We start from the raw sequence: 55,531 nt of genomic DNA, 5'->3' as shown, positions 1-55,531 counted from the left end.
CCGTCGACAGCCGCGGCTCACCTCACGAGCTGCGTTCCAGCGCCCAGTAACGGTCGTCATTCCCGAACCGCGAGAGCGGGACTGTCGGGAATCCATTGTCGGTCAACGTCAAAATGGATTCCCGCCTTCGCGGGAATGACGAATCCTCCTAGAGCTTCGACGTTCTTCCGGGCGGCCAGAGCTTCGGGCTCGCGCGCTGGTACTGCGGCGGGTATTTCGCTTCCGCGCCGAGCGCGACCGCGGCGTGCTGCGGCCAGCGCGGATCGAAGAGCAGGCCTCGCGCAAGCGAGACGAAATCGGCTTTGCCGCTCGCCACGATCTCTTCGGCCTGTTTCGGGTCGGTGATGAGGCCGACCGCCCCTGTCGTCATGCCGGACTCGCGCCGCACGCGCTCGGCGTACGGCACCTGGTAGCCCGGCCCCGTCGGCACCTTGGCGTCGAGCACCACGCCGCCTCCGGAAACGGTCACGTAATCGAGGCCGACGCGTTTGAGCTCGCGCGCGTAGACCACCGCGTCGTCGCCGGTCCAGCCGTGTTCGGCGAAATCGGTCCCGGAGATCTTCGCGCCGAGCGCGCGGTCGCGCGGCCAAGCTTCGCGGACCGCCGCCGCGACTTCGAGCGGGAAGCGCATGCGATTCTCGAGATTGCCTCCGTACGTGTCTTCACGGCGGTTGGAGAGCGGCGACAGGAATTCGGACAGCAGGTAACCGTGCGTGGAGTGCAGCTCGACGAAATCGAGCCCGAGGCGCAGCGCGCGCCTGGCCGAATCGACGAACGCGTCGCGCACCGAGACCATCATGCCGCGGTCCATCGCCCGCGGCGCCGGCCAGCCTTGCGCGAGCGGGATCGCCGAAGGCGCGATCGTCAGCCATTCGTCCTCGCCTTCGAGCGGACCGCGGCCCTCCCACGGGCGCTCGGCCGAGGCCTTGCGGCCCGCATGGCCGAGCTGTATGCCGAGCCGGATGTCCGACACGCTGCGCACGAAGTCGATGACGCGCTTCATGGACGCTTCGTTGGCGTCGGAATACAGACCGGTGCAGCCGTGCGTGATGCGCCCCTCGGGGGTCACGCCGGTCGCTTCGATGACGAGCATGGCCGCCCCCGACAGCGCGAGGCCGCCGAGGTGCTGCAGATGCCAGTCGGTCATGGAGCCGTCGACGGCGCTGTACTGACACATCGGCGCGACGCTGATGCGGTTCGCAAGAGTCATCGGTCCCACCGCCAGCGGCTCGAACAGCTTGCTCATCCACCCTCCTTGTTTGGGTCAGACCCCGGCTTCATCGGGGTCTGACCCCGGTTTGAACCGAAACTACCCGAAATACCCGATGACGCGCCACCACAGGTAATCCAGCGGCAGCAGCACCAGGAAGCTCCCGAGCGTGAGCGGCACGGATATCCGCAGCACCTCACGCAGCCTCAACCCCGCGACCTGCGCCCCGACCATCATCGGCGGGACCTGATACGGAAAGATCGCGGTCGTGAAGCCGAGCACAGCGGTCATCAGCACCGCCTTGAGCGGCCAACCGGCGGCTTCCGCGAAAGAGCCCGCGAGCGGCGCGAGCAGCGCAGGCTGCGCGACGTTGGTCACGACCATCCCGGTCGCGGTCGACAGCAGCACCAGTACGCCGAAGTTCGTCGCATCGTGTCCGCGCTCGAGCGACAGGCCCTGCTGCAGCGCTTCGCCCAGCGCCCGGCTCAGACCGGTCTCCACCATGATCGCACCCAGGCCGAGTATCGACGCGATATAGAAGAAGGGCGTGAGCTTCACGCGCTCGGTGAAGCTCGCCACCGGCATCACGCCGATGCGCGGCATCATCGTCGCGACGCCCGCGCCCAGGCCGACCCAGCCGGGATGCACGCCGTGGACGAAGTCGGTCGCCCATAGCAGCACCGCGCACCCGAGTATGACCGCGAGCCGCTTCTCCTTCCCGCTCATCGGCACACGCACCTCGTCGGCGGGCGCCGCACGCGTTTCGTCCGGGAAAAGCTGCCAGACCACGGCCACGATCATGAGCGCCTTCAGCACACCCATCACCGGAAGCTGCACGAGCAGCCATTCGCCGTAGATGAACGTCGTCCTGTACAGCGTCTCGGCCGCGCCCGCGAGCACGAGGTTGGGCGCGTTCGCCGGCAGGAAAGCGGTGCCGACCTGGTAGTTCGTCATGATCACCGCGAGCGCCACGCCGGCATAGCCGCGGCTGCCCGGCTTCAGCCCCAGCCGCTGCGCGAGCGCGCCCATGATCGGGAGGAGCAGCAGGATGCGGCTGATCGTCGCCGGCATGACGATGCATAGAAGCGTGCTCACCAGCGCCACGGCCGCGATCAGCGTGCGATAGCTCATCGCACGGCCGCCCACGAGAAGCCGCGCGAAGCGCAGCCCCAGGCCGGTGACGTTCACCGCCTCGGCGACGATCAATCCGCCCAGCACCAGCCACAGCGTTCCGGACGCGAAGCCGGAGAACACGACGTGCGCCGGCGCGATCGCGAACACCATCGCGAGCAGGAAGAACAGCAGCGCGACGATATATTCGGGCAGCGCACCCAGCGCCCACAGGCCGACGACGAGCAGCGACAGCGCGCCGGCGTGCATCGTCTGCGCGGTGTAGCCGGCGGGCGGCGGAAGAAAAAAGATGACCGCGGCGGCGGCGACGAGCAGCGCCGCCGCGGGTGTGACGAAGGTCTTCAGGACGCCTCGGGCTCAGTGGATCTCGGGATCCGGCGTCGGCTCGCCCGCGTGCAGGAAATCGAAGTCGCAGCCCTTGTCCGCCTGCGTGATGTGCCTGGCGAAGAGCGCGCCGTAGCCGCGGGTGAAGCGCGGCTTGGGCGGCGTCCACGCCGCGCGCCGTCGTGCGAGCTCCGCCTCGCTCACCTTGAGCTCGAGCTTGCGCGCTTCGACGTCGAGCTCGATCACGTCGCCGTCCTGCACGAAGGCGAGCGGCCCGCCGACGTACGACTCGGGCGCGACGTGCAGCACGCAGGTGCCGTACGAGGTCCCGCTCATGCGCGCGTCCGAGATGCGCACCATGTCGCGCACGCCTTTCTTCAGCAGCTTCTTGGGTATGGGAAGCTGCCCCCACTCCGGCATGCCGGGACCGCCCAGCGGGCCGCCGTTCTTGAGCACCAGCACCGAGTTCTCGTCGACGTCGAGCGATTCGTCGTCGATGCGCGCGTTCATGTCGTTGTAGTCCGCGAACACGACCGCCTTGCCGGTGTGCTTCAGCAGATGCGGCTCGGCGGCGGTCGGCTTGATGATCGCGCCGTCGGGCGCGAGGTTGCCGCGCAGCACCGCGAGCCCGCCGGTCTCCGACAGCGGCTTGTCGCGCGTGCGGATCACGTCGTCGTTGTAGATCTGCGCGGCGGCGATGTTCTCGCCGAGCGTCTTGCCGTTCACCGTGCGTGCGTCGAGCTTGAGCTTGGCGCCGAGCTCCTTCTGCAGCGCGCGCAGCCCGCCGGCGTAATAGAAATCCTCCATGAGGTACTTGTCGCCCGCCGGACGGATGTTCGCGAGCACGGGCGTGGTCCGCGCGAGCTCGTCGAAGCGGTCGGCGGAAAGCTCGATGCCGGCGCGGCCCGCGATCGCGGTGAGATGGATGATCGCGTTGGTCGATCCGGAGAGCGCGTGGATCACCGTGATCGCGTTGTCGACCGAATCGCGCGTGACGACGTCGGAAGGCTTGAGGTCCTCCCACACCATCTCGACGATGCGCCGGCCGCTGTGCTCCGCCATGCGGGGGTGGTTCGCGTCCGCCGCAGGAATCGAAGCCGCGCCCGGCAACGTGAGGCCGAGCGTCTCCGCAACCGAGGTCATCGTCGAGGCCGTGCCCATCACCATGCAGTGGCCGAACGAGCGCGCGATGCCTTCCTCGACTTCCTCCCAGTCGCGCTCGGTGATGTTGCCGGCACGCAGCTCGGCCCAGTATTTCCACGTGTCGGTGCCCGAGCCGAGGGTCCGGCCTTTCCAGTTGCCGCGCAGCATCGGCCCCGCCGGCATGTAGATCGCCGGGAGGTTCATGCTGATCGCGCCCATCAGGAGGCCGGGCGTCGTCTTGTCGCAGCCGCCCATGAGCACCGCGCCGTCGACCGGATGCGCGCGCAGCAGCTCCTCGGTCTCCATCGCGAGGAAGTTGCGGTACATCATCGACGAGGGTTTCACGTAAGTCTCGGACACCGAGTGCGCCGGCAGCTCGACGGGGAAACCGCCGGCCTGCCACACGCCGCGCTTCACCTCCTCGACCCGCTGCGCGAAATGGGCGTGGCAGGGATTGAGATCGCTCCAGGTGTTGATGATCGCGATCACCGGCTTGCCGCTGAAGTCCTCGCGCGTGTAACCCATCTGCAGTGCACGCGAGCGATGGCCGAAAGAGCGCAGATCCTTAACGCCGAACGACTTGTAGCTGCGCAAATCCTCGCGGCGCTTGCGTTGCGTCATGGGCTTCCTCCTCTTTTGGGCGGATGATTCTGAAGGATCGGTTATTCTACTGCACACAACTAAGACAGCATCGGAGGAGGCTTCATGAGCAAGAGTCTGTACGCCGCTGCATTAGTCACCTGCGCTGCGATCGCCTGCCCGGCGCACGCGCAAGCGCCTTACCCTTCCAAACCGATACGCCTCATCGTGCCGTACGCGCCCGGCGGCTCGACCGACGTCATCCTGCGCATCCTCTCGCAGCGCATGACCGAGAACCTCGGCCAGCAGGTCGTCGTCGACAACCGGCCCGGCGCCGCGTCGACGATCGGCCTGGAGATCGTCGCGAAATCGCCGCCCGACGGCTACACCGTGGGCGCGAACAACATCGCGTTCGGCGCGAACCCGTCGATCTACAGGAAGATGCCGTTCGACACCGAGAAGGACCTGCTTCCGGTGAGTCTCATCTCGATCGTCACGCTGGTGGTGGCGGTGCATCCGTCGGTCCCCGCGCGCTCGATCAAGCAGCTCATCGCACTGGCGAAGTCGAAGCCGGGCGCGCTCACCTACGGCTCGGCCGGCAGCGGCAGCGCGAACCATCTCGCGACCGCGCGCTTCGAGCACATGGCGGGCGTGAAGATGACCCACGTCCCTTATAAAGGCGGCGGTCCCGCAGTCGTGGCGCTGGTCGGCGGCGAGACGAGCCTGCTCTTCGCGACCATCCCTTCGTCCATCCAGCACTTCAAGACCGGCCGGCTGATCCCGCTCGCGGTGAGCTCCGCCAAGCGCAACGGCGCCCTGCCCGACCTGCCGACGGTCGCCGAAGCCGGTGTCCCCGGTTACGAAGCGATCGAATGGATCGGTCTCGTCGTCCCCGCCGGCACGCCGCAGAACGTCATCCGTACGCTCTATCAGTCGAGCGCCAAAGCCGCGCAAGGCGCCGACGTCAAAGAGAAAGTTGCCGCGCTCGGCGCCGATCTGGTGAACAGCACGCCCGAAGAGTTCGACCAGTTCATCAAGCGCGAGCTCTCGGTCTGGTCCAAGGTGGTGAAAGAGGTCGGCATCAAGATCGACTGAAACGCATGACCACTGCGCGTGCCAGCGGACGGCCGGACGCTTCAACGTTTCCGGCTCCGCTCGCGCCCGAGCGCGCGCCCGAGCAGCCGCCGCTCCTCGACGCGTCGCCGCTGCCCATGACCGCCGCGGTCGCGAGCCTCGCGCTCGGCGGAGCGGAGCGCATCGTGCTCGACTGGGCCGAGCGCAGCGCCGCGCGCCATCGCGTGCGGCTCATCGTGCTGCGCGATGCACAGCCGGAATGGCTCGTGCCCGAGAACGTCGAAGTCGTCCGCTTGCACGGCGTCGACGTCGTTGCGCGTCTGGAAGCGCTCGGCGCCGAAGCGCTGCGCGACGGCAACCCGGTCATCGTCTGTCACCTCCTGCTCGCGGCCGAGCGTGCCGCGCTCGCGCGCGGGGGTGCGCAGTGCCTGACGGTGCTGCACAACGCCGCCGAAGGCTGGCTCGAGCCTGCATCGGCGCTCGCGCACCGCGCGCACGCGATCGCCGTCTCGCGTGCGGCGGCACGGGAGATACAACGCGAGCGCAGCGACCTCGCGTGCTCGGTGATCCATCACGTGCCGCGCTCCCCCGCGCTGCGAGCCGAAGCGCGCGCCTCCTTTCGCTCGCGCTGGGCGATACCCGCCGACGCGATCGCGATCGGCATGATCGGGGGCGTGAAGCCGCAGAAGGCGTATACGCGGGCGCTGCGCATCTTCGCCGCATTGCTCGCTCGCCGTGACGCGCATCTCGTCATCGTCGGCGGCCCGACCGGGCGCGACGGCGCGCTCGCGTGGCACGCGATGGTCGCGCAGGCCGCGCGCCTCGGGCTCGAAGCGCGTGTCCGGCTCGCGGGTCACGTACCGCACGCCGCGCGCTGTCTCGCGGCGTTCGATCTGCTGCTCAACACCAGCCGCTACGAAGGCTTGTCGATCGCGAGCCTCGAAGCGCTGGCCGCGGGGCTGCCGGTCGTCGCGAGCGCGGTCGGCGGACAGGGCGAGCTCGACGCGCCGGGCTTGAGCCGCATCGCGTTCGACGCGAGCGATTCGGAATGGGCCGCAGGCATCGACCGCGCGCTCGCGACACATCCCGCGTTGCCGGCGTGGCGCGGCTTTCCGAGCGACCGGCTGTGGACGCTGTTCCACATCGCGCGGCCGGTGCGCGACCGGCGCGGCGTGCTCTTCGTCACCGCGAACCTGAACGCAGGCGGCGCGCAGCGCTCGCTCGCGAACCTCACGACCGCGCTGAGCGCCGCACTCACCCTCGAAGTCGCGGTGTGCGGCAACTCGTCGAGCGCGGCGTTCGCGCGCGCGCTTGCAGCCGAAGGCGTGATCGTGCATCGAACCGCCGACTCGCGCGACTGCTTCGATCATGCGGAAGCGATCGTGCGGCGCGTGGTCGAGCGGCGCTTCGCGATCGTGTGCTGCTGGAACATGGATCCCAAGGTAAAGCTGCTGCTCGCGAAAGCGCTCGGTCCGGTCGGGATCAGGCTCGTCGACGTCTCCCCCGGCGGTTACAGCTTCGAGGAGATGCGCGCCACGCAAGCGTTTCAGGCGTGCATCGCCTTCGACGAGAACGAGTACGACGCAGCGCTCGATCGCCTCGTCGTCAAATACCATGACGCCGCGCGGCGCAGCGCGGTCGTGATCCCCAACGGCGTGGCGCTGCCGCCGCGGGCGCCGCGCGCTTCGAGCCGCGCCCCACGCGTCGTGGTGAGCGGCCGCATCGCGCCCAGCAAGTTCCTGCTCGAGATCGTCGCCGCGATGCGCCTTTTGTGGCGCGCGCATCCGCAGTCCGAGCTGCACGTGCTCGGCTGTGCCGAGCCGCGTCATGCGCAATATGCCGAAGCGGTCATCGAGGCGATCGGCGCCGATCTGGACGCGCGCGTGTTCCTGCACGGAGCCGGCGAGGACGCCCCGCGTCGCCTCGCCGACTTCGACATCGCGCTGGTGCTCGGCGAGCACCAGGGCTCGCCGAACGCGGTGCTCGAAGCGCTTGCGGCGGGGTTGCCGGCCGTCGCCAACGATTCCGGCGGTACGCGCGAGCTCGTGATCGACGGGCGCACCGGCGTGCTGCTGCGTGGGAGAGACCCGCAGGACATCGCAGCCGCGCTCGGGCGCCTCGTCGATGCACCCGAGCTTGCACGGCGGCTCGGGCATGCCGGCCGCCGTCACGTCGAGCGGCATTTCTCGATGCCGCGCATGGCGAAGTCCTATCTAAAACTTTTTGCTTCGCTGGGGGAACGATCATGATGAAACTGCGCCTGCAGGTCCCGCCCGACCGCGAAGGCACCGCCGCGGCGACGCTCAATGTCGGCACCCTGAAGATCGCGACGGGCGAAGCCGCCGCCACGGCGCATCCGCTCGTCGCGAAGAAGCTCGGCAACGCCGATTGCGATCCGCTGCGCGTTGGGGGGCATCCGCCGTTCGGCGCCTATCGCTTCGTCGCGACCCGAGCGCTGGAAGGCGAACAGCGCGCCGAGTACGGAAGCCATGCGCTCGTGTTCGAGCCGGTCTCGGGACAGGCGCTCGAAGCCGAGAGCTTCGGCCGCCTGGGGCTGCTGGTACACGGCGGAGGGCCCGGCAAGGACGGGCGCCTGCGCAAAACACAAGGCGGCGTGCGGCTCAGCGACGCCCTGCTCGAGCGCGTCATGACGACGTTCATACCGACCATGGATTTCGTGCTCGAGCTTGCCCCGGTGAAACCCGCGGCATGGTGGGCGTTCTGGAGAGCGTCGGTTCGCACTCACCCGCTCTCGCCCGAGCCGCCGGGCCTCATCAACGCGCCGCTCGACGAGCACACGCTGGTGCAGGCGATGCTCGCCAACGCCCCGCGACGGCCGCGGCGAACGGCGGACGACTACGACCGGCGCGACGACGACCGCTGGCGCGACCGCGACCGCGACAGCTCGAGCTCCGGCTCGTCGGGCGACACCTTCAGGGGCGGCGGCGGCGAGTCCGGCGGCGCCGGCGCGAGCGGACGCTGGGATGCGCCCTCCGGCGTCGACCAGGCCGGCCGGATCGCCGCGGGCGTCGCGGCAGGTGCGGCGATCGCCGGCATCGCCGCTGCAGCCGCCGCGCACGACGCGCGCTCCGATGCGGGGTCGATGACCGACACCGGCCAGGGCACGGCGTACTGATTCTTTTGTGTTTAAATGCGCCGCGATATCGAAAAGGAGTCCTCAGTGAAGCTCGCATTCCCCGCGTGGCAGATCCCGACACTGCCCATCGTCGGCAGCGATGAGCGCTTTCCGGTGCGCCGTGCGTTCTGCATGGGCCTGAACTATCTCGATCACAAGAAAGAGATGGGCATCACGGGCGACGTGCCGCCATTCGTGTTCACCAAGGCGGTCAATCACGTCGTGCCGTGTGAAGCCGGCGAGACGACCGCCATCGGCTATCCGACGAAGACCGGCAATTACCAATGGGAGTGCGAATACACGGTCGCGATCGGCAAGCGCGGCTCGCGCATCGCTGCGCAGAACGCGTATGAACACGTTTTCGGTTATGCGGTAGGCCTCGACCTCACGCGCCGGGACCTGCAGCTCTGGTGCAAGGACGCGGGGCTGCCGTGGGAGATCGGCAAGGACGTCGAGCAGTCCGGTCCGGTGGGGCCGATCACGCCGGCGTCGAAGATGGGCCATCCGACCAGCGCGCCGCTGTGGTTGAAGTGCAACGGGGAGAGCAAGCAGACGTCGAACATCGACCGGTTGATCCTCGGCGTGCCGGGGATCATCGCCTGGCTCTCGGAGTACTACACGCTCGAGCCCGGCGACATCGTCCTCACGGGAACGCCCGCGGGCATCGGCCCGACCAAACCGGGCGACATCATCGAAGCGGGCGTGGGCGATCTCACGCCGCTCAGGCTGCGCGTAACGGAATAGGAAGAACGATGTCGTACAACGGTCACTGGATCATGCAGTTCCCGGGCAACTTCAACTGGTCGAACGCCGCGCTCGTGACCAAAGGGATGGCGCCCTACGGCGCGGTCGCGCTGGGCGAGATCGACGACGTGTGCGAGCGCCTCGCCAGACGGCAGGGCGAGCCGGACGCGTGGGAGGAAGAATGGTGCCGCATGGCCGCGCGGCTCGAGCACGCGGGCGACGCGTGCGAAGCCAAAGGCCACCGCATGAGCGCGGGCAACTACTACCTGCGCGCGGGCATGTACTACTTCACCGGCGAGCGCTTCATCTATCCGGGCAAGCGCAAGCGCGAAGTCGGCGCGAAGTCGATCGACCTCCAGACCAAGGGACTGCTGCGCCGCTATCCGAACATCGAGCGCGTCGAAGTGCCGTTCGAGGGCGGGCGCAACCTGCCGGCGCTCTTCATGAAAGCGCCGGGCGCCGCGAAGGCGCCGACCGTCGTCGTGTTCGACGGCATGGACAACTGCAAGGAGATGAGCGTCCTCTTCAACGGCCTGGAGTTCGCGGCGCGCGGCTGGAACACGCTCGCGATCGACGGGCCCGGACAGGGCGAATCGCTGCGGCTGCGCGAGATGTATGCGCGCCACGACTACGAAGCCGCGGGCAGGGCCGCTTACGACTGGGTCGCGGAGCGTCCCGAAGTCGATCCTTCGAAAGTGGTCGTCATGGGCTACAGCTTCGGCGGCTACTACGCGGCCCGCGTCGCGGGATTCGAGCAGCGCTACGCCGCGGGCGTGGCTTTCGCGGCGCTGCATTGGGACCTGGCCGGGTGGCAGCGCGAGATCAAGCGGCGGCTGGAGACCGATCCGAAGAACACCGCCCAGTCGGCTTTCCATTTCCGCTGGATCATGGGACATATCGACGACGCCGACGCGGCGATCGCCAAAGCCGAGAAGTTCTCGCTCGCCGACGTGGCGCCGAAGATCGAGATGCCTTTCCTCATCGTGCACGCCGACGAAGACAAGGTCGTGCCGGTCGCCTCGGCGTACACGCTCTACGAGGCGCTGGGCTCGGAGCGCAAGCATCTCAAGATCCTGACCGCGGAAGACGGCAGCGTCTATCATGCGCAGGCCGATAACCGGCAGGTCGGGGTGGATTACATTGCGGACTGGATCGAAGATACGGTCGTGAAGCGGTGACCGATGAAGCGGTGGCGGGTGAAGCGGTGACGTGAAACGGTGAGAGGAACGAATGAGCGCTACAGCAGCAGCACGTAAAACGGACACCGCCGCGCGGAGCATGAAAGGCGCCGAGATCATGGTCGAATACATGATCCGCGAGAAAGTGCCTTATCTCTTCGGCGTGTGCGGCCACGGCAACGTCGGCTTCCTCGACGCCTGCGCGGCGGCGTCCGACCGCATCAAGACGATCTCGTGCCATCACGAGCAGTCCGCGGGCTACATGGCCGACGCGTACTACAAGGTGAAGCACGAGCCGGTCGCGACCTTCACCTCGTGCGGTCCCGGCTCGGTGAACCTCGTCATCTCGCTCGCCAACGCGATGATGGATTCGTCGGCCTTCCTCGCGATCACCGGCAACGTGCCGACCACCCAGTTCAACCGCCTGCCGTTCCAGGAGACCGGGCGCTACTTCCAGGGCGATTTCCCGTCGGTGATCCGGCCGTACGTGAAGCGCAGCTACCAGCCGACGCGCGCCGACATGGTGCCGCTCGCGATGAAGCAGGCATTCGGGCTGCTGCGTACTGGGCGTCCCGGACCGGTCAACATCGACGTGCCGCTCGACGTCTTCCAGGAAGAGACGACGGCGCCGGTGCCCGAGGTCGATCCGCCCGCCTACCAGCGCTCGCCGGGCGATCCCGAAGGGCTGCGCGCGACGCTCGAGCGCCTGCTGAACGCCCAGCGTCCGGTGATCCTCGCCGGCCAGGGCGCGCTGCTGTCCGAAGCGACCGAAGAGCTGATCGATTTCGTGAAGGTGATGCGCATTCCGGTCGTGACGAGCCCCAACGGCAAAGGCATCCTCGACGAGACCAACGAGACGTGCCTCGGCCCGATCGGCCGCAACGGCACGTACGCCGCGAACGAAGCGACCAGGAACGCCGACGTGATGCTCTCGCTCGGCTGCAGCTTCGACGACCGCACCACGAGCGCGTGGATCGAGGGCTACACGCTCCAGATCCCGCCGACCGCGCTGATCCAGGTCGACATCGACCCCACCGAGATCGGCAAGAACTATCCGGTCGCGATCGGCATCATCGCCGACGCGAAGGCGATGCTCGCCGAGATGACGCGGCTCGCTCGCGCGAAGTTGAACGGCGGCACCAAGAGCTATCCCGACTGGACCGCGCGGCTCTCCGAAGCGACCAGCCTGTGGGACGACTACCAGGGCAAGTTCGCGAACAGCGACGCGACGCCCGTCAGGCCCGAGCGGCTGATGACCGCGCTCTCGCGCGTCGTGCCCGAGAACGCGATCTTCGCCACCGACGTCGGCGTGCATCACAACTGGGTGGTGCAGCTCTGGAAGACCCGCCTCCCGCGCCACCTGCTGCAATCGTGGGGTTTCGCCGCGATGGGTTACGCGACCTCGGGCATCCTCGGCGCCAAGATCGCCAAGCCCGACGTGCCCGCGGTCGCGGTCGTCGGCGACGGCTCGTTCATGATGACCCCGCACGTGCTCGCCACCGCCGCCGAATACGAGATACCCGCGGTGTGGGTCGTCTGGAACAACTACGGCTACTGCTCGATCCGCGATCTGCAGCTCGGCAACTTCAAGACCGGCGAGCTCGCGACGAGCTTCGCCAACGAGCGCACCGGCCAGCTCCAGAGCACCGACTTCGCGGCGCTGGCGCGCTCGATGGGGGTGCAGGGCGTGCGCGTCGAGCGCGCGGGCGACATCGAGAGCGTCGTCGACACGGCGATCAAGGCGAACAAACCGTATCTCGTCGAGGTCGTGGTCGACCGCGAGATCCGGCCGGTCGGAACGGGTACCTGGGTGCTGCCGCCGCTGCCGCATCCCGAGCCGAACTTCCTCAAGCTCGCGCGCGGATCGTGATGAAGCTCGCGCTCTTCACCCTTCGGCGAGGCTGATCATGCTCAACCTCGCCGTATTCACCAAGAATCGCTCGAACCCCGCGTATGGCGCCGCGCGGCTGGGCGCCGAGCGCACCGCGCAGCGCCTGGGCGCGAGCGTCACGCAGTACGTGCCGGAAAAGCCCGACGACGTCGAGGAGCAGATCGCGCTGATCGACCAGGCGATCGCGACCAAGCCCGACGCGATCGTGCTGGTGCCGGTTCATCCGACGAAGATCAACGGCGCCCTCACCCGCATCGTCGACGCCGGCATCCCGCTCTTCGGCATGCTCAACGAGTTCAACGAGCCGAAGCCGTTCGTCTATGTCGGCGCCGACGACGTCGCGATCGGCGTCGACATCGCGAGCTATCTCTACCGGCACCTCGGCGGGCGCGGCGACGTGGTCATCCTCGAAGGCGCGTCGCATTCGGTGACGAGCCGGGCGCGCGTCGAGGGTTTTCGCAAGGCGTTGGAGACATTTCCGGGGATACGCATCGCCGCGACGATCTGCGGCGATTACCTGCGCGATCCCGCCGAGCGCGCGACGAAAGCGCTCCTGGCCACCGGCGCCACGTTCGACGCGGTGCTCACGGCGAACGACGACATGGCGCTCGGCGCGCTGCGGGCGCTCGATGCGGCCGGCCGCAAGTGCGCGGTCGTCGGCGTGAACGCGATTCCCGAAGCGGTCGCGGCGATCAGGGAAGGACGGCTCCTCGCGACCGCGGACTTCAACGCGCTCGCGATCAGCGAGCTCGCGACCGAGGCCGCGATCCGCCATCTCGAGGGCGAGAAGCTGCCGAAAGAGATCATCCTGCCGGTCGAAGTGATCGATCGGAACAACTGCGTAGCATGGGACCGTCCTTTCGAAGAGCGGCCGTCGCTGCGCTGGGACGAGGTCGTCGGGGCTTAAGGTGGGATCGCCGTCGGACGACGAGGTGATCGCGGCGACGCGCGCCTGGCTCGAGCGCGCGGTGATCGGGCTCGGCCTCTGCCCGTTCGCCAAGGCGGTGCACGTCAAGGACCAGATCCGTTACGTGGTGAGCCGCGCGCGCAACAGCGACGTGCTGCTCGAGCACCTCGAGCGCGAGCTCGACGCGCTGGCCGCGGCGCCGCCCGACGAGGTCGACACGACGCTGCTGATCCATCCCGACGTGCTCGAGGACTTCCTCGACTACAACGACTTCCTCGAGCTCGCCGACCGGGTCGTGGAAGAGCTCGGTTACGCCGGCGTCCTTCAGGTCGCGAGCTTTCACCCGCGCTACCAGTTCGAAGGCACCGACGCCGACGACATCACCAACTACACCAACCGCTCGCCGTATCCCATCCTGCACGTCCTGCGCGAAGCGAGCGTCGACCAGGCGGTCGCGGCTTTCCCGGAAGCCGAAAAGATCTTCGAAAAAAATATCGAGACGATGCGGCGGCTGGGGAAGGACGGGTGGGAAAAACTATTCCCTCCCCCTCAGGGGGAGGGTTAGGGAGGGGGTGGGTTCAGCCGTCAGGCGTGCTGCCGCTGAGGATAAGCAAGCAGCCGATCGGTCGCCGCGATCGCCAGCGCGGAAGCGAGGAAGGTGAGATGGATGATCACCTGCCACATGATGACGTGCGTCGAAAGGTCGTCGGCGTTGATGAACGTCTTCAGGAGGTGGATCGACGAGATGCCGATGATCGCGGTGGCGAGCTTGACCTTGAGCACCGACGCGTTGACGTGCGACAGCCACTCCGGCTGGTCGGGATGACCTTCGAGGTACAGCCTCGATACGAAAGTCTCGTAGCCGCCGACGATGACCATGATGAGCAGGTTCGCGATCATGACCACGTCGATGAGGCCGAGCACGATCAGCATGATCTCGGTCTCGTTGATGCGCCCTTCCTCCCAGATGATCGCCATCAGGTGCACCAGCTCCTGCCAGAACTGATAGACGTACACACCCTGGGCGACGATGAGGCCCAGGTAGAGCGGGAGCTGCAGCCAGCGGCTCGCGAAGATGAGCGCGGGGACCGGACGTAAGCCGCGGTTGACGGGGTGACTCAGGCTGTTCGGTTGTTCCATCGGCGGATTGCGTGACGAAAGGGAGCGGATTCTAGCATCGGGCGAACACCCATCGGCGCACGCGGTTCTGGCAAAATCGCGCGAACTGCGCCACGCGGTTCGCCTGCCCGGCGATCGCGAGCGAGCGCCTTACAAGGGGTCGAGGTGTCGGGGAACACGCTCGTGTCGAGGTCGGTGGTGTTTGCGTCCGCGCTGCTCTTCGGTTGCGCGGCGGCCGCGCAATCGGTCGCCTTCATCAATCCCGGCAAGTCCGACGAGATCTACTGGGTCACCGCGACGCAAAGCATGCGAACGGCCGCGGACAGCCTGGGCATGCGCTTCGAGGTGCAGTACGCGGAGCGCGAGCACCTCAAGACGCTCGACATCGCGCGCGAGATGGTCTCGCGGCCGCCGCGGGCGCGGCCCGAATACATCGTGATCACCAACGACTACGGCGTGGCCGGCGAGCTTCTGAAGATCGTCGACGGCGCGGGCATCAAGACCTTCCTCGCCTACAGCTCCATCCCGGCCGATCAGCGCGGGCCGCTCGGCTCGCCGCGCACGGTCTTCAAAGGCTGGCTCGGATCGCTCGAGCCGCGCGCCGAGGACGCGGGCTACCTCACCGCGCGCGCGCTGATCGCGCAGGGCATCAAGGCGAAAGCCTACGCACCCGACGGCAAGCTCCACATGATCGCGATCGCCGGCGACCGGTCGACGCCGTCTTCGATCAAGCGCAACGAAGGCATGCGCCGTGCGGTCGCCGAGAATGCGCGAGTCGTGCTCGAGCAGGAGGTGTACGCCGCCTGGACCCGCGACAAGGCGGCCGAGCAGAGCGCAGTGCTGTTCCAGCGCTATCCGCATGCCAGGCTGATCTGGGCGGGTAACGACCTCATGGCCTTCGGCGCGATGCAATCGTGGGAGAAGCGCGGCGGCACGCCCGGCGTCGACGCGTGGTTCAGCGGCATCAACACTTCGACCGAGGCGCTGGAGTCGATCCGCAGCGGCCGCATGACCGCGCTCGCGGGCGGCCATTTCGTCACCGGCGCGTGGGCGATGGTCATGATCTACGACTACCACCGCGGGCGGGACTTCACGGGCGAAGGCCTCGAGCTCGAGCGCTCGATGTTCGCGCAGTTCGATCCCGCGCTCGCCGAGCGCTATCTCCAGCGCTTCGGCAACGGCTTCTCCGGCGTCGACTTCCGCCGCTACAGCAAGGCGCTCAATCCCAAAGTGCAGCGCTACGACTTCGGTTTCGCGCAGCTTCTGGCGGAGCGGCCGACGAAGTGACGACGCCCGCGCCCGAGCCACGGCGCCCGTTCCGGCCGCTGTCGAGCACGCTCATCCGCTCGATCGTCGCCGCGGGAACGGTCTGCACGCTGTGCGTGGCCGCGCTGCAGGCGGCGCTGTCGTATCGCTACGAGCGCGCCCGGTTCGAAGCGGAAGTCCAGATGATCGTCGACACCAACGTGCCGCTCTTGTCGGTGAACGTCTGGGACATCGAGCCCGACGCCATACGGCGGCAGATGCGCCTCATCGCGCAGCGGCCCGAGATCGCGCACGCGAGGCTGGAGACCGCCACCGGACAGGAGTTCGAGAGCGGCACGCCGGTCCGCCGCGGCACGGCGGGCACGATCACCCTGGACGTGCCCTATCCCAACGGCAAGCCCGGCTGGCTGGGAACGCTCGCGGTCGCGCCCAACACGGCGCACCTGCACGGCAAGCTCGTCGACGACGTCCTGCGCGTCCTCGTCGGCTGCCTCGCGCTGACCGCGCTCGTGTGCGCGGTCGTGTTCGTGATCCTGCGCCGCCAGCTCACGCAGCCGATGCGCCAGATCGCCGAGTTCGCCTCCTCCCTGACGCCTTCCGATCTGACGCGGCCGTTGCAGCTCGACCGCTCGGGCAGGCGCTGGCGCGACGAGATCGACAAGCTCGCGGAAGGATTCGCTCTGCTCCAGGGCGACATCCGCCGGCACGTCGAGGAGCTCGACAACCAGGTCGCGGCGCGTACCGCGGAGCTGCGCCAGGCCAACGCGCAGCTCGAGACGCTCGCGCGGCGCGATCCGCTCACCGGGCTCGCCAACCGCAGGCGCTTCGAGCACGAAAAAGCACGGGCATGGGACGCCACGGTCGGACAGCACCGGCCGCTCAGCGTGATGATGGTCGACATCGACTCCTTCAAGAACTACAACGACCACTACGGTCATGCCGCAGGCGACGAGTGCCTCGCCGCGATCGGCCACGCGCTCGCGTCCGAGTTCCACGGCGCGGGCGAGCTCGCGGTGAGACTGGGCGGCGAGGAGTTCGTGGTGATGCTGGAGAACGTCGCCCCCGCTGCGGCGCTCGCGCGCGCCGAAACGCTGCGCAGCGCCATCGAAGCGCTGCAGTTGCCGCATGCCGGATCACCGCACCATCACGTCACCGTGAGCATTGGCGTCGCGGCGACGCAGGGCGACGCTGCAACGCCGCCGGTGCCGAGCGGCGCCGCCGGCGTCAATGCGCTGCTCAAACAGGCCGACGAAGCGCTCTACGCAGCCAAGGGACGCGGACGCAACGCCGTCGCCGCGCTCAAGTCCGATCCCGCGCTGTCGCCCGCGGCCTGACGCCTCACAACCCCGCTTTCTCCGCGATGTAGTTGCCCACCGACGCCCATTCGCGCTCGCCGTAGCCGCGCGCGATCGCGCCCAGGTGCTGCTCGCGCATGAGCTCGCCGAGGGGCAGCGGCACGCCGGTGTCGCCGGCGACCTGCAGAGCGAGCTCGACGTCCTTCAGGCCCAGCTTCACCGTGAAGGTCGCTTCCGCGGGCTTGTCGATGATGAGCCGGCCGTAGTTCCTGTAAGAGGGACAGCTCATCGCGGTGCTCGTGATGATGTCGTGGAAGCGCGCCGGTTCGACGCCCGATTTCTCCACGAGCGCGAACGCTTCCCCGAGGCTCTCGATGATCGAGGCGAGCACGAAGTTGCGCGCGATCTTGACCACGTTGGCGTGCGTCGGGTCGTCGCCGACGTCGAACCAGCGCCTGCCCAGCGCGTCGAAGAGCGGCCCGCAGCGCGCGATGGCCTCCCGCTTGCCGCCGGCCACGATGTCGAGCTCTCCGCTCGCCGCGGACGCGGGCCGTCCGAAGACAGGGGCCGCTACGTACGCGCCGGCCGCGTGCGCGTCACGCAGCTTCGTGGCGAGCCTCAGGCTCACCGACGACATGTTGAGGTGTACCGCACCCGCGGGCATCTTCGAGACGAGCCCGCTTTCCAGCCACACCGCCTCGACCGCGGCGTCGTCGGCGAGCATGGTGACGATCACGTCGGCGTCCAGCGTCTGCGCCGGCGCCGACGCGATACGCGCGCCGTGCTCGCGCAGGGCTTCGGCCGGCGCCGCGCTGCGATTCCACGCGACGACGTCGAAGCCCTTGTCGACCAGACGCGCGGCCATGCCCCTGCCCATCTGTCCCAGGCCGATGAACCCTGTCTTCATTGCGTCTCCATTTGCAGAAGCGTCTGAGGGCATGCCACCATGCGCGCGAGGAGGAGCGCCATGATGAGAAGCGTCATCGCAGCCGCCATCGCATGCCTGTCGTCCTTCGCGTTCGAAACAGCCGCTCAATCCTACCCGACGCGGCCGGTGCGCATCGTCATCCCGTGGCCCGCGGGCGGCATCACCGACGTCATCGGGCGCGCGGTCAGCGTGCACTACGCCGAAGCGCTGGGGCAGCCGATCGTCATCGACAACCGCCCCGGCGCCGCGGGAACGCTGGGCGCGGCGATCGTCGCCAAGGCCGCGCCGGACGGCCACACGCTCCTCATGCACGACGTCGCGAGCCACTGCATCGCCCACTCGCTGTACCGCACCCTGCCGTACGACACGCTGAAGGACTTCGAGCCGATCGGCCTGGTGGCGGGCTCGCCGATGGTGCTGATCGCGAATCCCTCGCTCAACGTGAAGACCGTGGCGCAGCTGATCGCGCTCGCGAAATCGAAACCGAAGGCGATCAACTACGCCTCCTCGGGGGCCGGCTCGATCACTCACCTCGGCGCGGTGAGGCTCGAGCGCATGGGCGGCATCGAGCTCACCCACGTGCCGTTCAAAGGCAGCGTGCCGGCCGCGGCGTCGGTGATCAGCGGCGAGACCTCGGTGTCGTTCTCGACGTTGCCCGCCGCGCTGCCTCACGCCAGGACCGGCCGGCTGGTGTTGCTCGCGGTGTCGTTCCCCAAGCGCTCCTCGCAGATACCCGAAGTGCCGGCCATCGCCGAGACGCTCAACGGCTACGACCTCGGCCTGTACTCGGGCCTGTGGGCGCCCAGAGGCACGCAGCGCGCGATCGTCAAGCGCCTGCACGACGAAACCCTCGTCGCGCTCGAGCAGCCGAAAGTGAAGGAGATGCTCGCCAACGTCTCGGCGACGCCCGGGACGATGACGTCCGAACAGTTCGGCGCGTTCCTCACGAAGGACACCAGGGACTGGGGCGAGGTAGTCAAAGCCTCGGGCGTGAAGGTCGAATAAAAGCAATCGACCGCCAAGGACGCAAAGGACGCAAAGGAAAACCAAAGGCATGCGGTACCGGCTGCCGCAAAGCATCGTGCTCGAGTGCACGCCAGCCGCCGTAAACCTTTGCGTCCTTTGCGTCCTTTGCGGTTCAAGCTTTTTCGCATTAAGGGAGCAGCGATGGATCTGGGCATAAAGGGAAGAGCAGCGATCGTCACCGGCGGTAGCCGAGGGATCGGACGTGAGACCGCGCGGCAGTTTCTCGAGGAAGGTGTCCGGGTGATGATCTGCGGCCGCAAGGAAGACACGCTGGCGCAGGCGCGCGACGAGCTGGCGAAACAGACCGGCGGCGAGATCCACGCGACCGTCGCCGACATGACCAGGCCCGCCGACATCGAGCGCCTCGTCGCCGCGGCGAAGGAACGCTTCGGCACCGTCGACATCCTGGTCAACAACGCGGGACAGATGTATTCCGGCCGCTTCGCGGTGATGACCGACGAAGGCCTCAAGGAACAGCTCGAGACCAAGCTCTTCGGCTTTCTGCGCGCGATCCGGCTGGTCTACCCGCAGATGCGCGCGCAGCGCTGGGGCCGCATCGTCAACATGATCGGCGGCGCGGGCAAGGAGCCCGACCCCTACATGTTCGGCAGCGGCATCACCAACAGCGGTCTCCTCAACATCACCAAGTCGCTCTCCACCGAGTTCGGCGAGGACAACGTGCTCGTCAACGCGGTCTGCCCGGGCTGGGTCGACACCAACCTGTGGCGGCGCAACGCGCAGGGGCTCGCGCAGGAGCTCGGCGCCCAGACCGAGGAGGAGGCGCGGCGCCAGGCGGCGCGCAAGAACTCGCTCAACCGCTTCGGCAAGCCCGAGGAGCTCGCGAACGCGATCGTGTTCCTGTGCTCGGAGCGCGCGAGCTATATCACGGGTATTTCGCTCAATCTGGATGGGGGGAGGCTGAAGTCGCTATGGTGACCCACAACGCGTCATTCCCGACGCACGATAGCGTGTGCGATCGGGAATCCATTTTCAGGGCCTCCAAGTCAAAATGGGTTCCCGCCTTCGCGGGAATGACGCGCTTCACCTTCGCGGGAATGACGCTGCGCGTCACCTTCGCGGGAATGACGCGGCGCGTCGCCGTCGCGGGAATGACGCTGGGCGTCACCTGCGCGGGGATGACGCTGGTGGCGTTATGTCACGCAGCGTACGGACAAACCTACCCCACCCGTCCCATCCGCCTCGTCGTCGCGCAGTCGGTCGGCGGCAACGCCGACTTCGTCTCGCGCAACTACGCGCAGCGCCTGTCCGAGCGCGTCGGCAAGCAGATCGTCGTCGACAATCGCCCCGGCGCCGGCGGCATCATCGCCACCGAGATCGTGGCGCATGCGCCGGCCGACGGCTACACGCTGCTCGTCGCGCCGACGCAGCACGCGATCAATCCCAGCCTGCACGCCAAGCTGCCGTTCGATCCGATCCGCGATTTCGCGCCGATCTCGCTCCTCGGCATGAGCGCGGCGGTGGTCGTGGTACCCCCGCAGCTCCCGGCGAAGACCATCGCCGAGCTCATCGCGCTCGCCAAGCAGCGGCCGGGCAAGCTCCACTTCGCCTCCTCGGGCACGGCCGCCGCGACGCACCTCGCGGGTGAGCTCTTCAAGGCCATGGCCGGCATCAACGTGATCCACGTCGCGTACAAGGGCGCGCCGGCCGCGCTGGTCGACCTCGCGGCGGGGCAGGTGGAGATGATGTTCGCCAGCCCGCCGTCGGCGATGCCGCTCGTGCGCAGCGGCCGCGTGCGCGCGATCGCGACCACCGGCGCCAAACGCGCGCCTTACCTGCCGGACGTCCCGACCGCGATGGAGTCGGGGCTTCCCGGTTACCAGACCGGAAGCTGGCAGGCGCTGCTCGCGCCGGTCAAGACCTCGCCCGCGATCGTCGATCGCGTCTACCGCGAGGTCGCGGAGATCGCCCGCAGCCAGGAGATGCGCGACCGCCTCTCCGCCGACGGCTCCGAGCCGATCGGCAGCACCCCGCAGGAACTGGCCGAGCACCTCCGCGCGGAGACCGCGCGCTACAACAAGGTGATCAGGGCGATCGGGCTGAAACTGGAATGAATCGGACTGCGCGAACCAGGGTCCGACCCCCTGGAAGCCGGGGTCGGACCCTATCGCCGCCTCCCCCTCTTGATCAGCGCATCGCGAACACGAACGTCGCCAGGCAGAACGCCGCGAGCAGGAACCACGCGAACGCCGACACGCGGCGGGATGTGAGCAGGTATTCGAGGTTCATCTTCGTTCGTGGCGGCGCGGCGGCGGCTGTTCTCGTGCGGGGGCGGAATGTAGCAACCGCCCCGAAGACGGGTCAAATCTATCAATTCGTGAGATTTGCGGCCGCACCAGCGAGGGGGTACGGCCATGCATTGCCCGATGCTTCGCAGCTCCCGTCCCTGTCGCCGTGCCTGGCCGTGCTCGCGCTCGGCGCGTGGCTCGGCCTGACATGATGGACGCATATCGCGCGGCGCTTTGACACCGGCGCGGCCGCACGCGCACAGTCTTTTGCGGGGAGCGCTCGGGATGCCGGCGCAACCCGCCGCTGGGCACTTCTCTCACGGAGGGGACCGGCAAACCACGTAATCGCGTCTCCTCCTGCCTTCAACGAATGAATCCAAAGGAAGGGGCCTTACGATGAAAGCGAAAACCTGGGTCTACGCGCTCGCGATGACCGCGTCTTTCCCCGCGTTCGCCGACAATGACAACGGCGGCGGCGCCTGCGACATACCGGGCAAGGTGGTGGCTCAACTGCAGAGCAAGCTCGCGCCGACGGTGGCCATGAACAACGGCGGCATCTTCGCGCCGAACCGCATGTGGTCGGCGATCGTCGACCGCAAGGATCGGCTGTGCTCGGTCATCGTGATCGGCGACGCCTGGCCGGGCAGCCGCTCGATCGCGATCGCCAAAGCGACCACCGCGAACGGCTTCAGCAACGACGCGCTGGCGTTGTCGACCGCGAACCTCTATTCGGCGGTGCAGCCCGGCGGCTCGCTGTTCGGGCTCAACAACTCCAACCCGTTCAATCCGGAGTTCCAGCCGCAGGGCAGCGGCATCAACAAGGTGCCGGGCGGGGTGATCACGTTTGGCGGCGGCGTGCCGCTCTACATGGGCGGCAAAGTGATCGGCGGCCTGGGGCTCAGCGGTGACAGCGCGTGCGCCGATCACGTGATCGCGTATCGCATGCGCCGCGCGGCGGGTCTCGACGCCATCCCCGCGGGCGTGGGCTTCGGCGGCACCGACAACATCGACTATCTCGCGCCGGCCGAGCCGCCGAACGGCTTCAAGCATCCGCACTGCTTCCCGCAGGACATCCCGCCCGGCTCGATCTGAAGGCGGCCTGAGCGCTCGGCGATCTTGCTTCACGATGCGGTCGAGCGCGCCGGGTCCGACCCCGAAGACGCCGGGGTCGGACCCGGAACCTCTGCGCTACACTAGCCTCCCGCACCGCACGCGGCAGAACCACAACTCTCACCGCCGGCGCGTGCTTCCCTGGGAGCGAGGAACATGACCATCAAAGGCAAGGCCTACATCGTCGGCGCGTACGAGCATCCGCTGCGCAAGGCGCCGAACCATTCCGTCGCGCAGTTGCACGCCGAAGTCGCCAAGGGCGCGCTCGAAGACGCCGGGCTCACCAAGAACGACATCGACGGCTACTTCTGCGCCGGCGACGCGCCGGGCGCGAACATCTGGAGCATGGCGAACTACATGAACCTGAAGCAGCTTCGCCATGTGGACTCGACCGACATGGGCGGCTGCTCGTATCTGGTGCACGTCGCGCACGCCGCCGAAGCGATCGCCGCGGGCAAGTGCAACGTCGCGCTCGTGACGCTCGCGGGCCGTCCGAACTCCGAAGGCAGCTCGGGCACGCAGGTGCGCGACCGCGGGGTGAACCTCCCCGACGCGCCCTTCGAGATGCCGTATTCGCCGGTGACGGTGAACCTCTACGCGATGTGCGCGATGCGCCACATGTACGAGTACGGCACGACGAGCGAGCAGCTCGCGTGGGTGAAGGTCGCGGCCTCGCACCACGCGCAGTACAACCCGAACGCGATGCTGAGGGACGTGGTCACGGTCGAGCAGGTCGTCAACTCGCCGATGATCTCCGACCCGCTGCACCGCCTCGACTGCTGCGTCGTGAGCGACGGCGGCGGCGCGGTGATCGTGGCCAAGCCCGAGATCGCCAGGAGCCTGAAGCGTCCGCTGGTGAAGCTGATCGGCGCAGGCGAAAGCACCAAGGGGCAGATGGGCGGCAACGTCGACCTCACGTATTCCGGTGCGGCGTGGACCGGCCCCCGCGCCTTCGAGGAAGCGGGCATCAAACCGTCCGACATCCAGTACGCGTCGATCTACGACAGCTTCACGATCACCGTGGTGATGCAGATCGAGGACCTCGGCTTCTGCAAGAAAGGCGAAGGCGGCAAGTTCGTCGCCGACGGCAACCTGATCTCCGGCACCGGCAAGCTGCCGTTCAACACCGACGGCGGCGGTCTCTGCAACAACCACCCCGCCAACCGCGGCGGCATGACCAAGATCATCGAAGCGGTGCGGCAGCTTCGCGGCGAGTCGCATCCGAAGGTGCAGGTCCCCAACTGCACGCTCGCGCTCGCGCACGGCACCGGCGGCGCGCTCGGACACCGTCACGGCAGCGCCACGCTCATCATGGAAAGGGAGTAAGCACATGGCCACCCCACATCAGGACCGCAAGATGCGCGACCCGGCGGTCAACCCCGGCGACGAGCGCTATTTCGAAGCCGCCGCGCAGGGCAAGCTGCTGCTCAAGAAGTGCAACGACTGCGGCCAGCATCACCACTACCCGCGCGCGCTGTGCCCGAACTGCTTCAGCGACAAGGTGGAATGGGTCGAGGCCAAAGGCACCGGCGAGATCTACACTTTCAGCGTGACCCGCCGCGGCGCGCCGACGCCGTATTGCATCGGCTACGTCACCCTCGACGAAGGGCCGCGCATGATGACCAACATCGTCGACTGCGACCTCGACGCTATCCGCTGCGGCCAGAAGGTGAAGGTGTCGTTCAAGAAGACCGAGAACGGGTCGTCGGTGCCGGTGTTCGTGCCCGTGTAATAGCCGTCATCGCGAGGAGCCGAAGGCGACGACGCGATCTCGTGGCGCACGTTTGGCGTTCGTAACGGGATTGGTTCGTCGCTATCGCTCCTCGCAATGACAGCGCCGGTCAGCCCCGGCGCTTCTCCCGCGTCAGCCACCCGCCCCCGGCCATCATCAGCCCCGACAGCCAGAACACCGGCGGCAGCCCGAACCCTGTAGCCACCAGCCCGAACAGCGCCGGCCCGCTCACCCGCAGCACGTTGTTCACCGTCTGACGCAGCCCGAGCGTCTCGCCCGAGCGCCCTTCGGCCGAGCGGCTGAAGATCAGCATGGTCGTGATCGGCTGCCCGCAGCCCATCCCGAGGCCGAACATGAACGACAGCGCGCACAGCGCGGCGACGTTGGAGAAGAACGGCATCAGCGCGAAACCGGCCGCGGCGAGATAGAACGAGATGCCGAGCACGCGCTGCTCGCCCAGCCTGGCGACGAGCTTCGGCATGAGGAAGCGCACCACGAACGACGCCGCGGCGAAGTTCGCGAGCACCCCGCCGATCGCCGACGCCGACAGGCCGATGCCGTGGCCGTACACCGGGATGTAGAACTGGTAGAGATCCTGGCCGAGCTGCACGAGGCTGCTGGTGGCGAGGATGCGCAGCATCGCGCGGTCGCCCAATGCCGCGCGGATCCCGCCGCTGACCGCATCCGGCGGACGCGTGCCCGACGGCAGCACCTTGCCGCGCAACAGGACCAGCAAGGCGACGACGATCGACAGGATGCCGAGCAGCAGACACGCCGTCGCATGACCGGTGTGATCGATCGCGAGGCCCGCCATCAGCGGTCCGGACAGCGCGCTGGTCGCCCCGATCAGGCTGGCGTTGCTGAAGTTGCGCGCGCGCTCCTCCGGGGCGCTGATGATGCCGACGACGTTCTGGAGCAGCACGTTGTAGATCGCGAACGACACCCCCAGGATCGTGCCCGAGGCGTACATCGCGCCGACGTCGCGAACGAAATACGGCAGCGACATCGCGATTATCCCGCACACCGCGCCCGCCAGGAGCAGCCAGCGCGAGCCGACGCGGTCGCCGTAGCGGCCGATCGGCCACGAGATGAGCAGCGGGAAGATATAGAGCGTGGCGACCACCATGCCGACCTTGGCCGGCGACGCGCCCAGGTCGAGCGCGTAGAGCGACAGCGCGACGCGCGCGGAGCTGATGCTGACGAAGCCGAACATCATCAGCGCGAAGGTGAGATACAGCGCCTGGCGCCGTGCGTTTGTGGTCATCTGCCGTACGGATATAGCATGGCGTGAAAGGATGCGGCTAGCGGGTCACGCGAAATGTGGGCCCGGCGCCCGGTTCCACGGCCACCACGGAGGAAACATGGACCTGCAGCTCAAAGGCAAGACCGCTCTCGTCACCGGCGCGTCCAAGGGCATCGGCCTGGGCTGTGCCGAGATCCTCGCGCAGGAAGGCTGCAACCTGCACCTCGCCGCGCGCAGCGAGGGCGCTCTGGAAGAGGCGCGCAGGAAGCTCGCCGGCTCGAGCGGCGTCAAGGTGACGTGTCATCCGCTCGACCTCGCGGTGTCGGAGAACATCGCCCGTCTCGCGAACGCCGTCGGCGACGTCGACATCCTGATCAACAACGCCGGCGCCATCCCGCAGGGCTCGATCACCGACCTCGACGAGAAGACGTGGCGGCAGGGCTGGGAGCTCAAGCTCTTCGGCTACATCAACCTCACGCGCGAGATCTACCGCCGCATGACCGAGCGCAGGAGCGGCGTCATCGTCAACGTGATCGGCAGCGCGGGCGAGCGCCCCAGCGCTTCCTACATCGCCGGGAGCATCGCCAACTCCGGCCTGATCACGATGTCGCGCGCACTCGGCGCCGACAGCCCGAAATACGGCGTGCGCGTCGTCGCCCTCAATCCCGGCTCGACCGCGACCGAGCGCGGCGTCGAGATCTGGAAGACCCGCGCGCAGAAGGAGCTCGGCGATGCCGCGCGCTGGCCGGAGCTCACCAAGGGTTTTCCGTTCGGCCGCGCGGCGACGGTCGAAGAAGTGGCGAACGTGATCGTCTTTCTCGCGTCGCCGAAATCGTCCTACGTGAGCGGCACCGTCATCAGCGTCGACGGCGGCAACGCGTGGCGTAAGTAGCGCGCAGCGCTACTTACGCCACGGCGCGGATAAGCGCCACGGAGGGAAACCCGGGTTTCCCTCCGTGAACCTCCCTTTCCTGACCGACCGAACTGCAAACAGCTCTACTAAAAAACGGAGGCATCTAATGATTACGCTCTATCAGATCTCGATTCCGGTCTTCATCAAGCACCTGAACGGTCTCGCCGGCTGCATGAAGAAAGCGCAGGCGCTGTACGCCGAGAAGAAATACGACGAGGCGACCCTGCTCGGTTATCGCTTCTATCCCGACATGTTCAACTTCGCGGGGCAGGTGCAGGTCGCGACCGACCACACGCGCAACTTCGCGGCGCTGCTCGGCGACCTGAAGGCGCCGAAGTACGAGAACCACGAGAAAAGCCTCGCCGAGCTGATCGGGCGCGTCGAGCAGACCGTCGGCTGGCTGAAGGAAGTCGATCCGAAGGCGATCGAAGGCACCGAAGACAAAGAGGTCACGGTGAAGCGCCCGACCGGCGACGTGCAGATGAAAGGCATCGAGCTGCTGCTCAACCGCACGATGCCGAACTTCCTGTTCCACTGCACCACCGCCTACGACATCCTGCGCCACAACGGCGTGGAGATCGGCAAGCGCGACTTCATGGGTTCCTGACCATGGATCTCATGCTCAAAGGCAAGGTGGCGATCGTCGGCGGCGCGAGCAAAGGCCTCGGCCGCGCGTGCGCGCAGGTGCTCGCCGAAGAAGGCGTGAACGTCGCGATCTGCAGCCGCTCGCAGGCCGATCTCGAAAAAGCCGCGCAGGAGATCCGTGCCGGGACCGGCGTCGAGGTGCTGGTATTCGCGGGCGACCTCGACAAGCCCGAGACCATCCGCGAGCTCGTCGCCGCGACGCTGAAACGCTTCGGCCGGCTCGACGTGCTGGTGAACAACTCGGGCGGACCGCCGCTCGCCGACGCCAGGGACGCGAGCGAGGAGCTGTGGGCGACCGCGGTCCAGCGCTCGCTGCTCTTCTTCGCGCGCATGTCGCGCGAGGCGATCCCGCACTTCAAGCGCGCGGGCGGCGGCCGCATCATCAACATCCTCGCGAGCACGGTATACCAGCCGATCCCGAAGCTCGCGCTGTCGGGCGCGACGCGCATGGGGGTGATCGCGTTCGCCAAGAGCCTCGCCGACGAAGTCGGCCGCGACGGGATCCTCGTCAACAACGTCTGTCCGGGGTCGATCCTTTCGGAGCGCATGATGTCCAACGTCAAGGCGCGCGCCGAATCGCTGGGCGTTCCGCTCGAAAAAGCGCTGGAGGAGCGCGCGGCGGAGACCGCGCTCGGCCGCATCGGCGAGCCGAAAGAGCTCGCGAACCTGGTCGCGTTTCTTGCATCCTCCAAGTCGAGCTACATCACCGGCACCACGATGCGCGTCGACGGGGGTCTCGTGCGCTCCGTGATGTAGACTCGCGGTCTAGTCACCGGAGGTAGTTATGGCTGAATCACAATGGAAATTTCACGGCGTTCGTGTCGTCAAGGGTGGCGACCTCGACGTGAACACCCCGCAGACGCCGGGAATGAACCGCGCCGCGGCGATCACCAATGCCCGCATGGGCGCCGAGAAGCTGTGGGCGGGCACGGTCGTCATCCACCCCAAGGCGAAGACCGGCGCGCACCACCACGGTCCCGTCGAGAGCGTGATCTACGTCGTCAGCGGCAAGGCGCGCATGCGCTGGGGCGACAAGCTCGAGTTCACGGCGGAAGCCGGCCCCGGCGATTTCATCTACGTGCCGCCGTACGTCCCGCACCAGGAGATCAACGCCAACGACAACGAGCCGCTGTCGTGCGTGCTGGTGAGGAGCGGGCAGGAGCCGGTGGTGGTGAACCTCGACATCCCCGTCGTCGAGAAGCCCGAGGAAGTGCACTGGGTCGATAACATCCACCCCGATCCGAACGCGAAGCCCGAGTGCGGCTGAGGCTTCAAAATGGATTCCCGCCTTCGCGGGAATGACGTTTCTCCGTCATTCCCGACCGCGCGGTAGCGCGTAGCGATCGGGAATCCATCTTGACCTTGCGCACTAATCCGGCTTCGCTCCCGTCTTCTTCACCACTCCCGCCCACTTCACCCGCTCGCTTTTGACGAGCTGCTCGATGTGCTCGACCGAGCCGCCGGGCAGCTCATAGCCCGCGCCCGCGAGCCGCTCCTTCGCGGCCTCTGATGCGAGCGCCTTGTTCACCTCGACGTTGAGCCGCGCGACGATCGCTTTCGGCACGCGCGAGGGCACGACCACCGAGCTCCACGTGATCACCTCGAAGCCGGGCACCGTTTCCGAGATGCTCGGCAGCTCGGGCGCGGCCGGCGTGCGCTTGGGCGCCGTCACGCCCAACCCCCGAACGCGGCCCGCACGCACGTGCGGCAGCATCGAAGCGAGGTTGTCGAAGGTGGCCTGAAGACGCCCGGCCATGACGTCGTTCGTCGCGAGCGCGATCGCCTTGTACGGCACGTGCACCATCTGCACGCCCGTCATCAGCTTGAAGAGCTCCATTCCGAGATGCTGGCTCGAGCCGCTGCCGGGCGACCCGAACGAGAGCTTGTTCGGGTTCGCCTTGGCGTGATCGATGAGCTCCTGCACCGATTTGACCGGCAACGTCGGCGAAACCGTGAGGATGTGCATCCCGTACACGAGCTGCACGACCGGCTGGATGTCCTTCTCGGGGTCGTACTGCACCTTGGTGAACACCGGATTGAGCACGACCGCCGACACCGGCCCGTAGCCGATCGTGTAGCCGTCGGGACTGGCCCGCGCGAGCAGGAACATACCGATGCCGCCGTTCGCGCCGGCGCGGTTGTCGACGACGACCTGCTGGCCCATCTGCTTCGCGAGCTCGGCGCCGATCACGCGCGAGATGACATCGGGCGTGCCGCCGGGCGCCGAGGGCACGAGGAAGCGGATCGGCCGCGAAGGATACTGCTCGGCCGCGATACAGAGCGTCGACGCGGCGAGCGCGAGAGCCGCCGCGGCACAGCGTGTACTCGAAAGCATGGACTCTCCTCCCCATCTCCTATCGTTTCGAAGCAGCATATATCATTGCGCTACAAACATGAGGAGGAGGATGGGAATGCGCATCGCACTCAGCGTCGCGGGCGCCGCGCTCGCGCTCGGCACCACCGCAGTCCACGCAGCTCAACCTGCGTATCCCGACAAACCGATACGCCTCATCATCGGCAGCGCGCCGGGATCCGGCCCCGACATCATCTCGCGCGCGCTGTCGGAGCGCCTCTACAAATCGTGGAACCAGCGCGTCGTGGTCGACTCCAGGCCGGGCGCGGCGGGCGTGATCAGCGCCGATCTCACGCTGCAGGCGGCGCCCGACGGCTACACGTGGATGATGCTCACGTCGCAGCTGCTCGTCGCCACGTCGGTCTTCCACGACGTCAAGTTCGACCTCGGCAAGGATTTCGCTTCGGTCGCGCTGATCGGCTCGACGCCGTTCGTGCTCTCGGTGAATCCGCAGCTTCCGGTGAAGTCGGTGTCCGAGCTCATCGATCTCGCCAAGAAGCAGCCCGGAAAGCTGCGCTACGGCTCGGCCGGCACCGGCGCGTCCGAGCATCTGTGCGGCCTGATGTTCACCCAGCTCACCGGCACGAAGATGCTGCACGTGCCTTACAAAGGCGTGGCGCAGGCGCTCACCGACGCTGCAGCGAACGAGGTGCAGCTCACGTACGGTGTCGTCTCCGCATCGCTGGCGTTCATCAACGGCGGACGCGTGCGCGCGATCGGCGTCACGAGCAAGAAGCGCTCGTCCCTGCTGCCCGACGTGCCGTCGATCTCCGAGACCGTGCCGGGCTACGACCTCTTCGGCTGGTACAGCATCGTCGCGCCCAAAGGCACGCCGGCGCCGATCCTGGAGAAGGTCAGCAGCGAAATCGTGAAAGCGGTCAAGGAGCCCGCGTTCGGCGAGCACCTCAAAGCGCTGGGCATCGAGATCATCGGCGCCCCGCGGCAGGAGCTCGACAAGTTCCGCGCGGAGCAGACCGCAAGAGTCAAAGGGCTGGTGAAGACCGCCGGGAGCGATCTGAAATAAACGTCGTTCGGTGTTGACCCACTGTATCCGAAAGGATACAGTGGGTCATGTACGACGTCCGGGCAGACCGACGTCTTCGCGCGGTGGCTGCAAAGCCTCCGCGACGCACGTGCGAAGGCGCGTATCCTCGCCCGCATCGCGTCGGCCCGGCTGGGCAATCTCGGCGATGCGAAGTCGGTCGGCTCGGGCGTCACTGAAATGCGAGTGCACGTCGGCGCCGGATACCGTGTCTATTTCGCGAGGCGCGGCATCGCCGTCATTCTCCTGCTGTGCGGCGGCGACAAGTCGACTCAGGCCAAGGACATCGCGCGCGCGCACAAGATGCTCGCCGAACTGGATCAGGAGTGAAGATGCCTCTGAAGGTCACCGAATTCGACGCGAGCGCGTATCTCGACAACGACGAAGTCATTGCCGAGTACCTGTCGGCGGCGCTCGAAGACGAGAACCCCGACGTCTTCCTCGCGGCGCTCGGTCACGTCGCAAAGGCGAAGGGCATGGCAGCGATCGCCGAGAAGAGCGGACTCGGGCGCGAGAGCCTCTACAAGGCGCTCGCGCCCGGAGCGAAGCCGCGATACGACACGGTGCTGAAGGTGCTGCATAGCCTCGGTGTCAAGGTCACGATCAGCGCATAGCAGACGCCGATCGGCCGTCGCGCGATTCGCTCCCCATCGGCTGACGGCCATCAGTAACACTCCCCCGGCCGCGGGCAGTTCTGGACGAGCTGCACCGAGCCGTCCCGCTGCGCCTTGAACAGCAGCCGCGAGTAATGCGTATGCGGGCCTGGCGTCGTGCTGTCGCCGGGCACCGCGAACTGCGCGGACACGACGTAGTCGGTCGGCGCGATCTGCGACACCAGCGCGGGCACCGAGTAGTTGCCGATCGCAAGCCCGGTGCGCAGATCGGAGATGCTCACCTGCAGCAGCGCGCTCGAAGGGGTCCACGCGAAGGTGCCGCGGAAACCGAGCGCGTGATCGCGCCAGGACACGTTCATCCGGCCCGACGCAGGCACCGACTGTGCCGACTCGGTCTGCGGTCGCGACGTCGTGGTCGGAGTCGACGCCTCGCGCCGCGCGCGCGCTTCGGCTGCCCGGCGCTCTTCGGCAGCACGCCGCTCCTCGGCAGCGCGGCGATCGTCCGCCGCTTTGCGATCGCTGGCCGCGCGGCGCTCGTCCTCCGCACGCCGCGCCCGATCGGCTTCGTCCCGTGCCGCGCGGTCGGCTTCCTGCTCGGCGCGCCGCCGCTCCGCGCGCTCGAGCTCGGCATTGCGCGAGTATTGCGAGTACAAGCCGCCGGCGAGCGCAGCGACCACGGCGATCACCCCGGCGCCGACCAGCGCGCCCCCGAGCTTGCGCGGCTTGCGGGAGCGAGGCAACGGCTCGCGACGGCGCGGCGCATCCGGCTGAGGTGCGCTGCCCAGCGTCGCCTCGACGTAGCCGAAGAACTCGTCGAGCGCCGGGTCGTTCGGCGTGCCGTCCCACTGCGAAAGGTCCGCCGCCTGCAGACGCCTGAACTCGAGCGGTATCCGCACCGGCTCGATCACCGCGGGTATCAGCGCCTTGCGGCTCATCGCTTCGGCCGCCTCGGCCTTGACCCAGCGCGACGCGATCGACGCCTGCGACCACAGCACGACCACGCAGCGCGACGCGTCGAGCGCCTCCTCGATGACCTCGTCGAACTCGCGGCCGGGCGGGATCACGCGGTCCCACCACACCGACCAGCCGCGCGCCCCCAGCGCCTGGGCGATGACCATCGCCCGTTCGCGGTCCGCGCTCGCATAGCTGATGAAGATGTCGCTCATTCCCGCCTCGCGGTCTCCAAGCGCAATCCCGACGGCATCCGGTGTTCGATTATGAGCGCCGGGGCGATATGATGCGAACGTCTCCCCGCCGCCCCTATGACCTATGACCTCGGAGCGTCTCAACCGCCTGATCGGGCGTCTTTACGCCGAAGGCATCAACCGCCGGGACGCGCAGGCCGCGGCGGCGTTCTACGCGCAGGACGCGAAGAATCACGGCCGCACCGTCGGGCGGGACGGCATGCGGAAGGTGTTCGAGGCCTTGTTCTCCACCTTTCCGGACTTCCACTACGAGATCCTCGAGGCGACCGCCGAGGGCGAGCGCATCGTGTGCAAGGTGAAGATGACCGGAACGCATCGCGGCGAGCCGGCGGCGCTGCCCGAAGCGTTCGGCGGCATGCTGACGGGCGTCGCGCCGACCGGCCGCACAATCGACGTGCTGCAGTTCCACAGCTTCGTCGTGCGCGGGGACGAGATCGCCGAGCACTCGGCGGTGCGCGACGACCTTTCGATGCTGAAACAGCTCGGGCTGGTGCGCGCGGCTTAGGGCTTTCCGGCGCGCTTCAGCATTTCCGAAACGACCTCGCGGGCCGCGGCCGCGGCGCCCGCGTGCGTGCTCTCGCGCGGTCCCGCGACGTTGAGCGTGGAAATCGAGTTGACGTCGACGAAAGCCGCCGCCTCGACCGCAGCGATCTCGACCGGCTTGGCCGCGAGGTCGAGCGTGAGCACCGGCTTGCCGAGCTCTTCGGCGATGAGCATGGTTTCGCGCGTGCCGCCGGTCGGCTCGCGCCAGAACAGGATGAGCGTGCCGTCGGCGTCGGCGACGTTGCGGCGCGTGCGGGGACGATACTCCGCCGTCGGCATCTCGGTCAGCGGATAGCGCGCGTCGATCGGCCCGTCTTCGGCCTTTCGGCCCTTGGGACACGAGCCGCCGCACGGGAAGCCCGCGGCCAGCGCGGCATCGAGCGCGCCGCGATCGACGCCGGTCTGGCCGCCGGAGATGATTTTGAGGAGCATGGCGAACGAGCGAGAACCACCCCCACCCTAACCCTCCCCCCGAGGGGAAGGGAAGGTGTGTTTACGAGAAGTACATCCCGCCGTTGACGAGATAGCACTGGCCGGTGATGAAACCGGCGTCCACGCTCGACAGATACAACAGCAGCGACACCACTTCCTGCGGCTTGCCGAGGCGGCGGATGGGCTGCATGGGCTTCAGGCCCTTGGCTTTCTGGAACGCGTCGCGCTCGACTTCGATCGTGCCGGGCCCGATGCAGTTGGCGGTGATCTCGTGCTCGCCGTACTCGCGCGCCATGCCGCGCGTGAGGCCGACGATGCCGAGCTTGGACATGCCCTTGGTCGTGCTCGTGCCGAGCATGGGCGAGATGCCCGAGAAGTTGATGATGCGGCCCCAGCGCTGCTTGATCATGTACGGCAGCACCGCCCGGCAGATGTTGCGCGGGCCGGTCAGGTTGACCGCGATGTTCTTCTCCCACGCGTCGTCGGCCTCTTCGAGGAACGGCGCTTCGGTGCCGCGATACACCGCATTGTTGAGCGCGACGTGGATGGAGCCGAGCTCGCTCGCCGCATTCTTCACGAACGCGTTCACCGCGTTCTTGTCCGCGACGTCGCACTGCTCGGCGTGCACCTTCGCGCCGAGCGCGCGCACTTCGTCCGCGACCGCCTTGAGCTCGTCCATCTTCGAGCTCGTGCAGATCGCGAGGTTGGCGCCTTCCTTCGCGTACGCGACCGCGGCGAGGCGGCCCATGTTGCGGCTGGCGCCGGTGATCAGTACGGTCTTGCCTTTGAGCCCGAGGTCCATCAAGTCTCCGAGTGTGCTTGAACCCACCCCCACCCCAACCCTCCGCCTGAGGCCCCTTCGGGGTCTTCGGGCGGTAAACGCCACGGAGGGAAACCAAGGTTTCCCTCCGTGACCTCCCTTCCTTTAGTGCGACTCGTTCCAACCCGTCGTTTTGGCGCCTTCGGTCGCGATGAGGATGAAGGCCATGATGCAGGGCTCGGTGCCTTTGCAGACCCAGTTGTGCATCGTGCCGCGCTGGATGATCACGTCGCCGGGCTTCAGCGTCACTTCGCCGTCTTCCAGCTCCATGACCATCTCGCCCGAGATGCAGATCGCGTAGTCGACCGAGTCGGTCTTGTGCCAGCGCGCGACGTTGCCGGGCATGTACTTGCCGAAGCGGAAGACCGAGCCGTTGGCGAGGCTGGTGCCCAGCTCCCACGTGTTCGGATCCTCTTCGGTGGTCTCGGCGGGCAGCTTTTTCGTGGCCCACATCGGGACGTTGTCGAAGCCGGGCCGCAGGTTGATGGGATCGATCTCGCTGTCCCACTTGACGCAGCTCTTCCCGTCTTTATTGAAACCGGTGACGATTCGCCTGCCTACTTTCATCAAACTCTCTCCGTTGAATGGGTGACCATGGCCGGGAAGGTGGCCTCCCCCGCTGGACCCGCAAGTTTACTGCGATAAGATATCCGCGACTGCCCACATAACGAGACGGAGACCGCCACCGTGACCTTCGCCCGCCCCGCCCTGATCTCGCTCCTGGCAGCGCTCCTCCTCTGCGGTGCCCCGGCTCGCGCCCAGACCGCAGAAGGCACCTTCAAGCCCATCGTCGGGCAGGAAGGCAAGGACGTCGTGTGGGTGCCGACGCCTCCGGTGCTGGTCGAGAAGATGCTCGACATGGCGAAGGTGACACCGCAGGACTTCGTGATGGACCTCGGCTCGGGCGACGGCCGGAACATCATCGCGGCGGCCAAGCGCGGCGCACGCGCGGTCGGTGTCGAGTACAACGCCAACATGGTCGAGCTCTCGACGCGCACCGCGCAGGAGGAAGGCGTCGGCGACCGCGCGAAGTTCATCCAGGGCGACATGTACGAAGCCGACATCTCGCAGGCGACGGTCCTCGCGCTGTTCCTGCTGCCCGAGAACCTGCGCAGGCTCACGCCCAAGTTTCTCGAGCTCAAGCCCGGCACGCGCATCGTCGCCAACCACTTCGGCATCGACGGCTGGGAGGCCGACGAGACCGGCCGCACCGAAGGCGAGTGCATGGCATGGTGCACCGCCCTGCTCTACATCGTCCCCGCCAAGGTCGCGGGCACCTGGAAGCTGCCGCAGGGCGACCTCGCGCTCGAGCAGAGATTCCAGGTCGTGTCGGGCAGCTATACGTCGAACGGCGCCACGGTGCCGGTGAAGAACGGCAAGCTCAAAGGCGACGAGATCGCGTTCGCGATCGGCGACACCGAATACAGCGGCCGCGTCAGCGGCGACGCGATGCAGGGGGCTGGCTGGACGGCGACGCGCGCGAAGTAACCCGAACGGTCATTGCGAGGAGCGAAGCGACGAAGCAATCTCGAGACGCTCGCAGCGTGCGTCACGGGATCGCCACGGCGCCTTCGGCGCCTCGCGATGACAAGCAGCAGCACCGTAGAATCAGGCAGCACCGGTACCCGCTTTCACCACTATAAGGAGAACAGCATGGGATCCACGGTCAGCCGTCTCGTCGCCGCCGCAGCGCTCGCGCTGCTCGCTTTCCCCGCGGCACACGCTCAGCAGAAGGTCCTCAAGTTCATCCCGCAGGCCGATCTGCGCATCCTCGATCCGATCACGACCACCGCGTACATCACGCGTAACCATGGTTACATGGTGTACGACACGCTGTTCGCGATGGACGAGAAGTTCCAGGTCAAGCCGCAGATGGTCGACAAGTACGAGGTCAGCAAGGACGGCCTGACGTACTCGTTCACGCTGCGCGACGGGCTCAAGTTCCACGACGGCCAGCCGGTGCGCTCCGCGGACTGCATCGCGTCGATCGACCGCTGGTCCAAGCGCGACGCGCTGGGGCAGAAGCTCGCCGAAGCGACCGCCTCGTGGGCCGCGGTGAACGACAAGACGTTCACGCTCAAGCTCAAGAAGCCTTTCCCGCTCGCGCTCGAAGCGCTCGCCAAGCCGTCGTCGAACGTGCCGTTCATCATGCCCGAGCGCATCGCGAAGACCGACGCGTTCAAGAACATCGAGGACGCCACCGGCTCGGGCCCGTTCCGCTTCGTGCGCAACGAATGGGTGCCCGGCAACAAGGTGGTCTATGTGAAGAACACCGACTACGTGCCGCGCAAGGAGCCGCCGTCGTGGGCCTCGGGCGGCAAGGTGGTGAAAGTCGATCGCGTCGAGTGGATCTACATCCCCGACTCGGCAACCGCCGCCGCGGCGCTCAACGCCGGCGAAGCGGACTGGTGGGAACAGCTCCCGCCCGATCTCATCCCGCTCCTCACCAAGAACAAGCAGATCACGGTCAAGAACATCGATCCGCTCGGCTCGATGGGCATGATCCGCTTCAATTTCCTGCACCCGCCGTTCAACAATCCGAAGATGCGCCAGGCGCTGCTGTATGCGGTGAACCAGCAGGACTACGTGATCGGCATCGCGGGCGACCCGAAGAACGGCCATCCCTGCTATTCGTACTTCACCTGCGGCACGCCACTCGCGAGCGAGGTCTCGGCCGATCCGCTGAAAGGCAAGCGCGACCTCGACAAGGCGAAAGCGCTCATCAAGGAAGCCGGCTACAAGGGCGAGAAGATCGTCATCATCGACGCGACCGACCAGCCGATCGTGCACTCGCAGTCGCTGCTCACGCTGGAGATGCTGAAGAAGCTCGGCCTCAACGCCGAGATCCAGGCCGGCGACTGGGGCACGCTGATCACGCGCCGCGCGGTGAAGGAGCCGCCGGAGAAAGGCGGCTGGAACATCTTCCACACCTGGCTCGTCGGTCCCGACATGGTGAACCCCGCGGTCAACTTCCCGATTCGCGGCACCGGCGACAAGGCGTGGTTCGGCTGGCCGACCGACCAGCGCCTCGAAGAGCTGCGCGAAGCGTGGTTCAACTCGAACGACGCCGCGGCCTCCAAGAAGGCCGCGACCGCGGTCCAGCAGCGCGCGTTCGAGTTCGTGCCGTTCATTCCCACGGGGCAGTTCATCCTGCCGACGGCGTACCGGTCGAACATCTCGGGAGTGATCATCGCGCCGGTGTCGTTCCTGTGGAACGTCGAGAAGAAGTGACGATCGTCATCGCGAGGAGCGCGTTAGCGCGACGTGGCGATCCCGTGGCGCACGTTTCCCGGACGCTCCGGGATTGCTTCGTCGCTACCGCTCCTCGCAATGACGCATTAGTAGCGCGTTGCTCGCCTACGTAATCCGCCGCCTGCTCGCGACCGTCGTCGTCATGACGGTGGTCGCGTTCGTGGTGTTCTCGCTGCTTTACCTCACGCCGGGCGATCCGGCGGCGGTGATCGCGGGTGACGCGGCGACCAACGAGGACATCGCCAAGATCCGCGCGAACCTCGGGCTCGACGAGCCGTTCCTGGTGCGCTTCGGCGCGTGGGCGTGGGCGCTGCTCCACGGCGACCTCGGCACCTCGATCTTCACGCGCCTGCCCGTGACCACGCTGATCGGCCAGCGCGTCGAGCCGACGGTCGCGCTCACGCTGTGCACCCTCTTCGTCGCGGTCGCGGTCGCAGTGCCGCTCGGCGTGATCGCCGCGGCGAAAGCGGGCACGTGGATCGATCGCATCGTGATGGGATTCTCGGTGCTGGGCTTCTCGCTGCCGGTGTTCGTGCTCGCCTACATCCTCATCCTCACGTTCTCCATCGAGCTCGACTGGCTGCCGGTGCAGGGCTACCGCAACCTCAGTGAAGGCGCGTGGGAATGGCTGCGCCACCTCGTCCTGCCCAGCCTCGCGCTGGGAACGGTGTACATGGCGCTGATCGCGCGCATCACGCGCGCCACCATGCTCGACGTGCTCGCGCAGGACTACGTGCGCACCGCGCAGGCGAAAGGGCTCGCGCCGGGCAAGGTGCTGGTCGGACACGCGTTGAAGAACGCGGCGGTGCCGATCATGACGATCGTCGGCATCGGCATTGCGCTCCTCATCAGCGGCGCGATCGTGACCGAGACGGTGTTCGCGATCCCCGGCATCGGACGGCTCACGGTCGACGCCATCCTGCGCCGCGATTACCCGGTGATCCAGGGGATCATCCTGATTTTCTCGGCCACATACGTGCTCATCAACCTCGCGGTCGACTTGTCCTACATGCTGTTCGATCCCAGGATCCGTTACTGATGTCGGCGATCGCCCTGCCCGTCGAACGTTCCGCGTCCCCGACATGGGTGCGGTTCAAATCCGCGCTGCGCCGCCATCCCACCGCGATCGCCGGCGCGGCGGTGCTCGCGCTAATGATCGTCGTCGCCCTCGCCGCACCGTGGCTCGGCACGGTCGACCCCGAGGCAGTGTCGCCGATCAAGCGCCTGAAGCAGCCGTCGGCGGAGTGGTGGTTCGGCACCGACATGCTGGGACGCGACGTCTACAGCCGCGTGATCTACGGGTCGCGCGTGTCGCTCGCGGTCGGTCTGGCGGTGGCGGCGCTGTCGACGCTCGTCGGGCTGGCGATCGGCCTCGTCACCGGCTACATCCGCTGGCTCGACGCGATCGTGATGCGCGTCATGGACGGCCTCATGTCGATCCCGTCGGTGCTGCTCGCGATCGCGCTGATGGCGTTGACCAAGGCGAGCATCGGCAACGTGATCGTCGCGATCACGCTCGCGGAGGTGCCCCGCGTGGTGCGGCTCGTACGCTCGCTGGTGCTCGGCTTGCGCGAGCAGCCGTACGTCGAAGCGGCGGTGGCGGCGGGGACGACGCTGCCGCGCATCCTCACGCGGCACATCCTGCCCAACACCGTCGCGCCGCTGCTCGTGCAGGCGACTTACGTGTGCGCCTCGGCGATGATCACCGAAGCGATCCTCTCGTTCATCGGCGCGGGCACTCCGCCCAACATCCCGAGCTGGGGCAACATCATGGCCGAGGCGCGCAGCCTGTTCCAGATCGCCGGCTATCTCATCTTCTTCCCCGGCGTCTTCCTGTCGCTGACGGTGCTCGCGGTGAACCTGCTGGGAGACGGGCTGCGCGATGCGCTCGATCCGCGCCTCGCGAGAAGGATGTGATGGCGCTGCTCGAAGTCGAAGATCTCCGCACCTGGTTCTACACCCGCGACGGCGTCGTGCGCGCGGTCGACGGCGTGTCGTTCTCGGTAGAAAGCGGAGAGACCCTCGCGGTCGTCGGCGAATCGGGCTGCGGCAAGAGCGTGACCTCGCTGTCGATCCTGCGGCTCATCGCCTCGCCGCCGGGGCGCATCGTCACGGGGCGGATCGGGTTCGCGGGGCGCGACCTGCTCGCGCTCTCCGAGCGCGAGATGCGCAGCGTGCGCGGCAACGAGATCTCGATGATCTTCCAGGAGCCGATGACTTCGCTCAACCCGGTGCTGACGATCGGCCGGCAGATCGCCGAGACGGTGCAGGTGCACCGCGGCATGTCCGCCCGCGACGCGTGGCCCAAGGCGGTCGAGATGCTGACGCTCGTCAACATTCCTGAGCCCCGGCGCCGCGTGAGCCAGTATCCGCACGAGCTCTCCGGCGGCATGCGCCAGCGCGTGATGATCGCGATGGCGCTCGCGTGCGGGCCGCGCCTCCTGATCGCCGACGAGCCGACCACCGCGCTCGACGTGACGATACAGGCGCAGATCCTCTCGCTCATGCGCGATCTCAAGGACAAGACCGGTGCGGCGATCGTGCTCATCACGCACGATCTCGGCGTGGTCGCGGAGATGGCGCAGCGCGTCGTCGTCATGTACGCGGGGCGTAAGGTCGAGCAGGCGCCGGTCGAGGCGCTGTTCGCGCGGCCGCGGCATCCGTACACGCTGGGCCTGCTGCAATCGGTGCCGCGGCTCGGCGAAAGCTCGGCCGGCGTGACGCGGCTCGCGGAGATCCCCGGCACGGTGCCTTCGCTGCGCGACGAGCCGGCCGGCTGCACCTTCGCGCCGCGCTGCGCGTACGCGACCGATGTCTGCCGCCGCGAATACCCGCCGCTCGAGATGAAAGCCGAAGGGCATTACGCCGCCTGCTGGAACTCTCATCTGCTCACAGCTAAACCGGGGTCAGACCCCGGTAAGGCCGGGGTCTGACCCCATGTCATTACTGGAAGTCCGCGACCTGACCAAGCACTTCCCGGTGCGCACCGGCGTGCTTTCGCGCCTGGGCGTGGTCCATGCGGTCGACGGCGTGAGCTTCGACATCGCCGAAGGCGAGACGCTCGGCCTCGTCGGGGAAAGCGGCTGCGGCAAGTCGACCACCGGCAAGCTCATCTTGAGGCTGATCGAGCCGACGCGCGGCAGCGTGAGATGGCGCGGCGAAGCGATCGATGCGCTCGGCGCCGCCGCGATGCGCCCGGTGCGGCGCGAGCTGCAAGCGGTCTTCCAGGACCCGTACTCGTCGCTCAACCCGCGCATGCGCGCGCTCGACATCGTGGCCGAGCCGATCCGCAACTTCGAAGCGGCATCGGACGACGACATCCGCGAGCGGGTCGCCGGGCTCTTCGAGAAAGTCGGCCTGCGCCGCGACCAGATGGTGAAGTATCCCTACGAGTTCTCCGGCGGCCAGCGCCAGAGGCTCGGCATCGCGCGCGCGCTCAGCTCGAACCCGCGGCTCATCGTGTGCGACGAGCCGGTGTCGGCGCTCGACGTCTCGGTGCAGGCGCAGGTCATCAACCTGCTGATGGACCTGCAGAGCGAGCTCAAGGTGTCGTATCTCTTCGTCGCGCACGACCTCGCGGTCGTCGAGCACATCAGCCATCGCGTCGCGGTGATGTATCTCGGCAGGATCGTCGAGCTCACCGACAAGCGCTCGCTGTTCTCGATGCCCCAGCATCCCTACACCGAAGCGCTGCTCTCGGCGGTGCCGGTGCCCGACCCGCGCGCGCACAGGAAGCGCGTGATCCTCGCGGGCGACGTCCCCAGCCCGGTCCATCCGCCGTCAGGCTGCCGCTTCCACACGCGCTGCCCGTATGCGTTCGACCGCTGCCGCGTCGACGAGCCGGCACTGACGGCGGTGAAGCCCGGCCACCTCGTCGCGTGCCACCTCAAAAATCCGGGTCAGAGTCAGATTTAGAAAGCGTAATGTGACTCTGACCCGGATTTCTATTCGGGCTGGATGCCGGCCGCCTTGAGGAGCTTGCCCATGCGCGGCGCTTCGGTCCTGACGAGCTCCGACACGCGCTCGGGCGTGCTGCTCAGCGGCGTGAGACCGAGGCTCGCGAACTTCTCCTGCACGTCGGGCGCTTTCATGAACTTCACGACCTCGGCGTTGAGCCGGGTGATGATCGGCCGCGGCGTGCCGCGCGGCGCCGCCATGCCCCACCACGTCTGCGGGAACCACTCCTTGATGCCGGCCTCGGCCATGGTGGGCACATCGGGCAGCGCGACCGAGCGCTGCTCCGCGCTGACCACGAGCGCGCGCAGCCGGCCTGCTTTGACGTGAGGCACCGCGGGCGCGCTGTCGGCGAACGTCATCGAGACTTCGCCGGCCACGGTCGCGGTCACCGCCAGGATGCTGCCTTTGTAAGGCACGTGCGTGAGCTTGATGCCGGTCGCGTTCTGGAAGACTTCGCCGACGATCTGCTGCGTGGTGCCGAGCCCGCCCGAGCCGACGTTGAACTTGCCCGGGCTCGGCCTGGCCAGCGCGACGAGCTCCTGTACCGATTTCGCAGGAATGCCGGGATTGATCACGAGCACCTGACCGGCGGTCGCAAGCTGCGAGATCGGCGCGAAATCCTTCTGCGGATCGAACGGCAGCTTCTTGAAGAGGAACTGGTTGGTGACGAGCCCGCCCATGCTGACCAGGAGCAGCGTATAGCCGTCGGCGGGCGACTTGGCGGCCATGTCGTAGCCGATCGTGCCGGATGCGCCGCCGCGGTTGTCGACGATCACCTGCTTGCCGAGCGCGTCGGTGAGCTTCTGCGCCGCCAGCCGCGCGACGATGTCGCTCGTGCCGCCCGGAGGAAAGGCCGCGATGAAGCGTATCGGTTTCGTCGGATAGTTCTGCTGCGCGAGCGCCGGTGCGGCGAAGGCGACGGCGACGGCGACTGCGGCGAATACGGCGAATACGGCGGACCTCATCCTTCCTCCTTCTTCGATTGTTGTGTCTGTAGTATAGGTCATCAAAGAAGGAGGTCCGATGCTTCGAATAGTCGCTGTCAGCACCCTGCTTGCGGTGCCGTGTCTTGCAAGCGCGCAAGCCTATCCGTCACGCCCCATCCGCATGATCGTCGCATCGACGCCCGGCAGCGGCGTCGACATCGTCTCGCGCATGATGGCCACGCGCATGAGCGAGACGCTCAAGAGCACGCTCGTGGTCGACAACCGCGCGGGCGCCGGAGGGACGATCGGCTGCCAGATCACTGCGAAGGCGCCGCCCGACGGTTACACCATCCTCATGGCCGCACCTTCGATGACGATCAACGCGCTGCTCGTCAAACCCGCGCCGTACGACGCGGTGCGCGACTTCGCCGCGATCGGCCAGGCGACGACGAGCCATTACGTCATCGTCGTCAATCCGTCGCTGCCGGTGAAGAACGTCAAAGAGCTGATCGCGCTCGCCAGGGCCAAACCCGGCCAGCTCAACTACGGCTCGGGCGGCAACGGCAATTCCACCCATCTCGCCGGGGAATACTTCAAGGGGCTCACCGGAACCGACATCGTCCACGTCGCTTACAAAGGCTCGGGACCCGCGATCGTCGATCTCATCGGCGGCCAGGTGCAGGTGATGTTCGCGAACGTGGTCGCGGTGCTCACCCACATGCGCAGCGGCAAGCTGCGCGCGCTGGCGACGACCGGACCGAAGCGCGCGGCGGCGACACCCGACCTGCCGACGGTCGCCGAATCGGGCGTGCCGGGCTACGTCGTGACGTCGTGGTTCGGGCTGGTCGCGCCGGCTCACACGCGCGACGCTCAAATTGCCAAGCTGAATGCAGCGCTGGTCTCGGCGTTGCAGGACCGTGAAACCATCGACCGCCTCGCCGCCGACGGCGCGGAGCCCGCGGCAGGTACGCCGGATGCCTTCTCGCGTCACATCGCCGCCGAGCTTGCGATCTGGGGCAAGGTCATGAAGGCCTCTGGCCTGTAAGCTCCCGCGGCATCCCGAACGAAAGACCCAATGGCCCTCAAGGCGACGATATTCAAGCTCGCGTTGCAGATTGCAGACATGGATCGCGGTTACTACGCCGAGCACGCGCTGACGATCGCGCGGCATCCGTCGGAGACCGACGAGCGGATGATGGTGCGCGTGCTCGCGTTCGCGTTGCACGCGGGAGAGCGGCTCGCCTTCGGCCGCGGCCTCTCCGACGACGACGAGCCCGACGTGTGGGAGAAAGATCTGACCGGCGCGATCGACACGTGGATCGACGTCGGCTTGCCCGACGAGAAGCGCATCCGCAAAGCCGCGGGACGCGCAGCGCGAGTTCACGTCTACAGCTACGGCGCGCCGCACGCCTCGGCGCTCTGGTGGGAACAGGTCGCCGGCCGCATCGACAAGGCGCGCAACGTGACGGTCGTGCGATTGCCCGCCGCGGAGACTCGCAGCCTCGCCGCGCTCGTCGACCGCACGATGCGTTTGCATTGCACCATACAAGATGGCCACGTCTGGCTCGCCGACGACGACACCAGCGTCGAGATTCACCTGGAAATGCTCAAGGCCGAAGAGAACGCGGCGCGTTGAAGGGTGTCTCGTAAGTCAACGTCCCGCTGCGCTCCGGCGTTCGAAGGAATGTCGAGCCTCGGCTGCGCGGGCCTTTCGTTTTTTGCAAACCGGAGGTAACCATGAAAGCTCTGCTCTCGATCACCTGCGCCGCTCTGGCGCTGTTCCTGGCGCCCGCAGCAGGCGCGGCCGACAAAGCCGCCGACAAGGCCCCGAGCAAAGTCGACCAGGCGGTCGCGAAGACCAACGAAGTGATCGACGACGCGGCGATCACCGGCAAGATCAAGGCCGAATACGCCAAGGACAAGACGGTGAGCGCGATGAAGATCCACGTCGACACCGACAAGGGCGTCGTCAAGCTCACGGGGAGCGCCAAGTCGAAGCAGGAATCGGCCAAGGCCGAGGAGATCGCGAAGCGCGTGCACGGCGTGACGTCGGTGAAGAACGAGATCACCGTCGGCGCGGCGAAGAAGTAGCCGTGTCGCCCACGATGCGAGCGGCTTTGCTGGGATTCGTGGCGCTGAGCGGCGCATGCGCCGCCGCGGATGCGCCGCAACTCCCGCCATCGCAGCCCGCCTCATCGCAGCCTTACGTCGCGTGCAGCAACCCGCGTCCGGAGATCTGCACGCGCGAGTACCGTCCGGTGTGCGCGCAGGTCGACACCGGCAAACGCTGCGTGACCGTCCCCTGCGACTCCAGCGTCAACGAAACGCGCGGCAACGCGTGCAGCGCATGCAGCGATCCCAAGGTCGTCGGCTATCGCGCCGGCGCATGCCCGGATCCCAAAGCCAAATGAGCGAGCGCGCGACGATCCTCTCGTGGACCGAGCACGGGGCGATCGACGACGCGCAAGCAGCGCTGTCCGCGGCGGGCGTGCTGCCGTCGGCGAGGCACTGGCGCACGTTCCTCGATCGGCTGCTGTTGTGGTCGGGCGCGGCCGCGCTCGGCGTCGCAGTCGTGTTCTTCATCGCCTACAACTGGAGCGCCCTGGGGCGCTACGCGAAGTTCGGCCTGCTCCAGATCGCGATCGTCGCGGCAGTCGTCGCGTACTGGCGGCTGGGACCCGAGAGGGCCTCCGCCAAAGCCGCTCTGCTCGTCGCGTGCATCGTGCTCGGCGCGCTGCTCGCGCTCGTCGGACAGACCTACCAGACCGGCGCCGACACCTTCGAGCTCTTCGCTGCCTGGGGCGCGCTCATCGTGCCGTGGGTGATCGTCGGCCGCTACGCCGCGTTGTGGGTGATGTGGCTCGCCCTGGCGAACCTCGCGGCGGCGCTGTACTTCAGCACGTTCGGGGGCTGGCTCGGTTTCGTTTTCACCGGCGAAAGCCCGCTCTGGCTGCTCTTCGCGCTGAATACGCTGGCGCTGGCCGTGTGGGAGCTCGCCGCGACGCGCATCGACTGGCTGGCCTCGCGCTGGGCGCCCCGCGTCATCGCGGTCGCGAGCGGCGTTGCGGTCGCGATGCTCGCGCTGCACGCAGTGCTCGACGGCGACGCCGGCGATGCGATCGCGGTGCTGGCCTATGCGACATGGCTCGCGTGCGGCGGCTACGTGTACGTGCGGTTGAGGCGCGACCTCTTCATGCTGGCGGGCGGTTGTCTGTCCGCGATCGTAGTCGTCACCGCGTTCCTCGGCAGGCATCTCTTCGCCCTGGGCGGCGGCGCCGGCGCGGCGCTGCTGATCGCGCTCGCGGTGATCGGCATGGCGGCCGCATCGGGGTGGTGGCTGCGACAGCTCGCCGCCGAGTCCGCCGAATGAGCGCGGCGCGCGACACGAGGCTGTGGGACGCGCTCTCGCGCGCCGGGCTCACGCACGGCGACATGCCGCGGCCGCGCGAATCGCAGACGCCGTGGTACGTGCGCGTGATGCTCGGCGCGGCCGGCATCGTCGCCGCGCTGTTCCTGATCGGGTTCTTCGCGCTCGCTTTCCAGTTCATCGTCAACAGCCCGGTCGCCGCCGCCGTCATCGGCGCGTCGCTGATCGGAGCGGCCTACGCGATATTCCGGCATGGCCCCGCCGGCGATTTCGCGCCGATGTTCGCGCTCGCGATCAGCATCGCCGGTCAGGCGTTCTTCGTCTTCGGCTTGGTCGATACCTTGCAAGCGCATTCGCTCGCGGGCATCGCCTCTGTGATCGCAGCGCTCGAAGCCGGCCTCGTGGTGGCGATGCCGAGCTACCTCCACCGCGTGGGCTCCTCGTATGCCGCTGCGACCGCGCTGGCGATAGCGCTGCGCGGAACCGGCATGGGCGTGGTCGCGCCGGGCGCGATCGCCGCGGCGTTCGCATGGCTGTGGCTGAACGAAGCACGGCTCGCACGCAGGCATTCACTGGTCACCCCGATCGCGTACGGCCTCACGCTCGCCTTCGTACAGATGGAGGCTGCGGCCGTGCTCGGCCGCGGTGCGTTCTTCGACGTGAGCTTCATCGCACCGCCCCCTACGCTCCTCGGCGCAGGCGAAGCGCTCGTTGCGGGAGTGTGGCTCGCTACGGTGGCGGCGCTCGTGAGGCGGGCCGGCTGGCGGCTGACCGACCGGCCCGCGCTCGCGGCGGTGCTCGCCGCCGCGCTCCTCGGCGCCGCGTCGCTGCACGCGCCCGGGTTCGCGGGAGGGCTCGCGATCGTGGTGCTCGGTTTTGCCGCGGGCAACGTCGTGCTGTGGGGTCTCGGGCTGGCGGGACTGCTCGGGTATATCGGCGGCTATTACTACAGCCTCGATCTCACGCTGCTCGGCAAGGCCGCCACGCTCGCCGCCGCCGGCGCGGTTCTGCTCGGTGCGCGCGCGCTCCTGCTCAAACGGGTGCTCCCCGATGCGTAGCGCGATCGCGCTCGTCGCGTGCGTCGGCGTCCTCGCGGTCGTCGACTGGAGCATCGTCCAGCGCGAGCACCATCTGGAGAGCGGCCGGATCGTCTACCTGGAGCTCGCGCCGGTCGACCCGCGCTCGCTCATGCAGGGCGATTACATGGCGCTGAGCTTCGCGATCGCGCGCGAGGCGCAGGCGGCGCTGAGGGAGGCGCGGCAGGCCGAGGACGGGCGGATCGTGGTCACCGTCGGGTCCGACGGGGTCGCGAAATACGCGCGCATGGACGACGGCCGGCCGCTCGCCGCGGACGAGCTGCGGCTGCGCTACCGTATCCGGGCGGGCGAGATGAAGTTCGCCACGAATGCGTGGTTCTTCGAGGAAGGCACCGCCGCGCGCTACGAGCCCGCACGCTACGGCGAGTTTCGCGTCGACCCCGACGGCGAGCTGCTGCTCACCCGCATGCGCGGCAAAGACCTCCAGCCGCTCTAGAGCGTGACCTTCCCGCCGTCGGTCGCCGGCGGCGTGCGCGGGATCGAGAACTCGAACGTGGTGTGCTGCGCCGGCTCGGCGCGCGCCGCGACGTCGCCCCCGTGCGCCTGCACGAACTGCTTGGCGATGTAGAGCCCGAGGCCGAGCCCGCCCTGCGAGCCGATCGACTGGAACGGCTCGAACAGGGTCGTCAGCCGCTCGGCCGGGATGGCGCCTTCGTTGCTGATGCGCACCGTGACCACGCGCGGGTCCTCCCCGTCGATCGTCACGTTCACCGGCGTCTCCGGCGCGCCGTGCTGGAGCGCGTTGCCGATGAGGTTGGAGAACACCTGCGACAGCCGGTCGGCGTCGAAGGTCGCGGCAGTGTCGCCTCTGCAGCTCACCGCGATGCGCCCCGGCGAGCGCGCGGCTTCGAGCTCCTCGCGTATCGTGCCGCACACGTCCGCGACGTTGCCCGGGTTCATCGCGAGCGACACGCCGCCGGCGCGGATGCGCGCGACGTCGAGGAGCTGCTCGATCATCTTCGCCATGCGCCGGGTGCTGGCGCGTATGCGCTCGCCGATCGATCGCACCTTGTCGTCGGACGCGACCTGCAGCAGCACTTCAGCGCCCATCGAGATCGCATTGAGCGGGTTGCGCAGGTCGTGTCCGAGCACCGCCGCGAACGTCTCGTTCAGGCGCAGCGCGCGCTGCAGCTCCTCGAGCTGCGCCTGCATGCGGCGGCGCTGCGAGTAGAGCTCGACGAAGATGTCGATCTTGCTCTTGAGGATCAACGGGTCGATCGGCTTGTGCAGGAAGTCGACCGCACCCGCCTCGTAACCCCTGAACGTGCGCAGCGGATCGTGCGACGCCGCGGTCATGAAGATGATCGGCACGTCGCGCGTGCGCTCGGCCCCGCGCATGAGCTCGGCGAGCTCGAAGCCGTCCATGCCCGGCATGCGCACGTCCATGAGCGCGAGCGCGACGTGGTGCACGAGCAGCAGCTCGAGCGCTTCCTCGCCGGAGCGCGCGCTGAGGAGCTCGAGGCCGGGACGTGCGAGCACGGCCTCGATCGCCGCCAGGTTCTGCGGCACGTCGTCGACGACGAGTATCTTGATCGGTTCGTTCATCAGTTCGTAGTTGCTGCGCCGTGAAGGGCACCGAGCGCCTGCGCGATCTCGGCGACGGTCGCGACGCGGTCGGCGCCCGCGCGCGCGATCGCCGCCGCCGGCATGGCCTGCGCGTAAGCGGTCTCGGGTTGCTGGACCCAGCCGGTGCCGCCGAGCTCGCGCACGATGCGCAGTCCCTCGGCGCCGTCGGCGTTGGCGCCGGTGAGCACGATGCCGAGCAGCCGCTCGCGGTAGGCGTGCGCCGCCGATTCGAACAGCACGTCGAGCGACGGGCGCGAGTAGTGCACCGGCTCGTCGAGCGACAGCGCGAACGTCTTCTCCGGCTCGATCAGGAGGTGGTAGCCCGGCGGCGCGACGTAGACGTTGCCCGCCTCGACCGGTTCCTTGTCGGCCGCCTCGCGCACCGGCAGCGTGCAGCGCGGCGCGAGGACGCGCGCGAGCAGGTTGTCGTTCCCCGGCGGGACGTGAATCACGACCACGACCGCGGCGCCGCACGACGACGGCAGCGCGTGGAGCAGCGCCGAGACGGCCTCGACGCCGCCGGCCGATGCGCCGATGACGATCGCGTCGAAGCTCAGCATTTGCGGTAGATCCGCGAAGTCGCCGAGAGCTCGGCGAACGCGTCGGCGTGCGACGTGAGCCGCAGGCTTTCCTTGGAGCCCAGCCCCAGGAAACCGCGGTGGACCAGCGCATCGCGGAACAGACCGATGGCGCGATCCTGCAGCGGCCGGTCGAAGTAGATCAGCACGTTGCGGCACGAGACCAGGTGCACCTCGGAGAACACGGTGTCGGTCGCGAGGCTGTGGTCGGCGAACAGCACTTTCGATCTGAGCGCGCGATCGAACACCGCGCCGCCGTAGGCTGCGTGATAGTAATCGGACAGCGAGCGCGTGCCTCCGGCGGCAAGATAGTTGGTGCTGAACTGCGCGACGCGGTCGAGCGCGTACACGCCGGCCTCGGCCGCCTGCAGCGATTCGGCATTGATGTCGGTGGCGTAGACGAGCGTGCGGTCGAGCAGGTCTTCCTCGGCGAGGAGGATCGCGAACGACCACACTTCCTCGCCCGTGCTGCACCCGGCGATCCACAGCTTGATCGAGGGATAAGTCTTCAGGACCGGCACGACCTCGGCGCGCAGCGTCCTGAAGTACTGCGGGTCGCGGAACATCTCCGAGACCTGCACCGTGAGGTACTGCAGCATCTGCCCGAACACCTCGGGCTCGTGCAGCACGCGGTCCTGGAGCTGCGACACGCTGCGGCAGCCGAAGCGCTGCATCGCGAGCGTCACCCGCCGGCGCAGCGACGAGAAGGCGTAATGCCTGAAGTCGTGCTGGTACTTGAAGTAGATCGCCTCGAGGAGGAGCTTGAGCTCCTCGTCGAAGGTGTCGCGATGCTCGACGTAGGTCATGCGGCAAGGCCTTGTTTGCCGGCGTTCATTTGGGCAGCCACACCCGGCACAGCGACAGCAGCTTGTCGACGTCGATCGGCTTGGACACGTAGTCGCTCGCCCCCGCGTCGAGGCACGCCTGGCGGTCCTCGGGCATCGCCTTGGCGGTGATCGCGATGATCGGCAGCTTGGACAGCTGCGGCGACTTGCGGATCTCGCGCATCGCGGCAAGCCCGTCCATCTCCGGCATCATCACGTCCATCAGCACGAGGTCGATGCGGTTGCCGTTCGCGAGCTTGTCCAGCGCTTCTCGGCCGTTGCGTGCGATCTCGAGCTTCGCCCCGAGCGGCTCGAGCACGCTCGACAGCGCGTAGATGTTGCGCACGTCGTCCTCGGCAAGCAGGATCGTGCGCCCTTCGAACGACGCCTCGCGCTGCCGCGCCTGGCGCAGGAGCTTCTGCTGGTCCGGCGGCAGCGTCGACTCGACGCGGTGCAGGAAGAGCGTCACCTCGTCGAGCAGGCGCTCGGGCGAGCGCGCGCCCTTGATGATGATGGAGCGCGAATAGCGGCGCAGGCGCTGCTCGTCGTCGGGCGAGAGCTGGCGGCCGGTGTACACGATCACCGGCGCCGACGTATAGCGAGCGCGTCTCAAAGGGTCGGAGTCGCCGGGCCGTCCCTGTTGCGCGATGCGCTCGAGGAGATCGAAACCGCTCGCGTCGGGCAATGCGAGGTCCATCACCACGCAGTCGAACGTGCCCGTCGACAGCCGCTCCAGCGCTTCGGCCGCGGAGCCCGCGAGCGCGATCTCGACGTCTTCCGCGCGCAGCAGCACCGCGATGCTCTCGCGCAGGGCCGCATCGTCCTCGACGACGAGCACGCTGTGCGTGCGGCCGTTGCCGCGCGAGCGCAGCGCGCCGATCGCCTCGACGAGCTGGTGGCGCGCCGCGGGCTTGAGCGTGTAGCCGACCGCCCCGAGCTCGAGCGCGGGCTGGGTATGGTCTTCCACCGACAGCATGTGCACCGGGATGTGGCGCGTGTCCGGATCGCGCTTGAGCCGCTCGAGCACCGACAAGCCGGAGTCGTCGGGGAGCCCCACGTCGAGCAGGATGCCGCTCGGGTTGTGCCGGCGCGCGAGCTCGACCGCGTCGGAGCCGTTGACCGTGTGGATGCAGTCGAGGTCGAGCTCGTGCGCGAGGCCGTAGAGGATCCTGGCGAAGTTGACGTCGTCGTCGACGATGAGGATCAGCCGCTCGTGCGCGCGGTGCTCGCGATCGTCGGGGATGTGCTCGGGCGTCGCCGGCCTCGCGCGACGCGGCTCGCGCTGCGGAACCGGCGCGGCGCGCGGCGCGGGCGCCGGCTCGGCCGCAGTGTCGCCTGCGGCGCTGTCGAGCGTCACGGGTATCGTCAGCGAGAACGTGCTGCCGACGCCGACCGTGCTCGTCACCGAGATGATTCCGCCGAGGAGCCGAGCCAGCTCGCGTGAGATCGAAAGCCCGAGGCCGGTGCCGCCGTACTTGCGGCTCGTCGTGCCGTCGGCCTGGTGGAATGCCTCGAAGATCGGCTCGAGCTGATCTTCGGGGATGCCGATGCCGGTGTCTTCGACCGCGAACGCGACGCGGCCGCCGCCCGCGCCGGAGACGCGCAGCGCGACGCGTCCCTTTGCGGTGAACTTGAGCGCGTTCGACAGGAGGTTGCGCAGGATCTGCTGGAGCCGGCGCACGTCGGTCGTGAGCGACTGCGGCGCGTCGGCGGCGACGTCGAACACCAGCTCCAGGCCTTTTTCGCTGGCGACCGCCTCAAAGCTCGCGCGCAGCGGCTCGAGCACCGAGTCGAGCGCGGCGGCCTCGGGCTCGACCTTGACGTGGCCGGCCTCGATCTTGGAGAGGTCGAGGATGTCGTTGATGAGCGCGAGCAGGTCGTTGTTCGAGGTGTGGATCACCTTCGCGTAATTCACCTGCTCCTCGGTCAGGTTGCCCGCGCCGTTGTCGGCGAGCACCTTGGCGAGGATGAGCGAGCTGTTGAGCGGCGTGCGCAGCTCGTGCGACATGTTGGCCAGGAACTCGGATTTGTAGCGGCTCGCGCGCTCGAGCTCCTGCGCCGAGCGCTTGAGCTCGCTCTGCACGTTGAGTAGATCGGCTTTCTGGCGCTCGAGATCGGTCGCCTGCGCTTCGAGCTGCGCATTGGTCTCCTCGAGCTCCGCCTGCTGGTTCTCCAGCCGCGCCTGCGACTCTTTCAGCGCCGAGCTCTGCTCGGTGAGCTCTTCGTTCGCGACGCGCAGCTCCTCCTGCTGCGCCTGCAGCTCCTCGCCCTGGCGCTGCGTTTCCGAGAGAAGCTCGAGCACGCGCTCGCGGTACAGCGCGCTCTGCACGGTCACGCCGACGTCGCCCGCGACGCGGTCGAGCAGCGCGAGCACCTCGTCGACGTTGGCGGGCCTCGCGGCGAAGCCGAGCTCGATCACGCCGTGCGGCGCGCCTTCCGCGGTGATGGGCGCAGCGATCAGCGCCTGGGGCGCCGCGGAGCCGGTTGCGGACGCGATGCGCAGGTAGTCCGGCGGCAAACCTTCGATCACCAGCGCCCGGGGCGATTTCGCCGCCTCGCCGGTGACGCCTTCGCCGAGACGCAGGGTCTGCGGCGCCTCGGACGCGGCGTACACGCCGTTGCGCTGCAGGACGCCGGACTCGCGGCGATAGAGCACCGCCGTCTGTGCGCCCACGTAACGCGCGACGCTGGCGACCAGCGCGTCGCCGACTTCGGCGGGCTTGAGATCGCCGAGCGCGCTTTGCGCGATCCGCACCTGACCTTCGGCGAGCCACGCCAGCGCGGCCGCGCGCGCCCGCGCGAGCAGAGTCTGGCGCACGATGAGGGCCGCGAACCAGATCGTCACCACGCCGATCGTGCGGTTGATCGCGGCAAGCTGCGCCGCCGCACCCTGCGGCGACACGAGAAAACCGAGGACGATCAGCATGGTCGCAACGAGCCCGGCGAACAGCGGGAGCCATGCGCGGCGCTGGAACAGGCACAGCCCGATGGGCACCACGTGCAATATCCACTCGGCCAGACCGAGCCGCGTGAAGTAATCGACGATGAACACGAGCGTGAACATCGCCGCGATGCCGAGATACACGGCGGCGTCGTGGTCGGATATGCGCCGTTCGAGATTCATTTGCGGGGGAGCGATCGGAGGAAGGACGGCACGGAGGCCGCCTGGCGCGATATCCTACCCGATCCGCAGCCACGCGCGAGACGAGGAGGAACCGTGAAGAAAGAGATCGCGATTGCAGGCATGGCGGCGCTCGCACTAAGCAGTGCTTGTGCCCACGCGCAGAGCTTCCCTACCAAACCGGTCCGCATACTCGTGCCGCTCGCCGCGGGCGGCGGCATGGACACGGTCACGCGCGGTCTTGCGCAAAAGCTCTCCGACGCGCTCGGGCAGAGCGTCGTCGTCGACAACCGTCCCGGCGCCGGCAGCCAGGTCGCGCTCGACATCCTGGCCGCGGCGGCGCCCGACGGGCACACCCTGATGATGGCGAGCACCACGCCCATCATCCATCCGCTGCTCTACAAGTCGCGCTACAACCTCGCGCGCGATTTCGCGGCGGTGACGCAGGTCACCGCGCAGGGTTACGTGCTGGCGATACACCCGTCGATACCGGCGAAGACCGCGCTCGAGTTCGTCCAGCACCTCAAAGGCAATCCCGGCAAATACACCTTCAGCTCTTCGGGCATCGGCAGCCCGATCCACATGACAGGCGAGCTCTTCCAGATCGCGACCGGGACGAAGATGGTCCACGTGCCGTACAAAGGCATGGGCGCGGCCTACGGCGATCTCATCGGCGGACGCGTGCCGGTGTCGTTCCCCACGATCATCTCGTCGATCCCGCACATCACGGCCGGCCGTCTGCGCGCGCTCGCGGTGACGCCGCCCAAGCGCGTGCAGGCACTCCCCAACATGCCGACCATGGCCGAAGCGGGCATCCCCGGCGTGGTCGTCGTGAACTGGTACGGGCTCGTCGCGCCTTTGAAGACGCCCAGGGCGATCGTCGACAAGATCGGCAGCGAAGCCGCGAAGGCCATGAAGTCGCCCGACATGGCGCAGCGCCTCGCCGCCGAAGGCTCGGAAGCGGTCGGCAGCACGCCGCAGGAATTTGCGGGGCACATCAAGTCCGAGCAGGCGATGTGGAGCCGCGTCATCAAGCAGGCCGGCATCAAGGGAGAGTAGCGCCATCCGGGTGAGGAACGCCCGCAAGTGGGCGATCGAGCCTTACATGGGCTACGGCACGGGCGAGCGCCTCGTGCTGCAAGGGCGTGTGCTCAAGTACGTCGTCGAGATCGAATCGCACCCCGACGACACGCGATGGCGCAACCTGGTGAACATGTGGAAGCGCTTCGCGACGCGCGACGTGCCGAACGCGCGCGTGCGGGCGCGCCACGGAGCGAGCGAAGCGCTCGCCGTCACCGACCACGAAGGGTATTTCTCGATCGACATGCCCGCGGGCGCGCCGCTCGCTGGCAGCGTCTGGCATGAGGTCGCGCTCGATCTTCCCGACGCGCCGGTCGTGCCGGGGGTGTCCGATGCGACGGCGCAGATCGTCGTCCCGCCGCCGCAGGCGCGCTACGGCGTCATCAGCGACATCGACGACACCGTCGTCACGACCAACGTCGGCAGCACGCTCTCGATGCTCGCGACCGTGCTGCTCTCCAACTCGCACGCCCGCACGCCGTTCGCGGGCATCGCCGCGCTCTATCGCGCGCTGCACGACGGCGCGTCGGGCGGCCAGGCGAATCCCATCTTCTACGTCTCCAACGGGCCGTGGAACCTCTACGGGCTGCTGGTCGAGTTCTACAAGTTGAACCGGATACCGCTCGGCCCGATCTTCCTGCGCGACTTCGGCCCGCGCATGATGCTGGGCGCTCGACGGCAGCCGAGCCGGAAGCTCGCCAACATCGAGCGCATCCTCGCGGCGTACCCGCAACTTCCGTTCGTGCTGATCGGCGACAGCGCCGAGCGCGATCCGGAGATCTACGCCGACGTGGTGAAGCGCTTCCCCGACCGCGTACTCGCGATCTACATCCGCTCGATCGACACGCGGCCCGAACGGCTGTCGGCGATCGCCGCGCTCACCGAAGCGATACGCGCGAGCCGGGCGCAATTCGTGCTCGCGCCCGACAGCGAGTTCGCGGCGGTGCACGCCGCGGGCGAAGGCCTGATCGACAGCTCGGCGCTCGCCGAGATACGACAAGAGAAATCCTGATGCCGACCATCCTCTCGCATCCCGCGGTGCCTTTGGCGATCGGATTCGGACTCGGTTCGCGTGCGATCTCCGGCCGGCTGCTGCTCGCCGGCGTCGCCGCCTCGATGGCGCCGGATCTCGACGTGTACATCAGCCATTACTGGTCCGCGATCGCGCATCGCGGCATCACGCACACGCCGCTCGCCGCGCTGTTTGGTGCGTTGTGCGCGGCGCTCATCGCACGCGCGCTGCGCACGACGCACGTCAAAGCGTTCCTGTTCGTCTTCGTCTGCCTCTTATCTCACCCGCTGCTCGACATGTGCACCAACGGCGGATCGGGCATCCCGCTGCTCTGGCCGCTGGACGACGAGCGCTACTTCTTCCCGTGGACGCCGATCGAAGTGTCGCCGCTGGGAATACGGCGGTTCTTTTCCGAGCGAGGGCTGGAAGTGCTGACCTCGGAGATCGTCTGGGTGTGGGTGCCGGCGCTCGTGCTTTACGCGACGCTGCGACGGTCTCGCCATTCCCGCGAAGGCGGGAATCCGTTTTGAATTGTCTCGAGAATGCCGCGCCTCTGATCGAATCCGTCATTCCCGACCCGCGTCAGCCTTACACCGTCATTCCCGACGCGCGCTGTTGCGCGATCGGGAACCCATTTTGACTTTGACCGGGCGCTCCTCGGACCCTTTACGGGCTCAAAGCCCGCGCCCGACCGTGGCTGCGAAGGTGGCACGCGATGGTTGCAGGTTGAGTGCCGCAAGCGACGCGCGCACCCCGGCGCTCCTGACGCGTTTGCTTTTTTTGTCAGACCTTACTATTTTGCAGCCAAGGCGCTGAACCTGTGCGACTATTTTGCCGTGGTTACAATTTATACAGGGTCAACGACGCTTTATATTGCGTCGTTTAGGCCACCTACTTCGAGT

At 67.7% G+C, this 55,531-nt stretch carries 57 protein-coding genes (1 of these 57 cut by a window edge); 41 read left to right on the top strand and 16 right to left on the bottom strand.

Going from position 1 to position 55,531, the window contains the following annotated elements; translation table 11 throughout:
- On the top strand, positions 1–50 hold the final stretch of the coding sequence (locus VHP37_23795) for a SpoVR family protein (GenBank protein ID HEX2829394.1). The gene continues 1,351 nt to the left of window position 1, outside the view; only the last 50 of its 1,401 coding nucleotides appear in the window; the start codon falls outside the window, past its left edge; the stop codon is at positions 48–50.
- 98 nt (positions 51–148) lie between these two features.
- Here the strand turns inward: VHP37_23795 and VHP37_23790 are convergent, their stop codons facing one another.
- From VHP37_23790 to araD, 3 genes are all read right to left on the bottom strand, one after another.
- Complete coding sequence (locus VHP37_23790) at positions 149–1,246, bottom strand: NADH:flavin oxidoreductase/NADH oxidase (protein HEX2829393.1); 1,098 nt, start codon at positions 1,244–1,246, stop codon at positions 149–151.
- A 63-nt stretch (positions 1,247–1,309) separates the two neighbouring features.
- Positions 1,310–2,656, bottom strand: a complete 1,347-nt coding sequence (locus tag VHP37_23785; protein ID HEX2829392.1) for an SLC13 family permease — start codon at positions 2,654–2,656, stop codon at positions 1,310–1,312.
- A gap of 42 nt (positions 2,657–2,698) precedes the next feature.
- A complete protein-coding gene (gene araD / locus VHP37_23780) occupies positions 2,699–4,429 on the bottom strand; it encodes an L-arabinonate dehydratase (protein HEX2829391.1) in 1,731 nt (576 codons plus the stop codon).
- A gap of 84 nt (positions 4,430–4,513) precedes the next feature.
- Between araD and VHP37_23775 the strand changes: the two genes are divergently transcribed.
- Genes VHP37_23775 through VHP37_23740 form a run of 8 tightly spaced genes read left to right on the top strand, consistent with a single transcriptional unit; the run spans position 4,514 to position 13,882 of the window.
- Positions 4,514–5,482, top strand: a complete 969-nt coding sequence (locus VHP37_23775; protein HEX2829390.1) for a tripartite tricarboxylate transporter substrate binding protein — start codon at positions 4,514–4,516, stop codon at positions 5,480–5,482.
- Positions 5,483–5,487: 5 nt separating this feature from the next.
- On the top strand, positions 5,488–7,710 hold the full coding sequence (locus VHP37_23770) for a glycosyltransferase (protein HEX2829389.1): 2,223 nt from the start codon (positions 5,488–5,490) through the stop codon (positions 7,708–7,710).
- Positions 7,707–8,597 carry a hypothetical protein gene (locus VHP37_23765; protein ID HEX2829388.1) on the top strand — a complete coding sequence of 297 codons (891 nt, stop codon included), beginning with the start codon at positions 7,707–7,709 and terminating at the stop codon, positions 8,595–8,597. The genes VHP37_23770 and VHP37_23765 overlap by 4 nt, the downstream gene beginning before the upstream one ends.
- 45 nt (positions 8,598–8,642) lie before the next feature.
- On the top strand, positions 8,643–9,341 hold the full coding sequence (locus VHP37_23760) for a fumarylacetoacetate hydrolase family protein (GenBank protein ID HEX2829387.1): 699 nt from the start codon (positions 8,643–8,645) through the stop codon (positions 9,339–9,341).
- 8 nt (positions 9,342–9,349) lie between these two features.
- Positions 9,350–10,519, top strand: a complete 1,170-nt coding sequence (locus VHP37_23755) for an alpha/beta fold hydrolase (GenBank protein HEX2829386.1) — start codon at positions 9,350–9,352, stop codon at positions 10,517–10,519.
- 52 nt (positions 10,520–10,571) lie between these two features.
- Positions 10,572–12,389, top strand: coding sequence for a thiamine pyrophosphate-binding protein (locus VHP37_23750; GenBank protein HEX2829385.1), 1,818 nt, complete (start codon positions 10,572–10,574; stop codon positions 12,387–12,389).
- A 37-nt stretch (positions 12,390–12,426) separates the two neighbouring features.
- The gene (locus VHP37_23745) at positions 12,427–13,317 is read left to right on the top strand and encodes a sugar ABC transporter substrate-binding protein (GenBank protein HEX2829384.1); all 891 of its coding nucleotides are present in this window, start codon (positions 12,427–12,429) and stop codon (positions 13,315–13,317) included.
- 1 nt (position 13,318) lies between these two features.
- Positions 13,319–13,882, top strand: a complete 564-nt coding sequence (locus VHP37_23740) for a DUF1415 domain-containing protein (GenBank protein ID HEX2829383.1) — start codon at positions 13,319–13,321, stop codon at positions 13,880–13,882.
- A gap of 20 nt (positions 13,883–13,902) precedes the next feature.
- Here the strand turns inward: VHP37_23740 and VHP37_23735 are convergent, their stop codons facing one another.
- Complete coding sequence (locus tag VHP37_23735) at positions 13,903–14,457, bottom strand: TIGR00645 family protein (protein HEX2829382.1); 555 nt, start codon at positions 14,455–14,457, stop codon at positions 13,903–13,905.
- A gap of 144 nt (positions 14,458–14,601) precedes the next feature.
- Here VHP37_23735 and VHP37_23730 point away from each other — a divergent pair, with 144 nt between their 5' ends.
- Together VHP37_23730 and VHP37_23725 are read left to right on the top strand one after the other, a co-directional pair.
- Entirely contained in the window at positions 14,602–15,723 is a 1,122-nt protein-coding gene (locus VHP37_23730; protein ID HEX2829381.1) for an ABC transporter substrate-binding protein, read from the top strand.
- A complete protein-coding gene (locus VHP37_23725) occupies positions 15,720–17,036 on the top strand; it encodes a diguanylate cyclase (GenBank protein HEX2829380.1) in 1,317 nt (438 codons plus the stop codon). Before VHP37_23730 ends, VHP37_23725 begins: the two co-directional genes overlap by 4 nt.
- Before the next feature lie 4 nt (positions 17,037–17,040).
- Here the strand turns inward: VHP37_23725 and VHP37_23720 are convergent, their stop codons facing one another.
- Positions 17,041–17,904, bottom strand: coding sequence for an NAD(P)-dependent oxidoreductase (locus VHP37_23720; GenBank protein HEX2829379.1), 864 nt, complete (start codon positions 17,902–17,904; stop codon positions 17,041–17,043).
- A gap of 60 nt (positions 17,905–17,964) precedes the next feature.
- On the opposite strand from VHP37_23720, the gene VHP37_23715 reads away from it, so the two are divergent.
- The 6 genes from VHP37_23715 to VHP37_23690 all read left to right on the top strand — a co-directional run bounded on the left by VHP37_23715 (position 17,965) and on the right by VHP37_23690 (position 24,039).
- Complete coding sequence (locus VHP37_23715; GenBank protein ID HEX2829378.1) at positions 17,965–18,930, top strand: tripartite tricarboxylate transporter substrate binding protein; 966 nt, start codon at positions 17,965–17,967, stop codon at positions 18,928–18,930.
- Positions 18,931–19,092: 162 nt separating this feature from the next.
- The gene (locus tag VHP37_23710; GenBank protein HEX2829377.1) at positions 19,093–19,887 is read left to right on the top strand and encodes an SDR family oxidoreductase; all 795 of its coding nucleotides are present in this window, start codon (positions 19,093–19,095) and stop codon (positions 19,885–19,887) included.
- Positions 19,888–19,982: 95 nt separating this feature from the next.
- A complete protein-coding gene (locus VHP37_23705; GenBank protein HEX2829376.1) occupies positions 19,983–21,023 on the top strand; it encodes a tripartite tricarboxylate transporter substrate binding protein in 1,041 nt (346 codons plus the stop codon).
- A 570-nt stretch (positions 21,024–21,593) separates the two neighbouring features.
- The gene (locus tag VHP37_23700) at positions 21,594–22,289 is read left to right on the top strand and encodes a heme-binding protein (protein HEX2829375.1); all 696 of its coding nucleotides are present in this window, start codon (positions 21,594–21,596) and stop codon (positions 22,287–22,289) included.
- Positions 22,290–22,463: 174 nt separating this feature from the next.
- Positions 22,464–23,633: a thiolase domain-containing protein gene (locus VHP37_23695; GenBank protein HEX2829374.1), complete on the top strand. Its 1,170-nt coding sequence runs from the start codon at positions 22,464–22,466 to the stop codon at positions 23,631–23,633.
- Between the two features lie 4 nt (positions 23,634–23,637).
- Positions 23,638–24,039 carry a Zn-ribbon domain-containing OB-fold protein gene (locus VHP37_23690; GenBank protein HEX2829373.1) on the top strand — a complete coding sequence of 134 codons (402 nt, stop codon included), beginning with the start codon at positions 23,638–23,640 and terminating at the stop codon, positions 24,037–24,039.
- Positions 24,040–24,148: 109 nt separating this feature from the next.
- Here VHP37_23690 and VHP37_23685 read toward each other — a convergent pair whose 3' ends face one another.
- Positions 24,149–25,303 carry an MFS transporter gene (locus tag VHP37_23685; protein ID HEX2829372.1) on the bottom strand — a complete coding sequence of 385 codons (1,155 nt, stop codon included), beginning with the start codon at positions 25,301–25,303 and terminating at the stop codon, positions 24,149–24,151.
- Between the two features lie 97 nt (positions 25,304–25,400).
- Between VHP37_23685 and VHP37_23680 the strand changes: the two genes are divergently transcribed.
- From VHP37_23680 to VHP37_23665, 4 genes are all read left to right on the top strand, one after another.
- A complete protein-coding gene (locus tag VHP37_23680; protein HEX2829371.1) occupies positions 25,401–26,174 on the top strand; it encodes an SDR family oxidoreductase in 774 nt (257 codons plus the stop codon).
- A gap of 127 nt (positions 26,175–26,301) precedes the next feature.
- Positions 26,302–26,802 (top strand): DUF1993 domain-containing protein, encoded by a 501-nt coding sequence (locus tag VHP37_23675; GenBank protein ID HEX2829370.1) that lies wholly within the window; start codon positions 26,302–26,304, stop codon positions 26,800–26,802.
- A 2-nt stretch (positions 26,803–26,804) separates the two neighbouring features.
- Entirely contained in the window at positions 26,805–27,596 is a 792-nt protein-coding gene (locus VHP37_23670; GenBank protein ID HEX2829369.1) for an SDR family oxidoreductase, read from the top strand.
- 28 nt (positions 27,597–27,624) lie between these two features.
- Positions 27,625–28,107, top strand: a complete 483-nt coding sequence (locus VHP37_23665; protein ID HEX2829368.1) for a cupin domain-containing protein — start codon at positions 27,625–27,627, stop codon at positions 28,105–28,107.
- Positions 28,108–28,209: 102 nt separating this feature from the next.
- On the opposite strand, the gene VHP37_23660 is transcribed toward VHP37_23665, so the two are convergent.
- On the bottom strand, positions 28,210–29,175 hold the full coding sequence (locus VHP37_23660; GenBank protein HEX2829367.1) for a tripartite tricarboxylate transporter substrate binding protein: 966 nt from the start codon (positions 29,173–29,175) through the stop codon (positions 28,210–28,212).
- A gap of 76 nt (positions 29,176–29,251) precedes the next feature.
- Between VHP37_23660 and VHP37_23655 the strand changes: the two genes are divergently transcribed.
- From VHP37_23655 to VHP37_23645, 3 genes are read left to right on the top strand one after another with little or no spacing between them, the layout of a single operon-like run.
- Positions 29,252–30,217, top strand: a complete 966-nt coding sequence (locus tag VHP37_23655) for a tripartite tricarboxylate transporter substrate-binding protein (protein ID HEX2829366.1) — start codon at positions 29,252–29,254, stop codon at positions 30,215–30,217.
- A gap of 21 nt (positions 30,218–30,238) precedes the next feature.
- A complete protein-coding gene (locus tag VHP37_23650) occupies positions 30,239–30,565 on the top strand; it encodes a type II toxin-antitoxin system RelE/ParE family toxin (GenBank protein ID HEX2829365.1) in 327 nt (108 codons plus the stop codon).
- Positions 30,566–30,567: 2 nt separating this feature from the next.
- Positions 30,568–30,849 carry an addiction module antidote protein gene (locus VHP37_23645; protein HEX2829364.1) on the top strand — a complete coding sequence of 94 codons (282 nt, stop codon included), beginning with the start codon at positions 30,568–30,570 and terminating at the stop codon, positions 30,847–30,849.
- A gap of 50 nt (positions 30,850–30,899) precedes the next feature.
- Here the strand turns inward: VHP37_23645 and VHP37_23640 are convergent, their stop codons facing one another.
- Entirely contained in the window at positions 30,900–32,015 is a 1,116-nt protein-coding gene (locus VHP37_23640) for a toll/interleukin-1 receptor domain-containing protein (protein ID HEX2829363.1), read from the bottom strand.
- 103 nt (positions 32,016–32,118) lie between these two features.
- Here VHP37_23640 and VHP37_23635 point away from each other — a divergent pair, with 103 nt between their 5' ends.
- A complete protein-coding gene (locus VHP37_23635; protein ID HEX2829362.1) occupies positions 32,119–32,559 on the top strand; it encodes an ester cyclase in 441 nt (146 codons plus the stop codon).
- Here the strand turns inward: VHP37_23635 and VHP37_23630 are convergent.
- From VHP37_23630 to VHP37_23620, 3 genes are all read right to left on the bottom strand, one after another.
- Positions 32,556–33,029, bottom strand: coding sequence for a putative molybdenum carrier protein (locus VHP37_23630; GenBank protein ID HEX2829361.1), 474 nt, complete (start codon positions 33,027–33,029; stop codon positions 32,556–32,558). The two genes, VHP37_23635 and VHP37_23630, sit on opposite strands and share 4 nt — an antisense overlap.
- A gap of 61 nt (positions 33,030–33,090) precedes the next feature.
- Positions 33,091–33,831 (bottom strand): SDR family NAD(P)-dependent oxidoreductase, encoded by a 741-nt coding sequence (locus tag VHP37_23625; GenBank protein HEX2829360.1) that lies wholly within the window; start codon positions 33,829–33,831, stop codon positions 33,091–33,093.
- 123 nt (positions 33,832–33,954) lie between these two features.
- Positions 33,955–34,416: a cupin domain-containing protein gene (locus VHP37_23620; protein ID HEX2829359.1), complete on the bottom strand. Its 462-nt coding sequence runs from the start codon at positions 34,414–34,416 to the stop codon at positions 33,955–33,957.
- Positions 34,417–34,536: 120 nt separating this feature from the next.
- Between VHP37_23620 and VHP37_23615 the strand changes: the two genes are divergently transcribed.
- From VHP37_23615 to VHP37_23590, 6 genes are all read left to right on the top strand, one after another.
- The gene (locus VHP37_23615; protein ID HEX2829358.1) at positions 34,537–35,337 is read left to right on the top strand and encodes a class I SAM-dependent methyltransferase; all 801 of its coding nucleotides are present in this window, start codon (positions 34,537–34,539) and stop codon (positions 35,335–35,337) included.
- Between the two features lie 165 nt (positions 35,338–35,502).
- Positions 35,503–37,080 (top strand): ABC transporter substrate-binding protein, encoded by a 1,578-nt coding sequence (locus tag VHP37_23610; protein ID HEX2829357.1) that lies wholly within the window; start codon positions 35,503–35,505, stop codon positions 37,078–37,080.
- A gap of 118 nt (positions 37,081–37,198) precedes the next feature.
- Positions 37,199–38,140, top strand: coding sequence for an ABC transporter permease (locus VHP37_23605; protein ID HEX2829356.1), 942 nt, complete (start codon positions 37,199–37,201; stop codon positions 38,138–38,140).
- Positions 38,140–39,018 carry an ABC transporter permease gene (locus VHP37_23600; protein HEX2829355.1) on the top strand — a complete coding sequence of 293 codons (879 nt, stop codon included), beginning with the start codon at positions 38,140–38,142 and terminating at the stop codon, positions 39,016–39,018. The genes VHP37_23605 and VHP37_23600 overlap by 1 nt, the downstream gene beginning before the upstream one ends.
- Complete coding sequence (locus tag VHP37_23595) at positions 39,018–40,034, top strand: ABC transporter ATP-binding protein (GenBank protein ID HEX2829354.1); 1,017 nt, start codon at positions 39,018–39,020, stop codon at positions 40,032–40,034. The genes VHP37_23600 and VHP37_23595 overlap by 1 nt, the downstream gene beginning before the upstream one ends.
- 4 nt (positions 40,035–40,038) lie before the next feature.
- The gene (locus VHP37_23590; protein ID HEX2829353.1) at positions 40,039–41,016 is read left to right on the top strand and encodes an ABC transporter ATP-binding protein; all 978 of its coding nucleotides are present in this window, start codon (positions 40,039–40,041) and stop codon (positions 41,014–41,016) included.
- A 29-nt stretch (positions 41,017–41,045) separates the two neighbouring features.
- On the opposite strand, the gene VHP37_23585 is transcribed toward VHP37_23590, so the two are convergent.
- Positions 41,046–42,023: a tripartite tricarboxylate transporter substrate binding protein gene (locus tag VHP37_23585; protein HEX2829352.1), complete on the bottom strand. Its 978-nt coding sequence runs from the start codon at positions 42,021–42,023 to the stop codon at positions 41,046–41,048.
- 58 nt (positions 42,024–42,081) lie between these two features.
- Here VHP37_23585 and VHP37_23580 point away from each other — a divergent pair, with 58 nt between their 5' ends.
- The 7 genes from VHP37_23580 (at position 42,082) to VHP37_23550 (ending at position 46,884) form a co-directional block, all read left to right on the top strand.
- The gene (locus tag VHP37_23580) at positions 42,082–43,029 is read left to right on the top strand and encodes a tripartite tricarboxylate transporter substrate binding protein (protein ID HEX2829351.1); all 948 of its coding nucleotides are present in this window, start codon (positions 42,082–42,084) and stop codon (positions 43,027–43,029) included.
- 30 nt (positions 43,030–43,059) lie between these two features.
- Positions 43,060–43,620, top strand: a complete 561-nt coding sequence (locus tag VHP37_23575) for a YaeQ family protein (GenBank protein ID HEX2829350.1) — start codon at positions 43,060–43,062, stop codon at positions 43,618–43,620.
- A gap of 101 nt (positions 43,621–43,721) precedes the next feature.
- A complete protein-coding gene (locus tag VHP37_23570) occupies positions 43,722–44,075 on the top strand; it encodes a BON domain-containing protein (GenBank protein ID HEX2829349.1) in 354 nt (117 codons plus the stop codon).
- A gap of 2 nt (positions 44,076–44,077) precedes the next feature.
- The gene (locus VHP37_23565; GenBank protein HEX2829348.1) at positions 44,078–44,395 is read left to right on the top strand and encodes a hypothetical protein; all 318 of its coding nucleotides are present in this window, start codon (positions 44,078–44,080) and stop codon (positions 44,393–44,395) included.
- Positions 44,392–45,354, top strand: coding sequence for a DUF2157 domain-containing protein (locus VHP37_23560; protein ID HEX2829347.1), 963 nt, complete (start codon positions 44,392–44,394; stop codon positions 45,352–45,354). Before VHP37_23565 ends, VHP37_23560 begins: the two co-directional genes overlap by 4 nt.
- Positions 45,351–46,409, top strand: a complete 1,059-nt coding sequence (locus VHP37_23555) for a DUF4401 domain-containing protein (protein HEX2829346.1) — start codon at positions 45,351–45,353, stop codon at positions 46,407–46,409. The genes VHP37_23560 and VHP37_23555 overlap by 4 nt, the downstream gene beginning before the upstream one ends.
- Positions 46,402–46,884, top strand: coding sequence for a GDYXXLXY domain-containing protein (locus tag VHP37_23550; GenBank protein HEX2829345.1), 483 nt, complete (start codon positions 46,402–46,404; stop codon positions 46,882–46,884). The genes VHP37_23555 and VHP37_23550 overlap by 8 nt, the downstream gene beginning before the upstream one ends.
- Here VHP37_23550 and VHP37_23545 read toward each other — a convergent pair.
- The 4 genes from VHP37_23545 to VHP37_23530 are packed head-to-tail and all read right to left on the bottom strand — an operon-like array spanning position 46,881 to position 52,540.
- Complete coding sequence (locus VHP37_23545; protein HEX2829344.1) at positions 46,881–47,993, bottom strand: hybrid sensor histidine kinase/response regulator; 1,113 nt, start codon at positions 47,991–47,993, stop codon at positions 46,881–46,883. The genes VHP37_23550 and VHP37_23545 overlap by 4 nt on opposite strands.
- Positions 47,993–48,574: a chemotaxis protein CheB gene (locus tag VHP37_23540; GenBank protein ID HEX2829343.1), complete on the bottom strand. Its 582-nt coding sequence runs from the start codon at positions 48,572–48,574 to the stop codon at positions 47,993–47,995. The genes VHP37_23545 and VHP37_23540 overlap by 1 nt, the downstream gene beginning before the upstream one ends.
- A complete protein-coding gene (locus tag VHP37_23535) occupies positions 48,568–49,398 on the bottom strand; it encodes a CheR family methyltransferase (GenBank protein HEX2829342.1) in 831 nt (276 codons plus the stop codon). Before VHP37_23535 ends, VHP37_23540 begins: the two co-directional genes overlap by 7 nt.
- A 25-nt stretch (positions 49,399–49,423) precedes the next feature.
- Positions 49,424–52,540 (bottom strand): response regulator, encoded by a 3,117-nt coding sequence (locus VHP37_23530; GenBank protein HEX2829341.1) that lies wholly within the window; start codon positions 52,538–52,540, stop codon positions 49,424–49,426.
- 93 nt (positions 52,541–52,633) lie between these two features.
- Between VHP37_23530 and VHP37_23525 the strand changes: the two genes are divergently transcribed.
- Genes VHP37_23525 through VHP37_23515 form a run of 3 tightly spaced genes read left to right on the top strand, consistent with a single transcriptional unit; the run spans position 52,634 to position 55,159 of the window.
- Positions 52,634–53,596 carry a tripartite tricarboxylate transporter substrate binding protein gene (locus VHP37_23525; GenBank protein ID HEX2829340.1) on the top strand — a complete coding sequence of 321 codons (963 nt, stop codon included), beginning with the start codon at positions 52,634–52,636 and terminating at the stop codon, positions 53,594–53,596.
- A gap of 10 nt (positions 53,597–53,606) precedes the next feature.
- Positions 53,607–54,629, top strand: a complete 1,023-nt coding sequence (locus tag VHP37_23520) for a phosphatase domain-containing protein (protein ID HEX2829339.1) — start codon at positions 53,607–53,609, stop codon at positions 54,627–54,629.
- Positions 54,629–55,159, top strand: coding sequence for a metal-dependent hydrolase (locus VHP37_23515; GenBank protein HEX2829338.1), 531 nt, complete (start codon positions 54,629–54,631; stop codon positions 55,157–55,159). Before VHP37_23520 ends, VHP37_23515 begins: the two co-directional genes overlap by 1 nt.
- Positions 55,160–55,531 lie beyond the last annotated feature (372 nt).

The organism is Burkholderiales bacterium, from assembly GCA_036262035.1.
Taxonomy (GTDB): Bacteria; Pseudomonadota; Gammaproteobacteria; order Burkholderiales; family SG8-41; genus JAQGMV01.
This window is presented reverse-complemented; position numbering and strand designations above follow the sequence as displayed.

Bases quoted from the DNA above. Each gene is read 5' to 3' on its own strand.
- VHP37_23790 (HEX2829393.1), bottom strand. From the start codon at position 1,246: ATGAGCAAGCTGTTCGAGCCGCTGGCGGTGGGACCGATGACTCTTGCG.
- araD (HEX2829391.1), bottom strand. From the start codon at position 4,429: ATGACGCAACGCAAGCGCCGCGAGGATTTGCGCAGCTACAAGTCGTTC.
- VHP37_23775 (HEX2829390.1), top strand. From the start codon at position 4,514: ATGAGCAAGAGTCTGTACGCCGCTGCATTAGTCACCTGCGCTGCGATC.
- VHP37_23770 (HEX2829389.1), top strand. From the start codon at position 5,488: ATGACCACTGCGCGTGCCAGCGGACGGCCGGACGCTTCAACGTTTCCG.
- VHP37_23765 (HEX2829388.1), top strand. From the start codon at position 7,707: ATGATGAAACTGCGCCTGCAGGTCCCGCCCGACCGCGAAGGCACCGCC.
- VHP37_23755 (HEX2829386.1), top strand. From the start codon at position 9,350: ATGTCGTACAACGGTCACTGGATCATGCAGTTCCCGGGCAACTTCAAC.
- VHP37_23750 (HEX2829385.1), top strand. From the start codon at position 10,572: ATGAGCGCTACAGCAGCAGCACGTAAAACGGACACCGCCGCGCGGAGC.
- VHP37_23745 (HEX2829384.1), top strand. From the start codon at position 12,427: ATGCTCAACCTCGCCGTATTCACCAAGAATCGCTCGAACCCCGCGTAT.
- VHP37_23735 (HEX2829382.1), bottom strand. From the start codon at position 14,457: ATGGAACAACCGAACAGCCTGAGTCACCCCGTCAACCGCGGCTTACGT.
- VHP37_23720 (HEX2829379.1), bottom strand. From the start codon at position 17,904: ATGAAGACAGGGTTCATCGGCCTGGGACAGATGGGCAGGGGCATGGCC.
- VHP37_23715 (HEX2829378.1), top strand. From the start codon at position 17,965: ATGATGAGAAGCGTCATCGCAGCCGCCATCGCATGCCTGTCGTCCTTC.
- VHP37_23710 (HEX2829377.1), top strand. From the start codon at position 19,093: ATGGATCTGGGCATAAAGGGAAGAGCAGCGATCGTCACCGGCGGTAGC.
- VHP37_23705 (HEX2829376.1), top strand. From the start codon at position 19,983: ATGACGCGCTTCACCTTCGCGGGAATGACGCTGCGCGTCACCTTCGCG.
- VHP37_23700 (HEX2829375.1), top strand. From the start codon at position 21,594: ATGAAAGCGAAAACCTGGGTCTACGCGCTCGCGATGACCGCGTCTTTC.
- VHP37_23695 (HEX2829374.1), top strand. From the start codon at position 22,464: ATGACCATCAAAGGCAAGGCCTACATCGTCGGCGCGTACGAGCATCCG.
- VHP37_23690 (HEX2829373.1), top strand. From the start codon at position 23,638: ATGGCCACCCCACATCAGGACCGCAAGATGCGCGACCCGGCGGTCAAC.
- VHP37_23685 (HEX2829372.1), bottom strand. From the start codon at position 25,303: ATGACCACAAACGCACGGCGCCAGGCGCTGTATCTCACCTTCGCGCTG.
- VHP37_23680 (HEX2829371.1), top strand. From the start codon at position 25,401: ATGGACCTGCAGCTCAAAGGCAAGACCGCTCTCGTCACCGGCGCGTCC.
- VHP37_23675 (HEX2829370.1), top strand. From the start codon at position 26,302: ATGATTACGCTCTATCAGATCTCGATTCCGGTCTTCATCAAGCACCTG.
- VHP37_23670 (HEX2829369.1), top strand. From the start codon at position 26,805: ATGGATCTCATGCTCAAAGGCAAGGTGGCGATCGTCGGCGGCGCGAGC.
- VHP37_23665 (HEX2829368.1), top strand. From the start codon at position 27,625: ATGGCTGAATCACAATGGAAATTTCACGGCGTTCGTGTCGTCAAGGGT.
- VHP37_23660 (HEX2829367.1), bottom strand. From the start codon at position 29,175: ATGCTTTCGAGTACACGCTGTGCCGCGGCGGCTCTCGCGCTCGCCGCG.
- VHP37_23655 (HEX2829366.1), top strand. From the start codon at position 29,252: ATGCGCATCGCACTCAGCGTCGCGGGCGCCGCGCTCGCGCTCGGCACC.
- VHP37_23645 (HEX2829364.1), top strand. From the start codon at position 30,568: ATGCCTCTGAAGGTCACCGAATTCGACGCGAGCGCGTATCTCGACAAC.
- VHP37_23640 (HEX2829363.1), bottom strand. From the start codon at position 32,015: ATGAGCGACATCTTCATCAGCTATGCGAGCGCGGACCGCGAACGGGCG.
- VHP37_23635 (HEX2829362.1), top strand. From the start codon at position 32,119: ATGACCTCGGAGCGTCTCAACCGCCTGATCGGGCGTCTTTACGCCGAA.
- VHP37_23630 (HEX2829361.1), bottom strand. From the start codon at position 33,029: ATGCTCCTCAAAATCATCTCCGGCGGCCAGACCGGCGTCGATCGCGGC.
- VHP37_23625 (HEX2829360.1), bottom strand. From the start codon at position 33,831: ATGGACCTCGGGCTCAAAGGCAAGACCGTACTGATCACCGGCGCCAGC.
- VHP37_23620 (HEX2829359.1), bottom strand. From the start codon at position 34,416: ATGAAAGTAGGCAGGCGAATCGTCACCGGTTTCAATAAAGACGGGAAG.
- VHP37_23610 (HEX2829357.1), top strand. From the start codon at position 35,503: ATGGGATCCACGGTCAGCCGTCTCGTCGCCGCCGCAGCGCTCGCGCTG.
- VHP37_23600 (HEX2829355.1), top strand. From the start codon at position 38,140: ATGTCGGCGATCGCCCTGCCCGTCGAACGTTCCGCGTCCCCGACATGG.
- VHP37_23595 (HEX2829354.1), top strand. From the start codon at position 39,018: ATGGCGCTGCTCGAAGTCGAAGATCTCCGCACCTGGTTCTACACCCGC.
- VHP37_23590 (HEX2829353.1), top strand. From the start codon at position 40,039: ATGTCATTACTGGAAGTCCGCGACCTGACCAAGCACTTCCCGGTGCGC.
- VHP37_23585 (HEX2829352.1), bottom strand. From the start codon at position 42,023: ATGAGGTCCGCCGTATTCGCCGTATTCGCCGCAGTCGCCGTCGCCGTC.
- VHP37_23580 (HEX2829351.1), top strand. From the start codon at position 42,082: ATGCTTCGAATAGTCGCTGTCAGCACCCTGCTTGCGGTGCCGTGTCTT.
- VHP37_23575 (HEX2829350.1), top strand. From the start codon at position 43,060: ATGGCCCTCAAGGCGACGATATTCAAGCTCGCGTTGCAGATTGCAGAC.
- VHP37_23570 (HEX2829349.1), top strand. From the start codon at position 43,722: ATGAAAGCTCTGCTCTCGATCACCTGCGCCGCTCTGGCGCTGTTCCTG.
- VHP37_23560 (HEX2829347.1), top strand. From the start codon at position 44,392: ATGAGCGAGCGCGCGACGATCCTCTCGTGGACCGAGCACGGGGCGATC.
- VHP37_23555 (HEX2829346.1), top strand. From the start codon at position 45,351: ATGAGCGCGGCGCGCGACACGAGGCTGTGGGACGCGCTCTCGCGCGCC.
- VHP37_23550 (HEX2829345.1), top strand. From the start codon at position 46,402: ATGCGTAGCGCGATCGCGCTCGTCGCGTGCGTCGGCGTCCTCGCGGTC.
- VHP37_23545 (HEX2829344.1), bottom strand. From the start codon at position 47,993: ATGAACGAACCGATCAAGATACTCGTCGTCGACGACGTGCCGCAGAAC.
- VHP37_23540 (HEX2829343.1), bottom strand. From the start codon at position 48,574: ATGCTGAGCTTCGACGCGATCGTCATCGGCGCATCGGCCGGCGGCGTC.
- VHP37_23535 (HEX2829342.1), bottom strand. From the start codon at position 49,398: ATGACCTACGTCGAGCATCGCGACACCTTCGACGAGGAGCTCAAGCTC.
- VHP37_23530 (HEX2829341.1), bottom strand. From the start codon at position 52,540: ATGAATCTCGAACGGCGCATATCCGACCACGACGCCGCCGTGTATCTC.
- VHP37_23515 (HEX2829338.1), top strand. From the start codon at position 54,629: ATGCCGACCATCCTCTCGCATCCCGCGGTGCCTTTGGCGATCGGATTC.